Source organism: Pseudomonas weihenstephanensis (assembly GCF_016812185.1).
Classification (GTDB): Bacteria; Pseudomonadota; Gammaproteobacteria; order Pseudomonadales; family Pseudomonadaceae; genus Aquipseudomonas; species Aquipseudomonas weihenstephanensis.
In genome coordinates this window covers 115,344-171,900 of record NZ_JAAEBV010000001.1, presented here as the reverse complement: position 1 = coordinate 171,900, position 56,557 = coordinate 115,344, and the positions used below count along the sequence as shown (strand labels likewise).

At 57.1% G+C, this 56,557-nt stretch carries 52 protein-coding genes and 3 pseudogenes (2 of these 55 only partly in view); 34 read left to right on the top strand and 21 right to left on the bottom strand.

The window, feature by feature from the left end:
• The 3 genes from GYN01_RS00820 to GYN01_RS00810 form a co-directional block, all read right to left on the bottom strand.
• Positions 1-251, bottom strand: partial view of an HPP family protein gene (locus GYN01_RS00820; protein WP_048399481.1) — the 5' portion only. Its footprint begins 469 nt before the window's first position; 251 of the gene's 720 nt are visible here — the first part of the coding sequence; it begins with the start codon at positions 249-251; the stop codon falls past the left edge of the window.
• A gap of 203 nt (positions 252-454) precedes the next feature.
• Positions 455-751, bottom strand: coding sequence for a type VI secretion system contractile sheath small subunit (locus tag GYN01_RS00815; protein ID WP_053221307.1), 297 nt, complete (start codon positions 749-751; stop codon positions 455-457).
• 482 nt (positions 752-1,233) lie between these two features.
• Positions 1,234-2,154 carry a MurR/RpiR family transcriptional regulator gene (locus tag GYN01_RS00810; RefSeq protein ID WP_048365437.1) on the bottom strand — a complete coding sequence of 307 codons (921 nt, stop codon included), beginning with the start codon at positions 2,152-2,154 and terminating at the stop codon, positions 1,234-1,236.
• 291 nt (positions 2,155-2,445) lie between these two features.
• On the opposite strand from GYN01_RS00810, the gene GYN01_RS00805 reads away from it, so the two are divergent.
• The 10 genes from GYN01_RS00805 (at position 2,446) to GYN01_RS00760 (ending at position 15,647) form a co-directional block, all read left to right on the top strand.
• Entirely contained in the window at positions 2,446-4,383 is a 1,938-nt protein-coding gene (locus GYN01_RS00805; RefSeq protein WP_203306449.1) for a bifunctional 5-dehydro-2-deoxygluconokinase/5-dehydro-2-deoxyphosphogluconate aldolase, read from the top strand.
• Positions 4,384-4,462: 79 nt separating this feature from the next.
• Entirely contained in the window at positions 4,463-5,356 is an 894-nt protein-coding gene (gene iolE, locus GYN01_RS00800) for a myo-inosose-2 dehydratase (RefSeq protein ID WP_048365439.1), read from the top strand.
• The gene (gene iolB / locus GYN01_RS00795) at positions 5,353-6,162 is read left to right on the top strand and encodes a 5-deoxy-glucuronate isomerase (RefSeq protein ID WP_048399484.1); all 810 of its coding nucleotides are present in this window, start codon (positions 5,353-5,355) and stop codon (positions 6,160-6,162) included. Before iolE ends, iolB begins: the two co-directional genes overlap by 4 nt.
• 21 nt (positions 6,163-6,183) lie before the next feature.
• On the top strand, positions 6,184-7,686 hold the full coding sequence (locus tag GYN01_RS00790) for a CoA-acylating methylmalonate-semialdehyde dehydrogenase (RefSeq protein ID WP_203306448.1): 1,503 nt from the start codon (positions 6,184-6,186) through the stop codon (positions 7,684-7,686).
• 48 nt (positions 7,687-7,734) lie between these two features.
• Positions 7,735-9,672 carry a 3D-(3,5/4)-trihydroxycyclohexane-1,2-dione acylhydrolase (decyclizing) gene (gene iolD / locus GYN01_RS00785; RefSeq protein ID WP_203306447.1) on the top strand — a complete coding sequence of 646 codons (1,938 nt, stop codon included), beginning with the start codon at positions 7,735-7,737 and terminating at the stop codon, positions 9,670-9,672.
• A gap of 38 nt (positions 9,673-9,710) precedes the next feature.
• Positions 9,711-10,736: a bifunctional inositol 2-dehydrogenase/D-chiro-inositol 1-dehydrogenase gene (iolG, locus tag GYN01_RS00780; protein ID WP_048365443.1), complete on the top strand. Its 1,026-nt coding sequence runs from the start codon at positions 9,711-9,713 to the stop codon at positions 10,734-10,736.
• Positions 10,737-10,817: 81 nt separating this feature from the next.
• Positions 10,818-11,852: a Gfo/Idh/MocA family protein gene (locus GYN01_RS00775; RefSeq protein ID WP_048399487.1), complete on the top strand. Its 1,035-nt coding sequence runs from the start codon at positions 10,818-10,820 to the stop codon at positions 11,850-11,852.
• A gap of 125 nt (positions 11,853-11,977) precedes the next feature.
• Positions 11,978-12,904 (top strand): sugar ABC transporter substrate-binding protein, encoded by a 927-nt coding sequence (locus GYN01_RS00770; RefSeq protein ID WP_048365445.1) that lies wholly within the window; start codon positions 11,978-11,980, stop codon positions 12,902-12,904.
• Positions 12,905-12,996: 92 nt separating this feature from the next.
• Positions 12,997-14,562 carry a sugar ABC transporter ATP-binding protein gene (locus GYN01_RS00765; protein ID WP_203306446.1) on the top strand — a complete coding sequence of 522 codons (1,566 nt, stop codon included), beginning with the start codon at positions 12,997-12,999 and terminating at the stop codon, positions 14,560-14,562.
• Positions 14,563-14,624: 62 nt separating this feature from the next.
• Entirely contained in the window at positions 14,625-15,647 is a 1,023-nt protein-coding gene (locus GYN01_RS00760) for an ABC transporter permease (RefSeq protein ID WP_048399488.1), read from the top strand.
• Positions 15,648-15,701: 54 nt separating this feature from the next.
• Here the strand turns inward: GYN01_RS00760 and GYN01_RS00755 are convergent, their stop codons facing one another.
• Positions 15,702-19,556, bottom strand: coding sequence for a hypothetical protein (locus tag GYN01_RS00755; protein ID WP_203306445.1), 3,855 nt, complete (start codon positions 19,554-19,556; stop codon positions 15,702-15,704).
• Positions 19,557-19,957: 401 nt separating this feature from the next.
• On the opposite strand from GYN01_RS00755, the gene GYN01_RS00750 reads away from it, so the two are divergent.
• The 3 genes from GYN01_RS00750 (at position 19,958) to GYN01_RS00740 (ending at position 22,227) form a co-directional block, all read left to right on the top strand.
• Positions 19,958-20,362 (top strand): TraR/DksA family transcriptional regulator, encoded by a 405-nt coding sequence (locus GYN01_RS00750; protein WP_047274833.1) that lies wholly within the window; start codon positions 19,958-19,960, stop codon positions 20,360-20,362.
• 182 nt (positions 20,363-20,544) lie between these two features.
• Positions 20,545-21,891, top strand: coding sequence for a phospholipase effector Tle1 domain-containing protein (locus GYN01_RS00745; protein WP_048365449.1), 1,347 nt, complete (start codon positions 20,545-20,547; stop codon positions 21,889-21,891).
• Between the two features lie 126 nt (positions 21,892-22,017).
• Entirely contained in the window at positions 22,018-22,227 is a 210-nt protein-coding gene (locus tag GYN01_RS00740; RefSeq protein ID WP_048365450.1) for a hypothetical protein, read from the top strand.
• Here GYN01_RS00740 and GYN01_RS00735 read toward each other — a convergent pair.
• From GYN01_RS00735 to GYN01_RS00720, 4 genes are all read right to left on the bottom strand, one after another.
• Entirely contained in the window at positions 22,224-22,460 is a 237-nt protein-coding gene (locus GYN01_RS00735) for a DUF2789 domain-containing protein (RefSeq protein WP_048365451.1), read from the bottom strand. The genes GYN01_RS00740 and GYN01_RS00735 overlap by 4 nt on opposite strands.
• A gap of 95 nt (positions 22,461-22,555) precedes the next feature.
• Positions 22,556-22,945 carry a hypothetical protein gene (locus GYN01_RS00730; protein WP_053221308.1) on the bottom strand — a complete coding sequence of 130 codons (390 nt, stop codon included), beginning with the start codon at positions 22,943-22,945 and terminating at the stop codon, positions 22,556-22,558.
• A 79-nt stretch (positions 22,946-23,024) separates the two neighbouring features.
• Positions 23,025-23,255, bottom strand: a complete 231-nt coding sequence (locus tag GYN01_RS00725) for a hypothetical protein (protein WP_048365453.1) — start codon at positions 23,253-23,255, stop codon at positions 23,025-23,027.
• Between the two features lie 133 nt (positions 23,256-23,388).
• Complete coding sequence (locus GYN01_RS00720; protein WP_203306444.1) at positions 23,389-23,664, bottom strand: hypothetical protein; 276 nt, start codon at positions 23,662-23,664, stop codon at positions 23,389-23,391.
• Between the two features lie 396 nt (positions 23,665-24,060).
• On the opposite strand from GYN01_RS00720, the gene GYN01_RS00715 reads away from it, so the two are divergent.
• Together GYN01_RS00715 and GYN01_RS00710 are read left to right on the top strand one after the other, a co-directional pair.
• Positions 24,061-24,531, top strand: coding sequence for a hypothetical protein (locus tag GYN01_RS00715; RefSeq protein ID WP_048365548.1), 471 nt, complete (start codon positions 24,061-24,063; stop codon positions 24,529-24,531).
• Complete coding sequence (locus GYN01_RS00710) at positions 24,528-24,749, top strand: hypothetical protein (RefSeq protein WP_193387785.1); 222 nt, start codon at positions 24,528-24,530, stop codon at positions 24,747-24,749. Before GYN01_RS00715 ends, GYN01_RS00710 begins: the two co-directional genes overlap by 4 nt.
• A gap of 132 nt (positions 24,750-24,881) precedes the next feature.
• Here the strand turns inward: GYN01_RS00710 and GYN01_RS00705 are convergent, their stop codons facing one another.
• The 5 genes from GYN01_RS00705 to GYN01_RS00685 all read right to left on the bottom strand — a co-directional run bounded on the left by GYN01_RS00705 (position 24,882) and on the right by GYN01_RS00685 (position 30,586).
• Complete coding sequence (locus GYN01_RS00705; RefSeq protein ID WP_048365456.1) at positions 24,882-25,373, bottom strand: CS1 type fimbrial major subunit; 492 nt, start codon at positions 25,371-25,373, stop codon at positions 24,882-24,884.
• A complete protein-coding gene (locus tag GYN01_RS00700) occupies positions 25,373-26,113 on the bottom strand; it encodes a pilus assembly protein (RefSeq protein WP_048399496.1) in 741 nt (246 codons plus the stop codon). Before GYN01_RS00700 ends, GYN01_RS00705 begins: the two co-directional genes overlap by 1 nt.
• 35 nt (positions 26,114-26,148) lie before the next feature.
• Positions 26,149-27,462, bottom strand: a complete 1,314-nt coding sequence (locus tag GYN01_RS00695) for a hypothetical protein (RefSeq protein WP_238936063.1) — start codon at positions 27,460-27,462, stop codon at positions 26,149-26,151.
• A 5-nt stretch (positions 27,463-27,467) separates the two neighbouring features.
• A complete protein-coding gene (locus GYN01_RS00690; RefSeq protein WP_048365458.1) occupies positions 27,468-29,993 on the bottom strand; it encodes a TcfC E-set like domain-containing protein in 2,526 nt (841 codons plus the stop codon).
• A gap of 92 nt (positions 29,994-30,085) precedes the next feature.
• Complete coding sequence (locus GYN01_RS00685) at positions 30,086-30,586, bottom strand: CS1 type fimbrial major subunit (protein ID WP_048365459.1); 501 nt, start codon at positions 30,584-30,586, stop codon at positions 30,086-30,088.
• Positions 30,587-31,142: 556 nt separating this feature from the next.
• On the opposite strand from GYN01_RS00685, the gene GYN01_RS00680 reads away from it, so the two are divergent.
• The 6 genes and pseudogenes from GYN01_RS00680 to GYN01_RS00650 all read left to right on the top strand — a co-directional run bounded on the left by GYN01_RS00680 (position 31,143) and on the right by GYN01_RS00650 (position 35,705).
• The gene (locus GYN01_RS00680; protein ID WP_048365460.1) at positions 31,143-31,676 is read left to right on the top strand and encodes a PadR family transcriptional regulator; all 534 of its coding nucleotides are present in this window, start codon (positions 31,143-31,145) and stop codon (positions 31,674-31,676) included.
• 167 nt (positions 31,677-31,843) lie between these two features.
• Positions 31,844-31,999, top strand: a pseudogene (locus GYN01_RS00675) (enoyl-CoA hydratase family protein); the annotation flags it as partial.
• Positions 31,991-32,561: pseudogene (locus GYN01_RS00670) on the top strand (thiolase family protein); the annotation flags it as partial. The pseudogenes GYN01_RS00675 and GYN01_RS00670, both read left to right, overlap by 9 nt.
• Before the next feature lie 104 nt (positions 32,562-32,665).
• The gene (locus tag GYN01_RS00665) at positions 32,666-34,021 is read left to right on the top strand and encodes an MATE family efflux transporter (RefSeq protein ID WP_203306443.1); all 1,356 of its coding nucleotides are present in this window, start codon (positions 32,666-32,668) and stop codon (positions 34,019-34,021) included.
• Between the two features lie 407 nt (positions 34,022-34,428).
• Positions 34,429-34,617: pseudogene (locus GYN01_RS22545) on the top strand (3-ketosteroid-9-alpha-hydroxylase); the annotation flags it as partial.
• Between the two features lie 74 nt (positions 34,618-34,691).
• Positions 34,692-35,705 (top strand): AraC family transcriptional regulator, encoded by a 1,014-nt coding sequence (locus GYN01_RS00650; RefSeq protein WP_048365463.1) that lies wholly within the window; start codon positions 34,692-34,694, stop codon positions 35,703-35,705.
• 53 nt (positions 35,706-35,758) lie between these two features.
• On the opposite strand, the gene GYN01_RS00645 is transcribed toward GYN01_RS00650, so the two are convergent.
• The 4 genes from GYN01_RS00645 to GYN01_RS00630 all read right to left on the bottom strand — a co-directional run bounded on the left by GYN01_RS00645 (position 35,759) and on the right by GYN01_RS00630 (position 40,286).
• Positions 35,759-37,300, bottom strand: coding sequence for a SulP family inorganic anion transporter (locus tag GYN01_RS00645; RefSeq protein WP_203306442.1), 1,542 nt, complete (start codon positions 37,298-37,300; stop codon positions 35,759-35,761).
• Between the two features lie 83 nt (positions 37,301-37,383).
• Positions 37,384-38,112, bottom strand: coding sequence for a carbonic anhydrase (locus tag GYN01_RS00640; RefSeq protein ID WP_203306441.1), 729 nt, complete (start codon positions 38,110-38,112; stop codon positions 37,384-37,386).
• Between the two features lie 231 nt (positions 38,113-38,343).
• A complete protein-coding gene (locus GYN01_RS00635; protein ID WP_048365465.1) occupies positions 38,344-39,399 on the bottom strand; it encodes a permease in 1,056 nt (351 codons plus the stop codon).
• 110 nt (positions 39,400-39,509) lie between these two features.
• Complete coding sequence (locus GYN01_RS00630) at positions 39,510-40,286, bottom strand: IclR family transcriptional regulator (protein WP_048399508.1); 777 nt, start codon at positions 40,284-40,286, stop codon at positions 39,510-39,512.
• 173 nt (positions 40,287-40,459) lie between these two features.
• Between GYN01_RS00630 and GYN01_RS00625 the strand changes: the two genes are divergently transcribed.
• Genes GYN01_RS00625 through GYN01_RS00610 form a run of 4 tightly spaced genes read left to right on the top strand, consistent with a single transcriptional unit; the run spans position 40,460 to position 43,972 of the window.
• Positions 40,460-41,227 (top strand): ABC transporter substrate-binding protein, encoded by a 768-nt coding sequence (locus tag GYN01_RS00625; RefSeq protein WP_048365467.1) that lies wholly within the window; start codon positions 40,460-40,462, stop codon positions 41,225-41,227.
• A 59-nt stretch (positions 41,228-41,286) separates the two neighbouring features.
• A complete protein-coding gene (locus GYN01_RS00620) occupies positions 41,287-41,943 on the top strand; it encodes an amino acid ABC transporter permease (protein ID WP_048365468.1) in 657 nt (218 codons plus the stop codon).
• On the top strand, positions 41,940-42,686 hold the full coding sequence (locus tag GYN01_RS00615; RefSeq protein ID WP_048399512.1) for an amino acid ABC transporter ATP-binding protein: 747 nt from the start codon (positions 41,940-41,942) through the stop codon (positions 42,684-42,686). Before GYN01_RS00620 ends, GYN01_RS00615 begins: the two co-directional genes overlap by 4 nt.
• A complete protein-coding gene (locus GYN01_RS00610; protein WP_048399515.1) occupies positions 42,683-43,972 on the top strand; it encodes an NAD(P)/FAD-dependent oxidoreductase in 1,290 nt (429 codons plus the stop codon). The genes GYN01_RS00615 and GYN01_RS00610 overlap by 4 nt, the downstream gene beginning before the upstream one ends.
• Positions 43,973-44,026: 54 nt before the next feature.
• Here the strand turns inward: GYN01_RS00610 and GYN01_RS00605 are convergent, their stop codons facing one another.
• Together GYN01_RS00605 and GYN01_RS00600 are read right to left on the bottom strand one after the other, a co-directional pair.
• Positions 44,027-44,251 carry a YgdI/YgdR family lipoprotein gene (locus tag GYN01_RS00605; RefSeq protein ID WP_048365471.1) on the bottom strand — a complete coding sequence of 75 codons (225 nt, stop codon included), beginning with the start codon at positions 44,249-44,251 and terminating at the stop codon, positions 44,027-44,029.
• A gap of 31 nt (positions 44,252-44,282) precedes the next feature.
• Complete coding sequence (locus tag GYN01_RS00600; protein WP_203306440.1) at positions 44,283-45,185, bottom strand: LysR substrate-binding domain-containing protein; 903 nt, start codon at positions 45,183-45,185, stop codon at positions 44,283-44,285.
• 193 nt (positions 45,186-45,378) lie between these two features.
• On the opposite strand from GYN01_RS00600, the gene GYN01_RS00595 reads away from it, so the two are divergent.
• Positions 45,379-46,314: a DMT family transporter gene (locus GYN01_RS00595; RefSeq protein ID WP_048399520.1), complete on the top strand. Its 936-nt coding sequence runs from the start codon at positions 45,379-45,381 to the stop codon at positions 46,312-46,314.
• Here GYN01_RS00595 and GYN01_RS00590 read toward each other — a convergent pair whose 3' ends face one another.
• Positions 46,315-46,980, bottom strand: coding sequence for a histidine phosphatase family protein (locus tag GYN01_RS00590; RefSeq protein ID WP_203306439.1), 666 nt, complete (start codon positions 46,978-46,980; stop codon positions 46,315-46,317). It lies immediately after the preceding gene.
• Positions 46,981-47,207: 227 nt separating this feature from the next.
• Between GYN01_RS00590 and GYN01_RS00585 the strand changes: the two genes are divergently transcribed.
• Together GYN01_RS00585 and GYN01_RS00580 are read left to right on the top strand one after the other, a co-directional pair.
• The gene (locus tag GYN01_RS00585; RefSeq protein ID WP_048399523.1) at positions 47,208-47,912 is read left to right on the top strand and encodes a YoaK family protein; all 705 of its coding nucleotides are present in this window, start codon (positions 47,208-47,210) and stop codon (positions 47,910-47,912) included.
• Positions 47,913-48,214: 302 nt separating this feature from the next.
• On the top strand, positions 48,215-49,159 hold the full coding sequence (locus GYN01_RS00580; RefSeq protein WP_203306438.1) for a fimbrial protein: 945 nt from the start codon (positions 48,215-48,217) through the stop codon (positions 49,157-49,159).
• Positions 49,160-49,329: 170 nt separating this feature from the next.
• Here the strand turns inward: GYN01_RS00580 and GYN01_RS00575 are convergent, their stop codons facing one another.
• Positions 49,330-49,659 (bottom strand): hypothetical protein, encoded by a 330-nt coding sequence (locus GYN01_RS00575; protein WP_048365476.1) that lies wholly within the window; start codon positions 49,657-49,659, stop codon positions 49,330-49,332.
• Positions 49,660-50,254: 595 nt separating this feature from the next.
• On the opposite strand from GYN01_RS00575, the gene selD reads away from it, so the two are divergent.
• The 6 genes from selD to GYN01_RS00545 all read left to right on the top strand — a co-directional run.
• Positions 50,255-51,289, top strand: coding sequence for a selenide, water dikinase SelD (selD, locus tag GYN01_RS00570; protein ID WP_048365477.1), 1,035 nt, complete (start codon positions 50,255-50,257; stop codon positions 51,287-51,289).
• Positions 51,289-52,386, top strand: a complete 1,098-nt coding sequence (mnmH, locus tag GYN01_RS00565) for a tRNA 2-selenouridine(34) synthase MnmH (RefSeq protein WP_048365552.1) — start codon at positions 51,289-51,291, stop codon at positions 52,384-52,386. The genes selD and mnmH overlap by 1 nt, the downstream gene beginning before the upstream one ends.
• Before the next feature lie 225 nt (positions 52,387-52,611).
• Positions 52,612-54,276 (top strand): AMP-binding protein, encoded by a 1,665-nt coding sequence (locus GYN01_RS00560; RefSeq protein WP_203306437.1) that lies wholly within the window; start codon positions 52,612-52,614, stop codon positions 54,274-54,276.
• Positions 54,277-54,290: 14 nt separating this feature from the next.
• Positions 54,291-55,058: an SDR family NAD(P)-dependent oxidoreductase gene (locus tag GYN01_RS00555; RefSeq protein WP_048399527.1), complete on the top strand. Its 768-nt coding sequence runs from the start codon at positions 54,291-54,293 to the stop codon at positions 55,056-55,058.
• A gap of 10 nt (positions 55,059-55,068) precedes the next feature.
• Positions 55,069-56,262, top strand: coding sequence for an acetyl-CoA C-acyltransferase (locus tag GYN01_RS00550; RefSeq protein ID WP_203306436.1), 1,194 nt, complete (start codon positions 55,069-55,071; stop codon positions 56,260-56,262).
• 9 nt (positions 56,263-56,271) lie between these two features.
• Positions 56,272-56,557 carry the beginning of an acyl-CoA dehydrogenase gene (locus GYN01_RS00545; RefSeq protein WP_203306435.1) on the top strand. 842 nt of this gene lie beyond the right edge of the window, so 286 of the gene's 1,128 nt are visible here — the first part of the coding sequence; its start codon is at positions 56,272-56,274; its stop codon lies off the right edge, out of view.

Sequence of the window (56,557 nt, the reverse complement as noted above, 5' to 3'; positions counted from 1 at the left end):
GTGGCGCACAGATAACCGCCCAGGATTGACCACGGCTGCGCCAAAGCGCCGGAGGACACGGCGAACAATAAAATCGCCGAAGCGCCGAGTGGGCCGATCAAATGCATGGCAACGGGCAGGCCGAAAAACACGCTGCACAGCCATACGCTGAACAAAGTGCCAAGGGACACCCCAATCGCGGCACGGCTCCACTCAATCGGTCGGGTGTTTGTGGCCGCAGGCAATAGGCGGCGGATCCAGCGGGTTTGCATGGTGGCGAAGGTCCGGTTTTGGTCAGGCTGAGGCCAAAAAAAGGCTTGGCGGGGTAACCGGCAAGCCCTTGAAATGTTCCTTCATGGGGGAGGAACCGGTGCAGTCTGCCTACAGCGTATTAATTCCGCAAATTCATAATAATGATGGTTAACTTCATTATTAATGAGCTTTGTGCTGCGGGCCGCCGAGGTCGTGGCGATATTTAGCCACTGCTTACAGGGGGTAACGGTTTTGTGACCACCAATTTGCCCAGTATCCGTTCATGGGCATCATTGCTCAGTAATTGCTGCTCGAGGAGGTTGCGCCAATCAGAGCTGCTGCTCAGCGGGCTTTTGAGTACCAGCAGTGCATCGCGAAGTCTGACCAGCCTGCTCAACTCGGGGACGCAGTTCATGTCCCGGTTGTGTGGGGGTGATTGCCTGACGCTGGCAGTGGGTGCAAGCAGCAGCGGGCTTTGCTCTGGCGGGTCCTGGTCGTTAGCAATTACGGCATGACTCATCACGTTGTACTCCATCTATGAAGGTGGGTGGGCGGGGGGCGAGCGCATCCTCGAAAACCATTTAACGGTCGCACACCGCACGTGGGCGCCATCAAAACAACAGTTCTGGGGTGATGTGTTTTGCGAGTTGACTGACAGGTGAGTGGTAACAGGTTGTGTGTGGCAGAGGTCGGCAGCGCGTGCTCGATACAAGTGGTGACACAAGCGCTGTTTACTCGGGTCGGGATATTGGATTGGTGGGAGCGATTGTAAGGCCGGGGGCAGGGGACATGTTGTCAGGCAGTGAGTAGCTGACGGTAAGATTTACGGAGAAACTCGTAAGATTTTTCAAACGGCGGGGAGGAAGTTTTGCCCCAGAAACGCTTACGATTTTTTAGCTAAGGGTTTACGGGAGTCGATGTAAAAGTCTTACAGCGAAAGACACCGATATAACCCCACGCTGCCTTTAAACGCTTGAGGTGCAATTGATTGAGCGACCTGCCTTAGTCATCGAACCCCGCCTGTTCATGTATCTCGTCGACTTTGAGTTCCAGCCGGTAAGCCACTGCAATGAACAGCGCCTGACACAGGCACAACGTGGCACTGAGCGAGCGGAACGCGAAAGAACTGCCTTCATTGACCAGCAACACACTGTTGGCGCGTTTGGCCAGTGGCGACAGGTTGCTGTCCGTGATGATCAGGGTTTTGGCTTGATGCAACTGCGCAATGCGTAGGCAGTGCTGGGTTTCTTTGCCATAGGGCGTAAAGCTGATAGCGATCACCAGGTCATTGGCGCGCACGCTGCGCATTTGTTCACGGTAGCTGCCACCCAGGCCGGAGATCAGATGGATGCGCTTGTTGGTGTGCTGCAAGTTGTACACCAGGTAATCCGCCACGGCGAATGAGCGGCGCACGCCCACAACGTAGATGTTGTCTGCGTTGACCACCAGATCCACGGCCTTTTCGAACGACTGATCGTCGAGCTCCAGGCCCAGGCGTTCGATGCCAGACAGCGTGGCGTTGATACATTCACGGGCCAGATCACCGCCGCTGGCTTTCTGCGATTTGTTGGCAATCATGCTGCGAATGCGTTGCTGGTAGTTCTGAACCGGGGTGGCCTTGTGCGTATAGGCCTCGCGGAACAGCGCCTGCATTTCGCTGAACCCACTGAAACCGAAACGCTGCGAGAAGCGCACGATGGCTGAAGGGTGTACTTCGCATTCGCGAGCAATATCGCTGATACGGTCGACCATGATGCGGTCGCTCTGTTGGCTCATGTAGCTGGCAATGCGCTTGAGCTGACGGGGCAGGCTCTCGTATTGCTCAGTAATGAGGTGCAGCAGGCGCTCGGCATTCACCGGCGGGCTGGTCAATTCGCTCTCTGACACTTGCTCGACGGACGCCGGCTGATCGGTGGAGGGCATAGAGGAATCCTTATAGAGGGCGCTGGGTTGTATCGGGCAGCCTGTTGGTTGCGCAGTTTACAGGGTCGGTGCACATAAAATCCTGACCAGCGACTCAAACGGCGAAGCGCTGAATCGATGCACGCGTGAAAAAAAACAAGGCAGGATCAATCTGGAACAAAAATTCTACATTAAAATTATATGGAATAAATATTGTTTATTGCGCGGCGACGTTTTAGTCTTCGATTCACGAAGAGCGCTCGGGCCGTGTGAGGTGATGAGCGCAGGCTGATAAAAATAACAGGAGCCACCATGGGACAGACTCGTTTTGCCACAGGGCGTGATTTGGATCTGATCTGCCTTGGACGCCTGGGCGTCGACCTCTACGCGCAACAAGTCGGAGCGCGGCTCGAAGACGTCAGCAGTTTTGCCAAGTACCTGGGTGGCTCTTCAGCCAATATTGCTTTTGGCACGGCGCGCCTGGGGTTGCGTTCAGCGATGTTGAGCCGGGTGGGTGACGACCACATGGGGCGCTTCCTGCTCGAATCATTGACCCGCGAGGGCTGTGACGTCAGCGCCGTCAAAGTCGATGCGCAACGCCTCACGGCCCTGGTGCTGCTGGGCCTAAAAGACCGCGAAACCTTCCCCCTGGTGTTCTACCGTGAGAACTGTGCCGACATGGCCTTGCGCGCAGATGACATTGACCCCGCCTTTATAGGCGCCAGCAAAGCGTTGCTGATTACCGGCACCCATTTTTCTACTGAAGGCGTGTATCAGGCCAGTCTCAAGGCGCTCGAATACGCCGAGCAACACAACGTCCGGCGTGTCCTCGACATCGACTATCGCCCGGTGCTGTGGGGCTTGGCCGGCAAGGCGGATGGCGAAACCCGTTTTGTCGCGAATGAGACTGTCAGCGCCCATGTACAGTCGATTCTGCCGCGCTTTGACTTGATCGTCGGCACCGAAGAAGAGTTTCTGATTGCAGGTGGTGGTACAGACTTGCTGGCGGCCCTGCGTAAAGTACGTTCGCTGACGGCAGCGGCGCTGGTGGTCAAGTTGGGGCCGCAAGGTTGCACGGTGATTCACGGCCCGATCCCGGCCCGTCTGGAAGACGGCGCCATTTACCCAGGCGTACGTGTCGACGTGCTCAATGTGCTGGGGGCAGGCGATGCTTTCATGTCGGGCTTCCTGAGTGGCTGGCTGGAAGATGCCACCGACGAGCGCTGCTGCCAGCTTGCCAATGCCTGCGGTGCACTGGTGGTATCGCGCCACGCGTGCGCCCCCGCCATGCCGACCCGCGCCGAACTCGATTACCTGTTTAATAGCCCGGTGCCCATTACCCGGCCAGACCAAGACCAAGCCTTGCAGCGTTTGCATCAAGTCAGCGTGCCGCGCAAACAGTGGCAACAGCTGTTTGTGTTCGCGTTCGACCATCGCTGGCAGTTACTGGAAATGGCGCAGCAATATGGCCGGGATCACGCCAGCATTTGCGCGTTGAAGCAGTTGTTCATCAACGCCGTGGAGCAGGTTGAAACCGACGTGCGCCAACGAGGCATCGACGCCGATGTCGGCTTGCTGGCTGACCAGCGTTTCGGTCAGGACTCGCTCAATGCGGCCACCGGTCGAGGCTGGTGGATCGCGCGCCCGGTTGAAGTGCAAGGCTCCAGGCCGTTGGCGTTTGAGCACGGGCGCTCGATTGGCAGCAACCTGATTGCCTGGCCGCAAGAACACATCATCAAATGCCTGGTGCAATTCCATCCCGACGATGAGCCAATGCTGCGACTGGAGCAGGAGGCACAAATCAAAGGGCTGTATCAGGCGTCATTGGCCAGCGGTCACGAACTGCTGCTGGAAATCATCCCGCCCAAAGACCACCCCTCGACCTTCCCCGATGTGATGTACCGCGCCATCAAGCGCTTGTACAACCTGGGGATCTACCCGGCGTGGTGGAAAATCGAGGCGCAAACCCCTGCGGTCTGGCAACAACTCGATGCGCTGATTCAAGCGCGAGATCCGTATTGCCGTGGCGTGCTGCTGCTGGGGTTGAATGCTCCGGCGGCGGCGCTGGCTGAAGGGTTTCGCCAAGCTCGCAACAGCACCACCTGCCGGGGCTTTGCCGTGGGACGCACGATTTTTCAGGAACCCGGTCGCGCCTGGCTGGCCGGTGAAATCGACGATGCGACGCTGATTGAGCACGTGCAGCGCACCTTTGTGCAGTTGATTGACGCCTGGCAAGCCGCTCGCCGCTGAGCCTGTGCCGCAAGGCCCGCTCGCGCTGGCGGGCGGTCACTGCCAGGGACTTACTTACACAACAATAATAGGTGCAGCCATGCCCGCTATCCGTATTGGCATCAACCCGATTTCCTGGAGTAACGATGACTTGCCGTCGCTGGGCGGCGAGACCCCATTGAGCACCGCCCTCAGTGAGGGTAAGCAAATCGGTTACGAAGGCTTTGAACTCAACGGCAAGTTCCCCAAAGACGCCAAGGGCGTGGCCGACGTGCTGCGCCCCTATGATTTGGCGCTGGTGTCGGGCTGGTACTCCAGCCGTCTGGCACAACGTTCGGCCGCGCAAGAAATCGACGCCATTGCCAGCCATGTGCAACTGCTGGCGCAAAACGGTGCCACGGTGCTGGTGTATGGCGAAGTCGCCGACTCGATTCAGGGCCAGCGCATTCCCTTGATCGAGCGCCCGCGTTTTCACACCGAACAGGCCTGGCAGGCATACGCCGACAAGCTCAACGAATTGGCGCGCTTCACCCTGTCGCAGGGCATTCGTCTGGCGTATCACCATCACATGGGCGCTTACGTTGAATCCCCGTCCGATATCGACACCTTGATGCGTCTGACCGACCCTGAAGTCGGCCTGTTATTCGACGCGGGCCACTGCTACATGGGCGGCGGCGAACCGGTGGAGGTACTGCGCAAGCACATCGACCGTGTTTGCCATGTGCACTTCAAAGACGTGCGCAAACCGGTGGTGCAACTGGCGCGCAACCACCTGTGGAGCTTCCCTGACTGCATCATCAACGGCACTTTTACGGTGCCGGGCGATGGCGACATTGATTTTGCCGAGCTGCTGGACGTGTTGCTGGCGGCCGATTACCACGGCTGGCTGGTGGTTGAAGCCGAGCAGGACCCGGCCGTCGCACCGAGTTTTGCCTATGCGCAAAAAGGCTATCAAACCTTGCGCGCGTTGCTGGACGCGAGGGTGAGTTCATGAGTTTGCTGATCAAAAGCCAGGCTGCTGGTCAAACGGTGGTGCAACTGCCGCCGGGTGCATTGCAATACGTGGGGTTCAGCGCTTACCGGCTGAAGGCAGGTGAAACCTTGCCGGTGGCGGCCGGGGACCAGGAGCTGTGCCTGGTGCTGCTCAGCGGTCGGGCCAGTATCGGTGGCGAAGCACCGGAGCAGGGCGCTTTCAACTGGCCCGACATTGGCGATCGCCTGTCGGTGTTCGACGATAAGTCCCCGTTTGCCGCGTATTTACCGCCCGGCAGTCAAGCCAGCGTGCAGGCCCTGAGTGACGTGCAAATCGCGGTGTGCGCAGCCCCTGGCTCGGCCAGTGCAGGCCTCGGCCCGCGACTGATCAGCCCCCAGAGCATGAAGCGCAGCGTGCGTGGTAAAGGCGCCAATACCCGTTATGTGTGCGACATCCTGCCGGACACCGAGCCGGCGCACTCGCTGCTGGTGGTCGAGGTGCGCACCCCGTCGGGGCATTCATCCAGCTATCCGCCGCACAAGCACGACACTGACGACCTGCCACACCAAAGCTTTCTCGAAGAAACCTATTACCACCAGATCAACCCGGCGCAAGGCTTTGTGTTCCAGCGGGTGTACACCGACGATCGCAGCCTTGACCAGGCAATGGCGGTGGAAAACAGCGACCTGGTGGTCGTGCCCAAGGGCTATCACCCGGTGAGCGTGCCTTACGGTTACGAGTCCTATTACTTAAACGTGATGGCAGGTCCCAAGCGGGTCTGGCAATTTCACAACGACCCGCAGCACAGCTGGCTGATGGATCTTTGACCTTTTGGGAGCACAACAACAATGAGCACGACCCCGATTATTGGCCATTACCTTGACGGCCACGTTCAAGACGCAGGCAGCGAGCGTTTGCGCGAGGTGTTCAACCCGGCCACCGGCAGCGTGCAAGCGCACGTGGCGCTGGCCAGCCAGCAAACCGTGGATGCCGCCGTGGCCAGCGCACTCAAGGCATTTCCGGCCTGGGCCGAGCAGTCGTCGCTGCGGCGTGCGCGGGTCATGTTCAAATTCAAGCAGCTGCTGGACGAACATCACGACGCGTTGGCGCAGATCATTTGCCGCGAACACGGCAAGGTGTTTTCCGATGCCAAGGGCGAAGTGACCCGTGGTATTGAAATCGTTGAGTACGCGTGCGGTGCGCCGACGCTGCTCAAAACGGATTTCAGCGACAACATTGGCGGCGGTATCGACAATTGGAACCTGCGCCAGCCATTGGGTGTATGCGCAGGTGTCACGCCCTTCAACTTCCCGGTGATGGTGCCGCTGTGGATGATTCCGCTGGCACTGGTCACGGGCAATTGCTTCATTCTCAAACCGTCCGAGCGAGACCCGTCTGCCAGCCTGTTGATGGCGCGCCTGTTGACCGAGGCGGGTTTGCCCGATGGCGTGTTCAATGTGGTGCAAGGCGATAAAAGCACGGTCGACGCGCTGTTACAGCACCCGGACATCGAAGCCATTTCCTTTGTAGGTTCGACCCCGATTGCCGAGTACATCTACCAGCAAGGCACCGCACGCGGCAAACGGGTTCAGGCACTGGGCGGGGCCAAAAACCACATGATCGTGATGCCCGATGCCGACCTCGATCAGGCCGCCGACGCGCTGATGGGCGCCGCCTACGGTTCTGCCGGGGAACGCTGCATGGCGATATCAGTTGCCGTGGCCGTGGGCGAGGTGGCTGATCAACTGATCGAGAAGCTGCTGCCGCGCATTGACCGGCTCAAAGTGGGCAACGGCCTGCACCCCGAGAGTGAAATGGGGCCGTTGGTAACGGCCGAACACAAAGCCAAGGTCATTGGCTTTATCGATCAGGGCGTGGCCCAGGGCGCACACCTGGTCGTGGATGGGCGCGGGCTTGAAGTACCGGGCGCCGAGCGAGGTTTTTTTGTGGGAGCCACGCTGTTTGACCGGGTCACCCCGGCAATGAGCATCTACCAGCAGGAAATATTCGGCCCAGTGCTGGGGATCGTCCGGGTGCCTGACTTTGCCAGCGCGGTAGCACTGATCAATGCCCACGAATTTGGCAATGGCGTGTCCTGTTTCACCCGTGATGGCGGTGTGGCCCGGGCGTTTGCACGCACGATCAAGGTCGGGATGGTGGGGATTAACGTACCGATTCCGGTGCCGATGGCCTGGCACTCATTTGGTGGCTGGAAGCGCTCACTGTTTGGCGACCACCATGCCTACGGCGAAGAGGGCATCCGCTTTTACAGCCGTTACAAAAGCGTGATGCAGCGCTGGCCGGACAGCATCGCCAAAGGCGCCGAGTTCAGCATGCCCACCGCCAAATAATTCCAGCCACAGCGCGTGTAGCGGCTGTGCATGTTCAAGGGTGCAGAGATGAGTACGACACGACTGACCATGGCCCAGGCTCTGGTGAAATTTCTCGACAACCAATACGTGGAGGTCGATGGGGTCCAGAGCAAATTTGTGGCTGGGGTGTTTACGATTTTTGGTCACGGCAATGTGCTGGGGCTGGGCCAGGCGCTGGAACAGGACAGCGGTGATCTGCAGGTGCATCAGGGCCGTAACGAACAAGGCATGGCTCACGCCGCCATCGGGTTTGCCAAGCAACACCTGCGGCGCAAGATCTACGCCTGCACCGCCTCCGTCGGACCGGGGGCGGCCAACCTGATCACCGCGGCTGCCACGGCCACCGCTAACCGGATTCCGCTGCTATTGCTGCCGGGCGATGTGTACGCCAGCCGTCAGCCTGACCCGGTGTTGCAACAGATCGAGCAGTTCCACGACCTGAGCATCAGCACCAACGATGCGTTCAAGGCGGTGAGTAAGTACTGGGACCGGATCAACCGCCCCGAGCAATTGATGAGCGCCGCGATTCACGCCATGCGCGTATTGACCGACCCTGCCGAAACCGGCGCCGTGACCTTGGCTTTGCCCCAAGACGTGCAGGCTGAGGCTTACGATTACCCCGATTACTTCTTGCAAAAACGCGTGCACCGTATCGACCGGCGTTTGCCGACACCCGCGATGCTGGGAGATGCGCAGGCACTGATACAGCGCAAGCGCACGCCGTTGATCATCTGCGGCGGCGGGGTCAAATACGCGGGCGCCAACGCGGCCTTGCAGGCGTTTGCTGAACGTTTTGCTATCCCGTTCGCCGAAACCCAGGCCGGCAAGAGTGCCATCGTCTCGGCGCACCCGCTGAACATGGGCGGCGTGGGGGAGACCGGTTGTCTGGCGGCCAACCTGCTGGCGCCCCAGGCGGACCTGATCATTGGCATCGGCACCCGTTACACCGATTTCACCACGTCATCCAAGTCGCTGTTCCAACACCCCGATGTGGAGTTTCTCAACCTCAACGTCAGCCCCTGCGACGCGCTCAAGCTCGATGGCGTGCAACTGATTGCCGATGCGCTGGCGGGGCTTGAAGCATTGGGCCAGGCGCTGTCCGCGAGCGACTATCGGTCTGGCTGGGGCGACGCGCCGCAACAGGCCAAGGCGCAATTGCAGGCCGAAGTCGACCGGGTGTATCAGGTCGACTATCAGCAACCGGACTTCACCCCTGAAATCAGTGACCACATGGACCCGGCCGTGCTGCGCGAGTTTATCGAGCTGACCGGTTCCTGCCTGACCCAGAGCCAGGTGCTGGGGGTGCTCAACCGCACGCTGGCAGACGACGCAATTATTGTGGCGGCCGCTGGCAGCTTGCCCGGTGACTTGCAGCGGGCATGGCGCAGCAAAGGGGTGAATACCTATCACGTGGAATATGGCTACTCGTGCATGGGCTATGAAGTGAACGCGGCGCTGGGGGTCAAGCTGGCCGAGCCTAAGCGCGAGGTGTACGCCTTTGTCGGCGATGGCTCTTACATGATGCTGCACTCCGAGTTGGCAACGTCGATTCAGGAACGGCAAAAAATCAACGTGGTGCTGCTCGATAACATGGCCTTCGGCTGTATCAACAACCTGCAAATGGGTAACGGCATGGACAGCTTCGGCACCGAGTTCCGGTTCCGTAACCCCAAAACCGGCAAGCTCGATGGCGCCCTGGTGCCCGTGGACTTCGCCATGAGCGCGGCCGCGTATGGCTGCAAGACCTACAAGGTCAGCACCCTTGAACAACTGGATGCGGCGCTGGCCGATGCGCGCTTGCAGACGGTATCGACGCTGATCGACATCAAAGTGCTGCCCAAAACCATGATCCACGGCTATCTGTCGTGGTGGCGCGTGGGCGTGGCGCAAGTGTCCACCAGCGCCCGTACGGCCCAGGCCGCTGAGCACCTCAACCGTCAGCTCGCCAACGCGCGGCAGTATTGATTGCAACGCGCGCTCATCCATCCAACAGGAGTCTGCACATGTCGTTGAACACCCAAGCGTTGAAGTTAGGCGTCATTGGTACGGGCGCAATCGGTCGCGATCACATCCGCCGTTGCAGCCAGACCTTGCTCAATAGCCAGGTAGTTGCGGTCACGGATATCAACCTGCAACAGGCCGCCGACGTGGTGGCTGAACTGGGGCTGACCGCCGAGGTGTACCCGGATGGTCACGCCCTGATCAATGCCCCCGAAGTGGACGCGGTGTTAGTGACGTCCTGGGGGCCGAGCCACGAAGAGTTTGTGCTGGCGGCGATCAAGGCCGGCAAGCCGGTGTTTTGCGAAAAACCCTTGGCGGTCACCGCAGCAGGTTGCCGCAACATCGTCGACGCTGAAATCGCGCAGGGCAGACGTCTGGTGCAAGTGGGCTTCATGCGCCCGTACGACGCCGGTTATCTGGCACTCAAAGCCGTGATCGACAGCGGGCAGATTGGCGAACCGCTGATGCTGCACTGCGCGCACCGCAACCCGCGCGTGGGTGAACACTACAAAACCGACATGGCCATCACGGACACGCTGATCCATGAACTGGACGTGTTGCGCTGGCTGCTCGACGACGACTTTGTGTCGGTGCAAGTGGTCTTCCCGCGTAAAACCAGCAAAGCCCTGGCCCATTTGCGCGACCCGCAAATCGTGTTGCTTGAAACCGCCAAAGGCACGCGCATTGATGTGGAAGTGTTCGTCAATTGCCAGTACGGCTACGACATTCAATGCGAAGTGGTGGGCGAGACCGGGATCGCCAAATTGCCGGAGCCTTCGCAGGTGCAATTGCGCAGCGGCGCCAAGCTGTCGAATGCGATTTTGATGGACTGGAAAGACCGCTTTATCGCGGCCTACGACGTCGAGTTGCAAGCCTTTATTGATGGCGTGCGCGCAGGCCGGGTGGGTGGGCCGTCGGCCTGGGACGGCTTTGCTGCTGCCGTTGCAGCGGATGCGTGCATTGAAGCGCAGGGCAGCGGGGCGATTGTGAACGTTGAACTGGCGCCACGCCCGCATTTTTACGGCTAACAAACCCTCTCCCGCAGGCGCTGGTGCAGGTTGCGCCAGCGCCTGCGGGTGGCATGTACCGTTTTTTAAGGAGAGGTTGCCATGCGCATAGGGCTTATCGGTTTTGGCCACGGTGGCCGTTTTTTTCATGCCCCTTTGATCGCCAGCCTGGCGGGTGTGACGTTTGCTGGCGTGGTCACGCGTTCAGCCGAACGACGCCAACGGCTGGCCCGCGATTACCCAGGCGTCAAGGCGTTCGACACACTGGCGCAGTTGGTCGAGGCGGGGGTTGATCTGTTAGTCATTTCCACGCCGTTGCAAGGGCGTCCCGAGCTGGTCATGCAAGCCATCGAGCTGGGTATCGCGGTGGTCAGTGACAAGCCTTTTGCCGCCGACACGCGGCACGCTCAACCGATGGTAGATGCCGCCCAGCGTCAGGGTGTGCTGTTGAGCGTGTATCAAAACCGGCGCTGGGACTCGGACTTTCTCACGGTGCGCAAATTACTTGAGGCGGGTGCATTGGGCGTCGTCACACGCTTTGAGTCGTTCATCGAGCGCTTTTCGCCAGAGTCGGTGGGCAGTGCCAGTGGCGGGGGGTTGCTGCGCGATCTGGGCAGTCACCAAGTTGATCAGGCGCTGCAATTGTTTGGCCCGGTGACCTCGGTGTATGCCGAGCTGGCATACAGTCCTGAGCATCCAGAGGTCGATCACAGCTTTTTTATGGCGTTAACCCATGACAATGGCGTGATCTCCCACCTTGGCGCCAGTGTGCTGCAAAACAGTCCGCGCCCGCGTTTTCGCGTCAGTGGCTCTTTGGGTAGTTATAGCGTTGAAGGGCTGGATGGTCAGGAGGCTGCGGTGCTCGCCGGGCGCACCCCCAAAACCGAAGGCGAACGCTGGGGCGCCGAAGAGCATCGACGCTGGGGGTGGTTCGAGCACGGTGATGAACGCGAGCGCGTGCCCACCGAGCACGGTGGCTGGCAGCGCTTTTACCAACTCATGATCGACGCCGTGCAAGGCTCGGGCCGGGTGCCGGTTGCGCCGCAACAGGTGTTGCAGGCTTTGCGTGTGCTGGACGCGGCGCGAACCAGCGCACACACCTGCGAAGTGATCACGTTGGGCGCGGAAGAAAAATAGAAATGTTGCGCTTTAAAATTCTAAAACAGGTTGATATGGAAATTATTTTCCAATAGAGTCGATTTCAGTGAATCGACACCAAGTACCGCATCTATAAAACCAACAAGAATGTGGAGACTGCCGCAATGAAACACAGCCTACGTATCGCTTCCCTCGCCCTGTCCGTGATGTTCGCCAGCGGCGCTGCCCTGGCGGACATCAAGATCGGCGTGAGCATGTCGCAGTTTGATGACACCTACCTCACGTACTTGCGTGAGTCGATGAACGAAAAAGCCAAAACCTACCCCGAAAGCGTGCAGTTGCAGTTTGAAGACGCGCGCGCTGATGTGGTCAAGCAACTGAGCCAGGTTGAAAGCTTCATCGGTCAAAAGGTCGATGCCATTGTGGTTAACCCGGTCGACACCGCTGCCACCAAACGCATCACCGAGGCGGCCGTTAAAGCCGGTATCCCGCTGGTATACGTCAACCGTCGCCCGGACGATCAGAACTTGCCCCAGGGCGTTGCCACTGTCGCCTCCGATGATTTTGAAGCCGGAAGAATGCAGATGCAGTACCTGGCCGACAAGCTGGGCGGTAAGGGCAATATCGTGATTCTGCTCGGGGATCTGGCCAATAACTCCACCACCAACCGCACCAAAGGTGTGAAAGAAGTACTGGCCAAGTACCCGGATATCAAAGTCGATCAGGAGCAAACCGGTATCTGGTTGCGCGACAAGGCCATGACCCTGACCAATGACTGGATCACCCAGGGCCGTCAGTTTGACGCGGTGGTTTCCAACAACGACGAAATGGCCATCGGTGCCGCCATGGCACTCAAACAGGCGGGCGTCGCGAAAGGCAGTGTGCTGATCGCGGGCGTCGATGGCACACCGGACGGCGTACGCGCCGTGGAGAAGGGCGAGCTGGTGCTGTCGGTGTTTCAGGACGCTAAAGGGCAAGCCTACGGCTCAGTCGACACGGCGATGAAAATGATCAACAAAGAACCGGTAGAACAAGCCGTCTGGGTGCCGTTCCAGCTCATCACCCGAGACAACGCCAAAGACTTCAAGTAGTCAGCCACTCACCCATAACAACAATAAGTGGCGAGGCATGCGCCTTGCCCACTGTCTCGGCCACTGACCGGGGCATCTGAGGAGTACTGGCTATGCTCGCGTCAGCGACTGTATCAAGCACCCTGGCTGTAACACCTGCTCCCACCGCCTTCACGGCCGCTGCGCCGTATCTGTTGGAAGTGGTCAATGTCAGCAAGGGGTTTCCCGGTGTCATTGCACTGGATGACGTGCAACTGCGCGTGCGTCCAGGCTCCGTGCTGGCGCTGATGGGTGAAAACGGCGCGGGTAAATCCACGCTGATGAAAATCATCGCAGGCATTTATCAGCCTGATGCGGGCGAGTTAAGGTTGCGCGGTAAGCCTGTGACGTTCAGCGGTCCGCTGGCCGCGTTGCAAGCCGGCATTGCAATGATCCATCAGGAACTCAACCTGATGCCGCACATGAACATTGCCGAGAACATCTGGATCGGTCGCGAGCAGCTCAATGGCCTGCGCATGATTGACCACAAGCAAATGTTCCACTGCACCGCGCAATTGCTCGAACGCTTGCGCATCAACCTCGACCCGCAAGAGCTGGTCGGCAACCTGAGCATCGCCGAACGTCAGATGGTCGAGATTGCCAAGGCGGTGTCGTACAACTCAGACATCCTGATCATGGACGAGCCGACGTCTGCGATTACCGACAAAGAAGTCACGCACCTGTTTTCGATCATTGCCGACCTCAAGGCGCAGGGCAAAGGCATCATTTACATCACCCACAAAATGAACGAGGTGTTTGCCATCGCTGATGAGGTCGCGGTGTTTCGGGACGGCGCCTACATCGGCCTGCAACGCGCCGACAGCATGGACAGCGACAGCTTGATCTCGATGATGGTCGGCCGTGAGCTGACCCAGTTGTTTCCGGTGCGTGAAAACCCGGTGGGCGAGTTGCTGCTGTCGGTGCGTGATTTGCGTCTGGACGGTGTGTTCAAAGGCGTGTCATTCGACTTGCATGCGGGTGAGATCCTGGGCATCGCCGGGCTTATGGGGTCGGGGCGCACCAATGTGGCTGAAACGCTTTTTGGCATCACCCCCAGTGATGGCGGTGACATTCAACTCGACGGTCAGCCAGTGCGGGTCTCCAGCCCACAAATGGCGATTGAAAAGGGCTTTGCGCTGCTGACTGAAGACCGCAAGTTGACCGGACTGTTCCCGTGCCTGTCGGTGCTGGAGAACATGGAAATGGCGATCCTGCCGCACTACGTCGGCAAGGGCTTCATCCAGCAGAAAGCCCTGCGTGCCCTGTGCGAAGACATGTGCAAAAAGCTACGGGTCAAAACCCCTTCACTCGAACAATGCATCGACACGCTCTCGGGCGGCAACCAGCAAAAAGCCCTGCTTGCGCGGTGGCTGATGACCCACCCGCGTTTGCTGATTCTCGATGAGCCGACCCGGGGTATCGACGTCGGCGCCAAGGCCGAGATTTACCGGCTGATCTCCTTTCTCGCCAGCGAAGGCATGGCCGTGATCATGATTTCCTCGGAGCTGCCTGAGGTGCTGGGCATGAGTGACCGGGTCATGGTCATGCATGAAGGTGAGCAGATGGGCACGTTGGACCGCAGCGAGGCGACTCAGGAGCGGGTGATGCAACTGGCGTCGGGCATTGGCGCAATTCATTAACCATTTCGGCGCGCTGGCTGTAACCGGGCCGGTAGCACAGCAGAGTGAGAGGGTACCTGTCCATGAACGCAATAACCGAAAACAAACCCGCCATAGCCCCGACCAAGCCCCGTCGCCGGTTTCCGACTGAGCTGAGCATTTTTCTGGTGCTGATCGGTATTGGTCTGGTGTTTGAAGTGTTTGGCTGGATCGTGCGCGATCAGAGCTTTTTGATGAACTCTCAGCGTCTGGTGCTGATGATTTTGCAAGTGTCGGTGATCGGGCTACTGGCGATTGGTGTGACCCAGGTCATTATTACCACCGGCATTGACCTGTCATCCGGCTCGGTGCTGGCACTTTCGGCGATGGTGGCCGCGAGCCTGGCGCAGACTTCGGACTTCAGCCGTGCGGTGTTCCCGTCATTGACCGACTTGCCGGTGTGGATACCCGTCGTCGCGGGGCTGGGTGTGGGGCTACTGGCGGGCGCGATCAACGGCAGCATCATTGCTATCACTGGCATTCCGCCGTTTATCGCCACCCTCGGCATGATGGTGTCGGCCCGTGGTCTGGCGCGTTACTACACCGAAGGCCAGCCGGTGAGCATGCTTTCAGACGCCTACACGGCCATCGGGCACGGCGCGATGCCGGTGATTATTTTCCTGGTGGTGGCGCTGATCTTCCACATCGCCCTGCGTTACACCAAATACGGCAAATACACCTACGCCATCGGCGGCAACATGCAGGCGGCGCGCACCTCGGGGATCAATGTCAAACGGCACTTGATCATCGTCTACAGCATTGCGGGTTTGTTGGCAGGGCTGGCGGGCGTTGTGGCCTCCGCACGGGCTGCCACCGGGCAGGCGGGCATGGGCATGTCGTATGAACTGGACGCAATCGCCGCAGCGGTAATCGGCGGCACCAGTCTGGCGGGCGGGGTCGGCCGGATCACCGGCACGGTGATCGGCGCATTGATCCTGGGCGTTATGGCCAGCGGCTTCACCTTTGTGGGTGTCGACGCCTACATTCAGGACATCATCAAAGGCCTGATTATTGTGGTGGCGGTGGTGATCGATCAGTACCGCAACAAGCGCAAACTCAAGCGCTGAAGGGGTGCATAATTTGGGGGCTTCATCAAACGATGGCGACCCCAGTGGTGGGTGTTAGTGATAACGATTGAAATAGCGGGGCCTGTAATTGATCGCCCTGTCTTCATATCTGGCAGGTTCCCCGAGAGCCGACACTTTGAAGCTGATGATTCGCCCGTGGTCTTTCTTGACCTCGGGATCAAGGAGGCTGGCAAATTGCTGCTGCAATGATTTTTCAGCCGCTGATTCTGCTGTTTGCAGGCTGTTGCCTGGATGGGCGTTTAAGTGTGATTTGATCAAGTTATTTTTATATTCGGTGACTCTTGTTGACCCCCAATCCAGTGCGACGGGACCTTTGAATGCTTTGACCGGTTTTCTGATGGCTTTCTGGAAGCGATCTGCAAACGAGAAACCTTTATAACCTTCTCCTGCGTGACATATCAGCAGTCGGACATTGTCGAAGGTCGCAGGGTCAACCCCTTTACTTTTCAGCAGTTGTATAAAACTGTTTACGCCGTAAGGTTTGCCATCGACCCACACTTTAGTGCCTTCGCCCAAAAATCTGTCGAGCGTAGACGCGCCGTTGCCATGGGCTACGATGTTAAGCCGCTGCGTCCCTTTGTAGGTATCCGTAAAGGTATGCACTTCATCAGCAATGAGCTGTAACTCTTTCATGCCGCCCCCCATACGGATGACGTTATCTTGGGCCAATCCCGTATCAAGCAGGGAGGGTTTTGACGATGGCAATGGGCTGATCGAGGAGGTTTGCGGTTGAAAATTTTCGAGTGGGGGCCCGTAGGCTTTTTGACCTGGCACGTCATAGGCGTACCATTTTCCCGTGTTGATATCGTGTTTCGCGGTAATAGGTATTACGTGGTCGCCACCGTTCGCTATTTTTAAACTGCCGTGAGCGATATCACTGTGCTTGGCCAGTTTGAAAAAGTCCACGCTGTTCTCTACCCCCCGCAGGGTTTCGATTGCACGGGCCGTTATGCGCGAAGCTGTATTTGCGGTGGTGGTCACTGAACGTCCCAAGCCGGTCAAGATGTCTGTCGGTGAGGCCGTCACTATCAGCGCTTTGGCCACTTTGCTGGCGAGAGTGATATAGCGTGAAGTCGTGGAAGCACCTTTGGCCAAGCCGCCTGCCGCTTTGCCGGCTTTGACGCCCGGCACAATAAAACCAAAAATATCCAGGGTCAGATCAGTCACTCCCCCCGCGATATCACCTTTGGCGAAACTCTTGATACTGCTGACTAACGGGATGCTATTGACGGCTAAATTCAGGATCTGCCTTGTGACCGGGTGCTCGGTGTCGAACGTCGTGGTGCCACCTTGCACATCCCTGCTGGCCTCTTTAATGCCAGCGTTCGTTGTTACGGCATGGGCGATAAGTTGGGTTCGGTCGCTGTCAAAACTATTGAGCGGCGCTTCACTATTACCTTCCTGAAGGGGCATCAGGCCGGGTGTATCAGGCGCCGGTATAACCTGTTCAATATCGGTCGCTTTTAGCGCAATGATGGCGAAACCGCCCGGTGGTACGAGCGTCACAGGCTTTAGTTTTTCCTGGCCTGGCCGCCGTGTGATGCAGCCTTTCATAAAGTCTATTTCGTAAGTGGTATAGGCGCCCTTGTGATGAATGTTGAGCAGTAGCGGTTTATCCGGGGCGGGCTCGCGAGCAATTATTTTGGAGTTGTTCGTCGTGACGTCCATATGACGAAACAGGCTGATTTCTCCATGTTCTATTATTTTCCGATCGGCTAATGGCAGGTTCGAAATGAGCAGTTTGAGGTGAGTTGCAATACTGAGATTAATGGCAGAGGTGTGCGCAGAGAGTTTGTTTTCATACACGGTTGCGTTAGTGGCTTGGGTCGAGGAGACCATAGGGGCGACGCCAATGGCGGGATCCGTTGACTGCCAGGTTTTAAAGGACGAGGCGTACTCGCCGGATACCCACAAATCGAGCAATGAATAAGGTCCGGCATCGGCGAAGTCTTTCGCCAGCCCACCCCCGCCTAGGGAAGGGTTGATATGCCGCTGGTAAATGACTTTTCTTTCGAAGTCGGTGCTGCGCCCGTATATGTTTTCCAGCTGTTCAAGTGCTATTTTTTTTCTGTCCGGGGGCACTTGAGTACGGGTGTGAGCTGCTTCAATCAACACGTTCAAGCGCGTGTTATAGGCCTGTTTGGCAGTCAGGGCTTCTTCAGGCGTGTACAGGTCTTTTTTACTGAGGTATCCGTTGCAAACCCCCCACGTGATAACCGCTTCTTCTTTAGCAATGTGCTCAATGCGCTCACCGGCTTCAGTGATGGGCGCTTTATCAGCATGCAACATGACTTGCGCAAAATTCATCGTCGAGGTTTTACCCGGCGCTTGGGCTTCGATCCGGTCGACGGCTGTTTTGAAGTCAACCCAGGTGTGCGAGCCGTAGGTCAAAGAGTCAGGGATATCCTTAACCAATACCTCGGGCGCTTTGCGCGATAAAAGCATAAAAGCTGCGACAGGGGCCAGGTTTGGCTTATGCAGTGACTGAGTGTCAATCAAGTGTTGGGTCAGGCCTTCTTGTATTGAAGACAGGGGTTTACCCCAATGCTGCGACTGGCTTAAATCGTACCCGGCGACCGTATGCCTGCCCGGTGAAGGGTCATTGGCTTTTTCCTCAAGCGCCAGGGCCATTGAGGTTAAGAGCCAATCATCAGCACTGGTGGCGCTCTCGGCCCCTTCGAGTTTGTCTCGCAGGGCGGCGCCATGGGCCTGGGCTGCTGGCATTTTGATCAACTGTTCTAGCACGCTGCGAGGATCACTCACATCGGCTTGTAGCCAGCGATCGTCATCCGTCACGTAATCAAAGACGTTAAGGTTCACAAGCTCCCTTTCAAAACCCGGCAACGGGTTTTTTAAGATCTCTTTTGCCGCGACCCTGACCGCATTTTGTTGTTGCGTGTTTAGCGCAATAGGCCAAGTCAGGCCACCGCCGAAGTTGCCATGGGGAGGGCTTTGTAACGGCGGTTCTTTAAGTACCGAGGTCAGGTTGGCTAACTCTTCATGGGTGGTAGGCAGTTTCCAGCCATGAGCGGTAATGAACTGAGCAACGCTCACCGTTTCGCCCTCTATGTGTTCACCTGTGAGGCTGAAACGGGAGTTGGGCGCAATGGACAGGGTTGTGTTCAGATCGAGTGACTTGGCATTAACCCTGCTGGTTAATTCAGCCAGCAGGGTGCGATGGTTGAGCAACTCTCCAAACGGAACATTTTGCGCGCTCAAGATGTCTACGGCTTTGTATTCAATACCGTTGATGTTCACCGTTTTACCCAGCGGTTCCTGAAAGCTTTTATGCTTGGCGATCGTTTCTGCGCGTTGCTTGTTAACCTCTGAATTGTCACTAATGGTTTCGCCATAGAATTGGGCGATTTCATCCATTGAGGCCGAATCTGGCGTGTAGGTATACGGGCTGACACCACCTTGAGTGGCAGGGTGGGTTTTCAAGGCGTTCACGATAGGCAACGCCTGAACAATATTGTTGAGCAGTGACTGATTGATTCCTGCCGCTCCCACTCGATCCCGGATGATGACTTTGCCGTCGGATCTCATACTGATTTTTGGATCTCGGGTAAGCCTTTTTTCCTGTAACCACTCCCTGAACACCGCATTTCTCAAAGCCGTGGAAAGCTGATGGCGTAAATGCCCAAACTTTGAGTCTGGCGGCACATTCAGTGTGATGGGTTTACCGTCCACAGTCCGGCCCGAACCATTGGATCGCAGTGTCTGGCTGTAGGCTAACGCCAACATTAAATCGGGGTCGGTGTCATGTGGGGAGGTACCGCTTTGCGCAGCAATCGGCTTTTGTTGAAGCGGCGTTGTATTACCTGAAGGTTCAGTAGTGTTGGACGGGGTGGGCTGAATCGAATTTGCCTGGCTTTGTACAAAGGTCATTCACGGTTACTCACGGGGGGATTCGTCCATCTCAAGTAAAAAATCTGTACTTGAGTTCTGAATCCTTTAGTCGTCCGTGCTGTAGGTGCTGTTCCAAGGGAGTGGTTGTGGACTTGTGTCGTACCGTGTTTCGTGCTTTTTCCGTGCTTGTGTGGAATTTCTTGCTACAAACGCACTCCATTAGCCCCTGCGTGACAAGTTTTTCGTCTTTTTCCAGGTTTTACTGGACAAATAGCTGTCATTTCAGTTGCTGAGTCGATAAGTCGGCCGTAGACTGCCGCCCCTCGTAAATTGAGTGCCGGGTGGCGCTTGAAATAGATGGCACCTAACTGGTTGGGATGAAGATCGGTCAGGACGCTCCCTAATTCGCCTTAATGCACGTATTTTTTATAGAGAAATCAATGACAAAGGATAAGTTGCTGGCCATGCCGGCGGATGACTACATGAATGCCGAGCAACATGCTTTTTTCACTGAGCTGTTGCAAAACATGAAGGTCGAAACCCACGAGCGTATTGAGCAGAATCGCATCGCAATCGAGAGCCTGGACACCCCGGCCGACCCTGCGGATGCGGCGTCGGTTGAAGAAGAGCGTACCTGGCTGGTTAACGCGATTGATCGCGACCAACGCATGCTGCCGCAATTGGAGCAAGCGCTGGAACGTATCAAGGACGACAGCTTTGGCTGGTGTGATGACAGTGGCGATGCGATTGGCCTCAAGCGTTTGCTGATCAGCCCTACCACCAAGTACTGCATCGAAGCTCAAGAGCGTCACGAGCAAATCGACAAGCATCAGCGTCAGGCCTAACCTGACCTTGCCGGGCCGCGCAAAGCGGTCCCGGTAGCTTTTCACACGCAGGTTTACTCCTTATTCCTGACGTGCTTACCCCTGAATAATCCTGACCGACGTTGCGCTGGTTTCAGCGTTTGCACGCCCTTATATTGGTGCGTGGATTTGGCATGAGGCCGATTTTTTTGAGGGCAGGATGAATGAACAATTTCAGCAACACGGGACGTGTGTTGCGTGTCGGTGTGTTTTTTGATGGAACAGCCAATAACCAGTTCAACAGCCTGACAGGTCAGGCACGACAGGCTCAGGGCTTGCCGGTTGACTCCGCCAGCAGTTATGCCGGCGTCCCGACCAACATCGCCAGGCTTTACCAGCTTTACCCGGTGCAACCGGTTTTTAATGCGCTGGGCCACGCGGTCACTGCGCTCTATATCGGCGGGATAGGTACCACGACAGGGCAGGCGGATACGCGTTTTCCGGCTCAAACTTATGGCCGTGGTCGAACCGGAGTGATAGGCAAAGCGCAAGAAGCGCATGCGCGGTTGCGCCAGTGCCTGCACAGTGTGCTGCTGAATGTGCCACCCCGTTCCCTGAGGGGTTTGCAGTTGGATATTTTCGGCTTTAGCCGTGGCGCAGCAGCGGCGCGACACTTTGCCAATCTCGTCAACGCCACACGCTTCGATACGTTGTTGGAGCTGGCGGCGGACTTTACCTGCGAAATCCGTTTTATCGGGTTGTTTGACACGGTAGCGGCCATGGGCGGGATGAAGGACTTGGGTGACATCAGTGATGACATCAATCCTGGACTTAACCTTTATCTGGGGCCGGACAGCGCCAAACAGGTCGTGCAACTCAGCGCTCGGGATGAGCAACGACGCAATTTTGCCCTGAGCCGCATTGCCCCGCAGTGGCCCTTGGACATTGCTGTACCCGGGGTGCATGCCGATGTGGGGGGAGGTTACCCGATTGAGATGCAAGAGCAGGTTTACCTGACGCGCTGGGAGACTAACCGGGTTAGCCCCAGCACGCCGCTGACGCTCACCCATGCATGGAAGAGCACCGCCGCTCAACTGCCGGGCTGGCAGGCGCGCGACCTGTTGGACCACTCAGACCCCCAGGCGTTACTGGAGGTCCATACGGTCTCCGGTCAGGCAGGCAGTCGCGATGACCCGATCACACGCGTACAGGCGGCGGTTTATATGCAGCGTCGGGTGTATGGGCATCTGTCGCGGGTGTATTTGCACCTTATGCATCAATTGGCATGCGAGCAGGGCGTACCTTTCAACCCGCTTTTAAGTATCGCCGACACGCAACTGCCTGATGAGCTTTTGCCCATCGCCACAAAGATCCGTGCTCAGGCAATGGCCGGACACATCGAGTTGAGGAGCGATGAAGAGCGTTTGCTGCGCCAACGCTACATCCATCAGTCCGCTAACTGGAATGCGGCGATTGGCGAGGGGTTGGGGGTGGTAGACAAGGTTTTTTTCAACCTGCCACAAGAAGGCGGGCGACCGGTTTACGATCAGCAGGCACCTGTTTTGGTGTGACCACGCGTTGATATTGTTACCGCTCATGCAATTGAGCTATGCAGGGTATAGCTTTTTCCTGCGGCATTTAGTCACTATGATGGCCGGCATCGTTAGCAGGCTAACTAAATGCCAGGAGTGATCCTCATGAGTTATCAAGTCGATGTTGCAGTGATGATCGGTAGCGGTGTGCCACAGGGTATGCGCGAAGCCGGGCAGAAGGCGTGCTGGGTGGTATTGGTTAACGGGGAACAGCGCGGTACGGCGTTTTCCACTCGTCTGCAAGCACAAGAGTGTCAGACGGCCTGGTTGGCGCAATTAAGCGCCAACCCTTTGGCAATGCGACGTCGGGCTTAGCGCAACGTGTGCAAGCGCACATTCAGTTCGTCGACAACCAGCGCCCAGGGACCGTCTTCAAGAAGTTTCTCTTTCAAGAGGCTGGCTTGGGAGGGTGACCAGAAAGGCGCTTCGACCAATTTCACACCTTCGGCCAGCGGATGGTCTGCGATGAAGGTCTCAATTGATTGTTCGTCACTCTTCAGGCCAAGCTGACTGAACAGATTTTCCAGCGTCTTGGGTGTCTCGTCCATGCTCATCTCCAAAGGTAAATGCGGGTTACAGGCTATCTGAGGCTACAGAACCTCAAGAGTTCGCTCCGATAAGCGTTATCACTGTAGACCACAGATCAAATTGAGAGGTTGATACTGCCAATCAGTGCCTTTTCGGCTTGAAAGAGCGAGCTCAGTGCGATGGAAACTGCGCTGTTCAGGGCGACCACCTGACCTTTTGCACTCATGATGGCCGACATTCTGGCCTCTTCACTGCGGTAGCGCACGGATTTGACCGCCGCCATGCGTGCATTGGCTTCACGCAGCTGCTGCTGGAGTTGATCGAGGCGTTTTTTAAGTTGCTTGATGCGTTTTTTGAGGGCTTCAACCGGATCGTCGCTTGAGCGTGGGGTGGGCTCGGTTTCGTTTTGCGACATCAGTTGCGCCAGGCTTGAGTCGCTGGCGGGTTTACCGGTCGTCAGCGTGGGGCTGACCGCAAGGCGAGTGTCAATATTCAAGGTAATCATCAGTGATGCTCTTAAACAGTTACTCACCTTGGTATCGGCCCGGCGCTCTGATCCTTGAGGCGCGAAAGCCGACAAGGATTCAAGCGTTAAGGGCACCGGCGTCTACGGCCGCTTTGAGGGCGAGTGCGGCCTCTTTACCTGCGATGGCTGCAACATCAGCAGTCTTGAACCAGCGATCCTTTTCGACCTGATGGTAGGTGACGGTTTTGAGAGGCGGTTTGGCTCGCATCACAATCACTGCCTGAAATTCGCCATCGATTTCTCTGGCCTCACCGCGGATGAAAAACTCGCCAATATCAAATTCCGTCACGTGTCACTTTCCCTTGGAGGTAATGGAGCCGAGACAACCCGGCGACATGGGCCGGGTCGGTTTTTGCGCGAGTATGGCAGTTGTTGGGAGGTAGTGGCGCAGTAAAGTCATCGACCTGACGAAAGCCCTCAATTCAAGGTTGTGCGGTGCGAGCACAGTCGAGCTGTTTGTTTTCGAGATGGATGGCCAGTTTGCACGCATCGTTATGGCTGCATCTGAAGCCTTTTATCTGACCCGTACCGGCTTCGCGTACATGAAAAAAGCCATGACTGATCGCAATCACTTGATAGAGCGGATGATGTGTATACCCAAGATCGGGCTTGAGCCGGTAGAATGGCCCCCCAGTCGAGACCTCAGGCAGGCTATCGGTGTGGCAGGTAGCGATTGGACGTTCATCTGTTGTGTCCATGCAGAGTCTTCCTCATACGATTCTGTTGCGCAGATGGTTGTTTGAGTCAGGTCAAGGCGGTGAGTGCTGTCGCATTCAATGCGTTTTCGTTTATGTATTTGTAAGGTTTATTTTAAAAACGCTGCGTAAGGCTTTTCGCCTTTACGTACAGGATTTTCCTTTAAATGTCTTGGGCCGTTGCGTTTCATGTAATAAATGGCCGGTGTTCTTCACACATTGAGCCTGCAACGTTGTGCCTGAGGTACAAGCATCCTAATCTGCATCCAGCCACTGTTCCTGGCCCAAGCGCTCCGGGCTTTGCTGAACGCAGATTTTATAATCTTGGTGGTCAGTGCCTCTTTTGTGCTGCCGGTCTGTTGTGTGGCAGTTTTACTTCATGTTTTCGAGGGTTTTTCGTTGGCAGTCAGCAATTTGGAGATGCATGCGTTGTTCGTGTTGGGTGACCTGCGGGCGCGTTTGGTCAAACTGTTTCAATCGCATTTTGTGTACGTCACCGAGCAAACGTCTGAAGGTATCTACATTGCCGAGATTGATACCGCCGCCGCGTTAGTGGTGGATGACAAACCTGGGCTTCAGTTGAAGGTCGGGGATCACTTTCGCGCAGCGGTACTTCCCAGCCGTGAAGGTGGCAAGTTAGAGATCAAGTTTCGAGAAATCAAAATGACGGTGTACGGCATTGGCGACTATGCCTATGTCAGCTCGCCGCAAGGTGAAGGCATTGTGTTTAAGGAAGGTCAGACAGTGGTGTTGGTCTTTGCCGCTAATGAGCAATTGGCCACTGGCTTGAGCAAAACCCTGAAAACCGTCACTGCCAAAGCAGCCAAATGGCCCAAAGGTGAACTGACCTTCAAGGCCAGTAAAGAGTGACAGTGTCGCGCAGCACGTTTCATCAGCAATACGCTGTGCAAGCCAGAGCCAAGGCGCTTGAGTTGTTTGCCCAAAAGCCCACGATGAAGGGTGCCTGGCTCAGTTGGGTGGCAGGGCAGTTGTATGGTTCAGGTCCCGCTGAATACGCAAGCATGGTGCGCCGTGAACTGGAACAGCTTCAGGCGCACGCGCAAAGAGGCGATCGTACGCCTGAATAAGTCTCTCCATACCCCGTGTCATCGTGCGCTTCAACGCGATTCGCGAGGCATGCAACCCCCCGCTCAGATGCTGTTGCATCCAGTGCGCGACGGGCTGACCTTGTGCCGGACTAGTCCGCTTGGCCCAGAGGGTCAGGGCGCTGCGGCATCGAAGGTGATTTGCACGCTGCCGTAATATTCGCCAGCGCGAAAACCTTCTTCTGGCTTCAGCGCCTCGATACGCAAGGCCACCCGTTTACCCGGCCATGCCTCATCAGCCCGTACGATCACGGTGTCTTGCTGGGTCAGCGGTTGCTGATTGAACGTCACGTTCAATGCGATCGTATCGCGGCCGTTGAATAGCACCGGTTCGTACCCAAGCCGCGCGGTTACGCTACCGGTGGCGCTGACCACATCAAATTCGGCGCGTAACGGTTGCAGGGTGTCGTTGACCAGGTTCCAGTGCATGCGCTGCTCTTGCTCCAGAAAGCTGGGGTCGACGGGTATCACAAACAGCGAGTAAGTCGGAATGCTGACCGAAACCTCAAACGTGTGCTCATCACGTGCGCCGGGGGCGTGCGAAGCCCACACCAGCAATGCCAGCGTTGCGGCCAGTTGCGAAGGGGTTTTGCGCCAACCCCGCATCAGCCTTTAACCTCAATAGTCTTTTGCGCATGACCTTCTACCAGCGTCAGGCGATACAGTCGCCCCGCGAGCTTGTCAAAACCGTACGCCTTACCCGGTAACACATGGGTCTTGGTGGTGGGTTTACAGTCCAGTGGCGCATCGCTCGCGCAGTCTTTGAATTCGTCGACCACCACCACCGTGTTGCCCTCATTGCGCAACGTGTAACGATGACTCGTGTTCTCAATCCGGGTATCGAAGCGCGCCTCTCTGGGCCGTACAAAAAAGACCGTGCCGTAACCCGCCAGCACATTGATACCGGCCGTGAGGGTTTTTTTGTAGGCGTCGTTGTCTTCATCGCTCTGACCGAATTCATCTTCTTTTTCGGGCACCACCGGGACAAACCTGACCCGAAAGTAGCGCTCTGCGTCGCGTTCGCCCATAAACAACAGGCGCGTTCCCTGGGTGCCGTTTACCGGTACGATCAGGCGCGCCGGGCTGGCCATCAAGCCGTCACGGGTTGAATGGTTGGCTTGGGTTTTAAGTGTCGTCTCCTCAAAGGTGCCATCGTTTTTTAAGCGCATTTCCATGACTTGAACCCGGACAAAAGCGGTGCTGGTTCCCCCATTGAATACCCGCTTCAAATACGTGTTTTTATCGCTGTCTAAATAGTCGTAGACCAGGCCCACATTAATGTTGGGACCTGCCAGTGCGCCCAGCGACACACCCCACAATGCAACTGCTGCATAGACCGCTTTCATATTTAAACCTCACTGACGAGAGACCGCTGGCGCGGCTAGACTTCTGAATCCCAAATAACCACGACATTCCCGGCATACGTGCCTTCCTGAAAGAGCATGTCCTTGACGTGTTGTTTCTGTATTTCGAAGTGCAGGGTTGCCTGGCGCTTGTCCACGTAATAGTTGGGCTGGAACAACTGCGTGCCTGCACCGCTCAATAACAGGGGTTGACGATTGACGGCAGAACCGTCTTCACGGCCCAGGCCGTTGGGTAGCGTGACCAATAGGTCCAGGGGCACCCGGTGGCTCTTTTTGTTATCCAGCGCGCAGGTATCGCCTATGACGTATTGGCATTGCAGGTTCATCTTGAAGCGCGAGCTGGCGGAGATAAGAAAGGTTTGGTCGCGGTATAACTTCTCAGGGGCGCGACCTTGAAACATCCATTGATGCCAGCCACCTTTTGGCACCAGCTCAACGTGATTGCCGCCGGGCGGAACATCAACTTTCAGGGTGTGTGACACGCCCAGTGAGAAATTGAGCGTCAGTAGCGTGTCCCTGGGAACCATGACGTCTCCCATATCAAAGTCTTGATAAGGGCCGAGCGTGTACGTTATGCGCCCCGTGTATTCGCCCGATGACATTTGCAGCGGGTTCGGCGTTTGCAGTTCATATGCAAAATCAAGTGACCTAAATATCAGGTAGGGGATGTCGTAGAGCGCTTGTTTGCCGCAGGCCGTGGTGACCGACGGTGTTTCCCAAAAAAAGATAAATTGCTTGCCGTCAAAAAGCGATGTGGACTTTCCAATGCAGGGGGGTGGGGCCACAGACCATCGTTGGCCATTCCATAACTTGTTGTAAGCATCGAGCCAACTACTGGCATTGGGCACAAGATCATGGATTGTGTGCGGCGAGGTATCCATGGTCGTACCAAAGCCAATAATGCGGACTCTGACTTCTTCTGTTTCTTGAGTTTGCGCATGGGTTACGGTCAGTGTCCGCCATTCGCCAGGCACGGTGATCATGGCACCCTGGCGCGGGTCGGCATGGTGAGCGAAGATGGTCGCCACATTGTTGAAATACACCGGTGCACTGATGCTGTAGATGCCTCTGCGTTCGCAGTCAGCCGGGTAGTAACGACAATAACCGCTGTTATTGGGGGTTTTGTTAACGAACGTGTTGTGATTCGGCCGTGCGGAGTCCGGTTGAAACTCTGCCCGTATGTTCATCTCGGCGGCGAAGGTGCCGGGTGAAAGGCTGATTGCCAATGCACCGCTCAATGCAACCCGGCCGCCTGTCAGCTGTAGATCGCGCGCGGCGCAACGTAGCCACTTGAGGCAACGTAAGCCCTTATTTACGACGTGAGCATTCATCCGTTTCATCCTGCCACCTCTGCATCATGACCCGACTCCGCCAGCGTGTCGGGGTGGCAACGCAAGTCACCGAGTTCCAACACATGGTTTTGCAACCTGGCTTTGTCCATATCTATTCGGAACTGACACAGCAGCGCCTCTCCCTTGCGCACTTGCAAGGTGGGTGCATTGGCGTTCATTTCCATCGAGAAAAAGCCGTCGACTTCGCTGATCCCGCGGCTGGCGTGATTAATGATGTGATGGCCCTTGAGCGGGTTGCCCTGGGGGTCGATCAAGCGAGCGAGGACGGTGACGGTCTGCACCACATTGATCTTGCGATAGTCCACGCCGCCCTTGTTGAGGTGGTAACGGGTTCGGGCAGGCTGGATTGCAGCGGCCGGTACGTGGTTGCCTTCAAAGTCAAAACTCACTGCGCTGTTTTTGTAGGCCGTCACGGGAATAAAGTTGCGGCCCGCATGCAGCCTCGTGCTGCTGCCACTCAGGTCGTCAGCGCGTAATACGATGTCGCTCACATCAGACTCAACGTCAATGATCATGCCGGCGCCGCGACCCTGGTGCTGGCTGGTTAGCACGATGTTGTTGCCGCCCACGGCCAGGCTGCTGTCCAGATTCAGGCCGCCGCTCAGGTTGCCGTTAAAGGAGGAACGCTGAGCAAAGCTGTCGCCGTTTATGTGCTGGGTGGCAAAGGTGGTCCGGCCAGACAAACCCACACCATAGGTGTCGGTGGTGGCGCTGGCCGAGACGTTTTGCAGTACATGACCTTCCAGGTCGCGGCTGTACGTCAGTGAGGCGTTGTTGTCGCGCCCGCCATCGCGGTCGGTGCGTGAGCCGAGGCTGGCAGACCAGCTTTCGCCGGGGCCGCCGAGTGCCAGGCTGAGGGTCACATCCACCCCGCGATTGCGTGTGTAGGCCGAACTCAGGCTGCCCGGGCGATCAAACAGCGATAAACGCCAGTTGCCATCGCTGCCGAACAGGTAAGTGCGCCGGGTCCAGCCCAGATCAATGCCATAACCTTGGGTATAACCATCGCTGTGCGACAGGCGCGCACTGAGGCTACTCACAGGACTGAGGCGGTGAGTGATCGACAGGGACGAGTTGCGGGTTTGTCCGATAAACACCGAACGTTGTCGCACGCGTGTCCCGTCCGGCAACGTCTCGTAGGTATTGCGCGTATCCAGCCAACTGCGCGTGTGGTTAAACACCAGGCTGCCATGACCGTAGTTGTACAGGCCGTTCAGGTCGATCCCGGTGCCATAGTTTTCGGTTTCATACACGTTGGCGTAAACGCTGGCGTTGTGGGCTAACGTCCAGTCGATCGACGTGCCGTATTGCATGTCGCCTTTGACCTGTCTGCCCGACACGCCCACCACGACCCGCGGGTGCAGCAGGTAATTAATCGACGCACCGGCGGTCATGTCGCCACTGGCCTGTTCCGCCCAGTTGCTCCACAACTTGCTTTCTCGCCCGGCAAATACGTTGTAACGCCAGCGTTGATCGTGGTTGCGCCAGTTGTTGGGCTTGTAGATCAGTTCCGGGGAGGTGCTGGTGATTTGGCCGTCTTCGATCAGCCTCACCTCCACGTCATAAATCCCGCCGGGTAGTGGTCGGGTGTCGAGGCTCTGCAAGCCGGCGTTGACCATTTGGGTATTGATCAGCAAGCCGTTGCGATAGATCTCGACCGTGGCCTGACGGTTGGCGGTGACATAAACAGGGTAAACGCTGGGCTTGGACTGGTTGATTGCCAAGCTGTCGGAGCTGGCGTACATCGCCCCCAGCACGGTGTCGGGGTTTGCACCAAAGGTGCGTACTTGCCGGCTCAAACCTTCGGCGCTGGGGGTGAAATACCCCAGGCGCCAAAAACTGCCGGCCCACTCACGCTGGGTATAGGCGTCATAAATGGCGTGATACAGCGTCGTGTCATCCGGCCCTCCCACACGGGACAGTTGCAGGTTAAAGCTCTGGCTCCAGTTACCCAGGCTGCTGCTGGCCTCAAGGCCAAAGCGTGCGGCCAATGCCTCATCCTGCCCGCCGCTGAGATTGAGCTGATTGCGCATCATCAGACCGTGACTGCCTTGCTCCGGCAACGTGTAGTACTGAGGGGCCTGATGCTCACGCTCGGCATGTTCCGTCAGCAAAGAAACCAGTGAGTTTTGCAGGTTGTAATGCACGGCCAGCAACTGTTCCGGGCATTGGCTGTGACAACTGCCCAGTGGCACGCCTTGTTTCAGATAATCGGCCCATGCTTCGCGTTCGTTGATGGACAGCGCGCGGGTGTCATGGTCGGTGAATTCAAGCAGGGTCAAGCGATCATCGCGTGATAGCACAATCATCGCTTCACCGATCAGTTGTTGATTGAGTTCTACTTGCACGGCCAAAGGCACATCAAAAAAGTGCTCTTCGAAGTCCGAAGGCAGCCCCTTGGCTTGTGCGAGCAAGCTACGCGGCGTCGTGCCAATTGCCGTGGCGGCGCCAAGGGCGCTTGCACTGAATATCAAGGCGAGCGCTGCCGCGATGGGCGTCATCGGTAACATTCACGAAATACTCTGATAGCGGGTATTAAAGTGCGCAGGTAGCGCCCGGACGTGGTTACCCAGACCGGGCGCCTGGCATCACGTGTGAGGCGTTACCGGGTGACGCGCGGCACGTTGTCGAACACTACGGTGTAGGAGGCGGTGTAGGACCCCGCGGCACTATCGGCAGGTTTGGCGGCCGTAATCACCATGTCGGCCTGAGTACCCGGCGTTGAGCTGGCATCGTTCACCACCTCCAGGGGGGAGGCGGTCAAGGTGGTGCCGTTGAACGTGGTGGTCAGGGCGATATTTTGGTCCAGGTTGCCGTTGAACAGGCTGGTGGGGCCGCCCTCGATATAAGCATGGATAGAACCGTCGGTATTCTTCACGTTAAACACCTGGTGCAAGCTGCTTAGGGTGCCGTTGACCGGGTCATAGTTCATGGTTTCGTCTTTACCGAACTCCGGATCTTGCGGCATGACATGGAACACTTTGGTGGGAATGGACGCCTTGATATTGATCAGGCTGCTGGCTTCTCCGGCAGCCAAAGCGTGGCTAGACACGAGTGTCAGCATCAGCAGTGAACCCGTAATAACAACTGTTTTTTTAAACATGATAGAGACCCTGAAAATAAGGAATGTGAAGTGCATGAAAGCCCTCACGTCATAAACGCATGCGGCCAGTCTGACAGCGGCCGTATAAACAAATGAGCACGGACTAATTAAGTTTGTGCAGGAGGTGGTGAACTTTCGATGCCGGGAAAGTATTAACTAAGTTGTTTGAAGTGCCTATAAATCTTTGCGTAGCTCTGATCCTTTCGTTGTGTAGTACATGTCCTTCAATTGTCGAAGGAATATTCCGAAGCCTGCTTTTTTGACTATAAGCTATAAAATAAAACCTATTTATATCAATTACATGGCTTTTTAATATCGCTTGGTATCTTTCTCGAGGCTGAAGGCGTGCATTTGTAGGGGGTTGAGCGGTTAGTTGGGCGTTTTTTTTACGTTATGTCGCAGTGTTGCGCGCAAGTAATAAAGCGGTCTGTGCGTGAGTTATATCACTCTGTGTGCAGTAAGTTATGTCGTGGAGTTGGGGAGTAATAGTGACTTGAGTTGTGTTTTAAGTTGTGCTTTAAGTTGTGTTTTGTTAGGGCATGAGGAGTACGCGTGAATGGTCATTCAACACACCTTTGAACGGGGGCAAGAACGCCATGACGGGTTTGAAAAGCGGGCAGCACGTATACGCAGTCCACGGGTTTTCGCGCCCGGCGATTTAAAACTGTTGTTATTAGCCTTGATTGCGGAACAACCGTGCCATGGCTATGACCTGATTTTGCAAATTGAAGGGTTATTCGACGGGGCTTACAGCCCCAGCCCTGGGGTGATTTACCCCACGCTGGCGTTTCTTGAAGCGGGGCTGCTGGTTGAAGTGAGCGTGCAGGGTGACAAAAAACGCTATGCGATCACGGAGGCGGGACGCTTGTCCCTGAGTCAACAGGCGGTTGCGCTCAATGGCGTGCGCATGCGCATTGAAGTCAGTCGTTCTTCGTTACGCGGGCAGGATCGGCCTGCCGAAATTCATGAGGCCGTGCACAACTTGCGCCACGCCCTGCAATTGCATCATGGTCATTGGAGCCCGCAAGAAATCCAGCGCGTGCATAACCTGCTCAATAACACGGCCAAAGCTATTGTCGACGGGCAATAACCTCCATCGCGGGGGCAGGTTTAAGGGGCGCGGTTTGGCTTGGAACACAGGCTGGCCCCGCGATGAAAAGCCCCGATCGTGCACCGTATCGGGCCTGCATCTGCTCCAGGGTTTTAGTCTCAACGGACGATGATCTGGCCCTTGCGCCTTCCCATACTGCTCCCATGGAGCTGGATACCCATCCCGAGCTGATCGAGCAGGTCAACGCAGGTCACTACGCGACCTTCAAAGCGGTACATCGCAACCCGGTGCCCGTGATTGTCGCCGTGCATGGCGTCGTGTTGGGGGGCGGGATTGGTATTACCGGTGCCGCTGAAATCGTGCCGCTGGCAGCGCGCAAACTGCTGTTTGACAAAGAAGGCAAGGCAGGCGGCCATCAAGACGTGATTGCCGAGCGTGACGAGTGCAATCGTGCGTCCACCACGCGGACGATTTGGCTGCCCTCAAGCCGGTCTGCAAAGAGGGCAAGTGGGTGCAGCAGGGCGAATTCATCACCGCGGGCAACGCCTCGCAGTTCTCTGACGGCGCGGCGGCGGTGTTGTTAATGAGTCGCGCCCAGGCCAACCAGCGCGCAATTGAACCGCTCGGTGTGTATCGCGGGCTGGCCGTGAGTGGCTGCGCCCCTGAAGAAATGGGCATAGGCCCGGTGGGAAATCAACGAGGCGTTTGCCTGCCAAGTGGTCTACTGCCGCGACTTTTTGCACATTCCCAACGAGCGCTTGAACGTCAATGGCGGAGCCATCGCCATCGGGCACCCGTTTGGCATGTCGGGCACACGCAGGGTGGGCCATGCCTTGTTGGAAGGCCATCGGCGTGGTGCGTTTTGGGGGGGGAGCGATGTGCATTGGCGGCGGCATGGGGGCGGCCGGGCTGTTTGAACTCAACTCACCGCCAATCCCTGGCAGGCGCGTTGGATTGGGTCACTGGCAGCCCTTTTGGATCCAGATACGGTATAACCCTTCACTGCTCTGTTTTGAGGTGTTCAGGTTATGCAAAACCCGTCGCAACGGCCGCTGTGGCAGATCTATCTGATCTTTCTGGCGCCGATGGTGCTGTCCAACTTTTTGCAAAGCTTCTCCGGCACGCTGAATGGCATTTACATCGGGCAGATGCTGGGTACGCAGGCGCTGGCGGCGGTGTCGGGCATGTTTCCCATTGTGTTTTTCTTTATCGCGCTGGTGATCGGCCTGGGCGCGGGTGCCTCGGTGCTGATCGGGCAAACGTGGGGCGCCCGTGAAACCACAATGGTCAAGCAAATTACCGGCGCCACCCTGACCTTGGGCCTGTTGATCGGGTTGATTGCCGCCGTGGTGGGCAGCGTGTTCGCCCGTCCGGCGTTGCAAGGGTTGGGCACGCCCGCCGATGTGCTGGACGATGCGGTGGCCTACGCGCGGATCATGATGCTGATCATGCCGCTGCTGCTGGTGTTCATCTTGTTCACGCAGTTGCTGCGTGGCGTCAGTGACACGGTCACGCCGTTGTTGGCACTGATGGTGTCCACCGTTGTGGGCTTGTTACTGACGCCGGCGCTGATTCTGGGTTGGGTCGGTTTACCGCCGCTGGGGATTGAAAGCGCCGCGTATGCCGGACTGGTGGGCAACGTACTGGCCTTGCTGTTTCTGGGCCTGCGTTTGCGCCATAAAAAAAACGTCATGGCGCCGGACCGTGAGCTGTGGGCGGCGCTGCGCCTGGACCGTGCCATTTTGGCAAAAGTGCTGCGCATCGGCTTACCGACCGGGGTGCAGATGGTGGTGCTGTCGTTGTCGGAGCTGGTGATTCTGGCATTGGTCAACAGCCACGGCTCGCAAGCCACGGCGGCCTATGGTGCAGTGACGCAAATCGTCAATTACGTGCAGTTCCCGGCGCTGTCGATTGCCATCACCGCATCGATTCTCGGCGCCCAGGCCATCGGCGCCGGGCACATCGAGCGTATCGGCCCGATTCTGCGCACCGGCCTGATGATCAACCTGTGGCTGACCGGCGCTCTGGTGCTGTTGGGCTATGTGCTGTCGCATTGGTTGCTGGGCTTGTTTATCACCGACATCGAAGCACGGGTACGGGCTGAGCACCTGTTGCACATCATGCTCTGGAGCATTCTGTTCTTTGGTTTTCAGGCGGTGGTGGGCGGGATCATGCGCGCCAGTGGCGTGGTGCTGGTGCCGATGGGTATCACCCTCTTCTGCGTATTGGCGGTTGAATTGCCGGTGGCCTATGCGTTGGATGCGCATTTCGGCCTGCAAGGGGTGTGGATGGCCTTTCCGGTGACCTACCTGACCATGCTGGCTTTGCAAACCGCCTACTACCGTCTGGTGTGGCGTCATAAACCGATCCAGCGCCTGATCTGAAACGGGCAATCGCTGGCCGTTACCTGCGCGGTAACGGCCACGCGAGAGCCTTGATCTACCCCCTCACGCCCAGCTAGGCCATTTGGACGATGTGCCTGTGACTGCCCGGTCTGATTATCGAGGCCAGGTTGCTGCGACCTCGCCGCTGAGTTCGTCAGCGCCTCCACGACTATAAAAAAAAGAGGACTGGCCGTATGCAATTCGCCCTTCTACTGCCGCGTGCCGAAAGGTATCGATCATGCGTTCGCTAATTGGTTATCTGGTGTGCCTGATCGTTGCCGTCACCATCGCATTCACCTTTCCCCCCCCGGACAACACTGGACGTCGCCGCCCAATCGCTGCGCGCCGACCACTTGCAAATCAACGGCATGGTCTACCTCAACCAGCGCGTGGTGGCGGTGGGCGAGCGCGACTCGTTTTATCAGGACGTGGACATCGGGACCCACAATATTCGGGTCAACAACCCGGTACTGGCCGAAGGTGATGGCCCGGTGTATCAAGTGCGCGAGTGGTATCAGCCGTTCTTCACTGACGAGGCCAGCGTAGCCGCAAGCATGGCCCCAAACCGTGCCTTCACCCCGGTGGACAATCGCTGATCAACACTGGCTTTTTGATCCACGCTGCTTAAGATGGCCCACACATAAAAATCAGCGGGCGTGGATCAAGGCCAATGTTGAGCAAAGACACGATCTCTATCCACTTGGTGCGTGAGGCGCTGTTGCAAAGCTGTGCCACACCTGCGGCGATGCGCGAGGTGCTGCACAAAGCTGGCATCGACCCCGCCCTTGCGGATCAGGCCGAAGGGCGCGTGCCTGCGCACCTGTATGCTCGCCTGTGGCGTTTATTGGCGCGGCGCCTGGACGATGAGTTCTTCGGCATGGACCCGCGTAAATTGCGCGCCGGCAGCCTGGCCTTCATGTGCCGCTCGGCGATGGCACAGCCAACCCTGGCGCAGGGGCTGGAACTGGTGCTGGGCTTTTTGTCCCTGATGCTTGAGCGCCTGCCGGCCACGTTGGTGCGCCAACAAAGCCTGGCCGAAATTGCTTTGCACGAGCCGCAAGAGACCCCGAGCCGCGCCTTCACCTACTTTACCTATTGGATGATGGTGCACGGTGTGGCGTGTTGGCTTGCCGGGCGGCGCATTCCCATCCTGACCATCGAGTTACGCTGTGCAGCGCCCGATTACTGCGAAGACTATGCGGTGATGTTTTCTGACAACCTGCGCTTTGAGCGGCCCCGTACGCGCATGATTTTCGCGGCCGATGGCCTGGACGCGCCGATCAAGCGCACAGAGCAAGAGTTACAGCGTTTTCTGGCGCAGGCACCGGCCAATATTCTGGTTAAATACCGCGACCCACAAAGCCTGGCCAGCCAGATCAAGCAGAACTTGCGGTTTGTAGAGGCTGCGCAATGGCCCGATACCGAGGGGCTGGCGCAGACCTTGTGCATGTCCGCCTCTACCTTGCGTCGTCGTTTGGCTGAAGAAGGGCAGACCTATCAAGGCCTCAAGGACGGCGTGCGCAAAGAGCTGGCCATCGGCTGGCTGGCAGAGCCGCAGTTGAGTTTTGCTGACATTGCGCTGAACCTGGGGTTCGCCGACACCAGTTCGTTCTATAAAGCCTTTCGCAAATGGACGGGGAGTAACCCTGGCCACTATCGCAGTTTGATTCTGGGCGTTAATTGACTGAGCCTGTCGCTGCAGTGCAGCGCGCAACGACAGGCGTGCAGGCAAAACGGCTACGCAGGCGCCGAACCCAAACCTGCGGTGGTGCGGGTACTTCCCTCCAGACGACGTTTCAAACCGCGTGGCTCGATCATCAGTGTTGAGCCGCTGGCCGCATTGGCTCGCTGCCACTCCTCAAACAACTCCAGGCAGGAATGGTCGATGTAACTCAGGTTACCCAGCGGTACATGCACGGTGCTGCCCGCAGGCACACGCGCTAACGTGCGGGTAAGGGCCGGAACTTTGAGAAACGTCGCTGCACCGGTGAGGCGCAGTTCCAGTTCGTTGGGTTGATGCAGCTCGATCAGGCTTATTTTCAGGCGCGCGGCCTTCCAGGCCAGGTTGGCCAGGGTCAGGGCAAAACCGATCAGCACCCCGCTCAGCAAGTCCGTGAAAATGATCGCCAGCGCGGTGGCCGCGTAGGTGAACATCGGCATGCGGCCATAGCGCGCCAAACCGCGAAAGGCTTTGAGGTCCACTAATTTGAAGCCGGTATACACCAACACCCCCGCCAGGCTGGCCACCGGAATGCTTTGCAACACACTGGACAGCAGCATTACAAATGCCAGCAACCACACGCCGTGCAGCATGGCAGAAAGCCGCGTGGTGGCACCTGCCTGCACGTTGGCGGAGCTGCGCACAATCACGCCGGTCATGGGCAGTGCACCGAGCAGACCGCAAAGCATGTTGCCGACGCCTTGGGCGGACAGCTCTTTGTCAAAGTCCGAGCGCTGACCATTGTGCATGCGGTCTACGGCGGCGGCGGATAACAGCGTTTCGGCACTGGCGATGAACGCAACTGTGAACGCAGCCAGCAGCAGTGTCGGGTCGGCGAGGTTCAACAGGTCGGCCGGACGCAGCCAGTCGATGGCATCGGCAAGGTTTTCCGGGACCTCAACACGTTTGACGGGCAAGCTCAGCAGCAAGCTGAACCCGGTAGTCAGCCCTACGCCTAGCAAGGCGCCGGGCACAAAGCGCAGGCGCTGCGGGCGAAACTTGTCCCACAGCCACATCACCAGAATGGTGCTCAACCCCAGTAAACCGGCTTGCCAGCCCAGCCCGCCGCCCAAGGTCGGGATCGCGGCCATGAGCGCTTGCGCAAAGCCGCTGAGGTTGTCCAGCCCGGAAGGCTTGGGTACGCCGTCCAACATGACATGCACTTGCGATAACACGATGAGTACGCCGATCCCGGCGAGCATGCCGTACACCACCGCCGGTGCCGTCACCCGGAACCAGCAACCCAGACGCAAACGCCCGGCCAGCAGTTGCACAAGACCCGCCAACAGCAGGATAGGGCCGAGCATGGCAATGCCATGTTGACGGACGATTTCGAACACCAGCACCGCCAGCCCCGCTGCCGGCCCGCTGACTTGCAACGGTGAGCCGGCCATCCAGCCGACCACCAGCCCGCCGATGATGCCTGTGATCAACCCTTTGGCGGGCGGCATGCCCGATGCGATGGCGATGCCCATGCACAAGGGCAACGCCACCAGAAAAACCACCACCGAAGCCAATAACTCCCGCGGCAAGACTGCTTTTAATTGTTCAGCACGCATGGCAACTTTCCCCTGCATATTTTTAGACGCAGCAAGGCCTGACTGGGTATGCGCCCGTCACTGCTTTGCAAGGTCGGGAATGGTTAGAAGCGCGCTTTGGGCGTCGCCGATGGAATGGCCTGCACGTCGTTCAAGGGCAGAAAAGCCTCTTGCTGCGCGTCGTAGGCTTTGATCCGGCCTGTTTCGATGTCGTAGATCCAGCCGTGGATGAACAATTGACCGTTGGCCATGCGCGACGCAACGCTGGGGTGAGTGCGCAGGTGCTGCAGTTGTGCGATCACGTTTTCTTCCGTGAGGCGGTGCATGCTTTCGGCTTCATCGGCGCAGCCGCAGTTTTCATGAACCATGGTCTTGGCCACTTCTGCATGGCGCAACCAGGCTTTGACGGTGGGCATGGCGTGCAGGGTGTCGGGGTTGAGCACGCCGCGCATGGCCCCACAATCGGAATGTCCGCACACGATGATGTGCTGCACGCCCAGGACCAGGCTGGCGTATTCGATGGCGGTTGAAACACCACCGTTCATTTGCCCGTAAGGAGGCACGACGTTACCGACATTTCGGGTGACAAATAAATCGCCGGGTGCGCTTTGAGTGATTAGTTCGGGCACGATTCTGGAATCGGCGCAGGCAATGAACATGGCGCGGGGACGTTGGGCGGTGGCGAGTTTTTTGAACAGGTCTTTCTGTTGCGGAAAGACCTCGTGCTGAAAGTGCAGTAACCCTTCGACTATGAGCTGTAGCGCTGCATCGGCGTGTTCGGCCGGGTGGGGGGCAGTAGCTACAGCTAACGGCTGATTATCCTTGGTACTCATCATTCATCCTCTTTGGCAAAGCGGAGAGATTTCCGCTTGTGTCCAGAAAAAAGTCATCAGCGACTCGAATGAAAAAAGTACCGTTTGAAGCTTAACTCAAACTGAATTAACCGCTCTGGCACAAGGCTTTCATGATGGCATTGAGCAATCTCGATGGGCCGTGAACAGCGGTGTGCAGGGGCAATTCAGGTTCGCTCCTGCACACCGGTTGAGCTGGACGTTATGCCGATTTCAAAGCAACCACATGCCTACCAGTCCACTGACCACACCCACCAGCATGGTCATCAATGCGACGCTGACCAGCACGCGGGCATCAAAGTCTTTGCGCAGCATCAACAGCGACGGCAAGCTCACGCTCGGCAAGGTCATCAGCAGGGCCACGGCAGGTGCGGTGCCCATGCCCAGCGCCATCATGGTTTGCACGATCGGAATTTCAGCCGCGGTCGGGATCACAAACAAGGTGCCGACAATTGCCAATGGCACCAGCCACATCAGGCTGTCGCTCATGGCGCCATCAACGTGAGGGAACAGCCACACACGGGCCGCGCCCAGCAGCAATACCGCCAGCAGGTACACCGGGATAGTGTTCCAGAACAGCTGCCACAATGTTTGGCCCCAACGCACAAAGAAATGTTGCTGATCAATCTGGCTGGCTTGGGACACCGCCTCCAGCGCGGCGTCGGGGATGTTTTCGGGGCGTGAGATGCGTTGCGCAATCATCGACACTCCGAGTACCAATACAATACCGGCTACCAAACGCAGCGCGCTAAACCCCCAACCCAGGACAAAGCCCATAAACACTAGCGTGGCCGGATTAAGCACCGGGTTGGCGATCCAGAACGCGAGCGCCGCGCCGACCGATACTTTTTGTCGGCGCATGCCTGCCGCCACAGGGGCTGCACAGCACGTACACATCATGCCTGGCAACGCGAACAGCCCGCCGCGCAAGGTTGAGCCGAACCCGGCTTTACCGAACAGGCGCAGTAGCCAGTCGCGAGGGATCAACACCTGGATCAGTGAGCCGAGAATGACCGCCAGCACGGCGGCTTTCCAGATCGCCAGAAAATACACCTTGGCGTAGGCCAGGGCCGCTGCAACGGGTTCGCCCTGATTGTCGTTGAGGATTGAAGCGCCGATGCTGTGATTATCAGCAGCGACAAAGGCTTTGAAGTAGTACGGCGACCACTTGACGTAGTACAGGCCAATGCCTGCGATCAGCAGGAATAACAGCGGTTTCCACCAGAATGACCAGCCTCTGGAAGGTTGGGCTGAGGAGATACTGGGCATAAACAGTTACCGGACATGAGGAAATAGCGGCGCATCATACGCCAAACCTGCGTGCGGTTTACGCCAGCGAGCAGGCCGATCCCCCTGCGGTGCGGGGTCGGCCTGCGCGCTTACAAGGTTCGGATCGAAGTGCTGATGGCCCGCGCGCACTGAATGATCGCCGAGCTCATTTTGTCCTCGGCCTCTTCCATGCTCCAGCGACTGCAGGGGGCGACCACGTGCACCGCGGCCACAGGCGTGCCATTGCTGCCATAAATCGGCGCTGCCAGGGTCATGTCGCCCAGGAACATTTCTTCCTTGTTGGTGGCATAGCCTTTGATGCGGGCGGTGAGAATGCGCTCAAAAATGGCCGCCGGGTCCGTGAGGGTGTAGTGAGTGAAGGCAGTGATCTCACTGGCGTTGAGAATGGCATGAACGTCTTCATCGGCCAGCCCACTCAAATAGGCACGGCCACCGCCGCTTAGGTACATCGGTATCCGGCTGCCAATCGGCATGTGAATGGGGATGAACTTGGGGGCCGCAAAGCGCGCCACAAACACCATGGACACTCCGTCGGGTTCAGTCAGGTTGACCGTCTCGCCAGTGAGCTGATTGAGTTCAGCCAGGTAGGGATTTGCAACATCGACCAGTATGTCGGCGGCTAAATAGTTGTAGCCGATCTCCATAACTTTGGGCGTTAACTGGAAACGCCTGCTCTGCGGGTGTTTGCGCACATAGCCAAGTTCTTCCAGGGTGTGCACCATGCGTTGTGCCGAGCTTTTACTGATACCGGCGACCAGTGCAATGTCGGCTAGGCTCATGGTGCGTCGAGCTGCGCCAAAGCCTCTCAAAACCGCGAGGCCCTTCTCCAAAGATTGATTGAAAAGGGGGTTGTTGTGATCGCTCATGGCGCTTCCTTGGCGTTTATCAAAGCTATAGATATCGATATGCGATACCTACAATTCTCTTTACGATTTATGTAAATTGTTTATAGTCGATGGCGGCTTTTTACACCAGAGGGTGAATCAGCTGTTTTGAATGCGTTATCAGGATAGTAAAAGCGACCACAGGGAGATTCGCTATGCATAAAAAATTTCAAGTGCTCACGCTCGTGTGCGCAATCACCGCGGGCCTGATGGGATCAGCCAGTGTTGTTGCAGAGCCGGTGTATAAAGTGGGAGCCACGGCAACTGGCATTCCCTTCACCTTTCTCAACGTCAAGACGGGTGTCACTGAGGGCATGATGATCGATGCCATCCAGGCCATCGGTAAAGCGGGCGGGTTCGAGACCGATATACAACAAAGCGTATTTGCCGCGCTGATCCCTTCGCTAACGTCCAACAAGATCGACCTGATTTCCGCTGCCATGCTCAAAACACCTGTGCGTGAGAAAGTGGTGCAGTTCTCTGACCCAATCTACAGCTACGGTGAAGGTCTGATCCTGCGTGAAGACGACAACACCGTCTACAAAAGCATGGATGACCTGGCGGGTGAAGTGGTCGGCGCGCAGGTGGGTTCGGTGTTTATTGAAGCGCTGAACAAGCATGGCGGCTTCAAGGAAGTACGCAGTTATGACTCGGTTGCCGACATGATGAGTGACCTGAGACTGGGTCGTATCAAGGCCGCTTTCGGTGATCACCCTATCGTTGCCTACCAAATGGCAACCAATCCTCGCGCTACCAAGGGCCTGAAGCTGTCGAGCACCTATGTGCCGGTCGTCGTGGGTGATGTCTGTATCGTGTTGCGTAAAGACGATCCCGAGACCCTCGCTCAGGTGAACAAAGGTATTGCCGCAATCAAGGCCGATGGCTCGCTTGAACGCATCATCAAGCAGTGGAAGCTCAACTGATGGTTCCTCGGCCCGCCACTGATTGCGGGCCGTTTCATGTGTTGTTTTGCGGGTAGCTTATGTTTCTCCAGGACGCGTTGGACTTCCTCCCCATTTTGTTGAAAGGGGCGGTGGTCACTGTGCAAGTCACTGCGGGATCGTTCGTGCTGAGTTCACTGATCGGTCTTGTATTCGCGCTGATGATGGTTTCCAAAATACGGGCCGTTGCGTTGTTCGCCATTGGCGTGGTCAACGTGATCCGTGGTCTGCCCATCATCGTGCAGTTGTTTTACATCTACTTCGTTTTACCTGACTTCGGCATCCAGCTCAGTGCCATGCAGGCCGGTGTCATTGGTTTGGGTATCGCCTACTCGGCGTACCAGGCAGAAAACTTCCGGGCCGGTATTCAAGCCATTGATCACGGCCAGATCGAAGCGGCCGAGTCGATTGGTATGCGTGGGCTGATGATCATGCGCCGCGTGGTGTTGCCCCAGGCCTTTCGCATTGCCTTGCCGCCTTATGGCAACACCTTGGTGATGATGCTCAAAGACTCCTCATTGGTGTCGACCATCACCGTGGCGGAAATGACCCGCCAGGGCCAACTGATCGCCTCTTCGACCTTTGAAAACATGACCGTGTACACCTTGGTGGCGCTGCTTTACCTGTCGATGAGCCTGCCGTTGTCTTATGGCTTACGCCGTATAGAAGCGCGCTTTGCAACGCGGAGAGCCTCATGATCGAACTCAAGGGTGTGCACAAGAGTTTTAGCGGTGTGCCGGTGCTCGAAGGCGTTGACCTGTGCGTTGATCAAGGTGAAGTGGTGTGTTTGATCGGTCCTTCGGGATCGGGTAAGTCGACCTTGCTGCGCTGTATCAATGGCCTTGAGAGTTACAGTCAGGGCGACATTCTGGTCAGCGGTCAACGGGTCGACCGTCACGATAAAAGCATTCATTTGTTGCGCACGCGCGTGGCGATGGTCTTCCAGCGCTTCAATCTGTTTCCGCACCGTACGGCGCTGGAAAACGTGATGGAGGGGCCGATTTACGTCTTGAAAAAAACACCGCAAGAGGCGCGTGAGCAGGCGCAAGCCCTGATGGAGAAAGTTGGTCTTGCGCATCGGATGAATGCTTACCCGGATGCACTGTCCGGCGGGCAGCAACAGCGTGTGGCGATTGCCCGGGCGTTGGCAATGAACCCGCAAGCGATTTTATTCGATGAGCCGACCTCGGCCCTCGATCCAGAATTGGTGGGTGAGGTGCTGGCTGTCATGCGGCGCCTGGCCGATGAAGGCATGACCATGATTGTCGTGACTCATGAAATGGGCTTTGCCCGTGACGTCGCCGATAAAGTGTGCTTTTTGCACAGCGGACAGATCGTGGAGTCAGGCCCTGCGCAAACCGTTCTCAGTGCCCCGCAACATCCGCGCACTCAGGATTTCCTGCGGCGCTTGCTCAATCAGACGGGTGAGGTGCAACCATGAAGTCCTCTGCTAGCGGGCAATTGCCGCCCTCACTTTGGTCCGCCACAGCCCGCCCTGGCGCATCAACGCCACCCTTGTGTGAAAACAAACACGTCGATGTCGCGATTGTCGGTGCCGGTTATACCGGTCTGGTTACGGCACTGCGGTTGGCCGAGGCGGGCGTGAGCGTCTGTGTGCTTGATGCCGGTGAGCCGGGTTGGGGAGCATCGGGGCGCAACGGCGGCCAAGTGATTCCCGGGCTCAAATACGACCCTGAGGAGCTGATTCAACGCTTCGGTGAAGAGCGCGGTGAACGAATTATCGAGACCTGCGGGGGGGCTGCTGATGAAGTGTTTTCATTGATCCGCGAATACAGCATTGCCTGTGAAGCCAGTCGCAAAGGCTGGATTCAACCCGCTGTGTCTGCGGTGTCGATGAAAGCCCTGGAACACCGGGCCAAACAGTGGCAGCAGCGTGGCGTTGCCGCCCAAATACTGGATCACGCCGAGGTCAGTCAGCGGCTGGGCACGCAAAATTATTTGGGCGGCTGGGTCGACCCGCGCGCGGGCAGCTTGCACCCGTTGAACTATGTGCGGGGGTTGGCCAAGTCTGCATTGGGTCGCGGCGTCACGATTCACAGCCAGAGCCGGGTGACTGATTTGCGTCGAATCGGTGCGCAGTGGCAGTTGACCACCGCTCAAGGCAGTACCGTGAACGCCGAGCGTGTGGTGCTGGCCACCAACGGTTATACCGATGGTTTATGGCCGGGGTTGCGTCAGACCGTGCTGGCGGCCAACAGTTTTATCATCGCCACCCGTCCGCTGCCGCTTGAGCTGCGCAAAACCATCTTGCCCGGTGGAGAGGTGTGCTCGGATGCGCGGCGTTTGTTGTTGTATTTCAAGATGGACGCGCAAGGCCGTTTATTGCTCGGCGGTCGTGGACCGTTCGCCGAGCCGACTCGCGCCGGTGACTGGGGGCATTTGGAGCGCTCGTTGGTCATGCTGTTCCCGCAATTGGCCGGGGTGCCTATCGAGTACCGCTGGAGCGGGCGTATTGCTCTGAACCAGAGCGTGTTGCCACAGTTGCATGAGCCACAACCGGGGTTGTCAATTTTGCTGGGTTACAACGGGCGCGGGATCGCCATGTCGACCATGCTCGGCAAGCACCTCGCCGCGCGTGTAGCGGGGGCTGAAAGCGACTTCCCGTTCCCGGTCACGCCGATCCGCACCATTCCGTTTCACAGCTTGCAGCGTTTGTACGTGGCAGCAGGAATCACCTACTACCGGATGCTCGACGCCTTGAATTGATGATCTCGCCTCTGCAAGCCCGCGTGTACACCGGGGCTTGCAGGTGCGGGCTGATCAATCGTCGGTCTTGATGGTGGCCACGTCATCGGCTTTGACTTTGATGTGCTTGCCGGCGATGTCGACGAATTCGTAAAAGCCATCCTTGGTTTTGGTTTTCGGCATGTCTTTAGTCAGGTATTGCGTACCGTTTTGCAGCGTGACCACGCTCGGTGAGGCACAACCGGCCAGAGTTAGCATTGCCACTATGACCATGGGTAAGCCGATAACGTTGATCTTCATGCAAGCTCCTTGAACATCCGAAAGTAAAGGGTTAAGCGCGCCGGGCATCGTGCAACAGCCAGCGCTGGAAAATTACTGCTGCCTCTGACAACGTTTTATGCCGAGAGTGCACCAAATAGTCAGCATTGCCGCTGATATATTCGTACGCCGCGACCCGCCGCAGTTCGCCGGTATCGATTTTGTCCCGCACCATGAAATCCCACCCCAGGCCAACCCCCATTCCTTGCACGATGGCTTGGTACGCCAAGGTGATTTGGTTGAAGGTTGGCCGCTGGGGCGCAGGTGTGTGTTCAATTGCGAAGTGGCGAAACCAGTCGCGCCAATCTATGCAATTCCAGCCTGATGAGTCCAACTCAATCAGGGGCAGGGCCTGCAAGTCTGACGGTTGCTTGATCTCGGGCAAGTGGACGGCGGGGCTGACCACCGGGTACACGCATTCGGCAAACAATGGTTGGGCATTCAATGATGACCAATTGCCATTGCCGTACAGAATCGAGAAATCGTAATCCGCTGTGCTGGATTCGTCCATACCATTGTTGGCGTGGATGTTGACGGTGATACCAGGGTGCGCCGTGTTAAATGCCAACAGCCGTGGAAACAACCAAAACTGTGCCACCGCGTGGGTGCACAACACGGTCACCGCATTGGGTGCATGTTGCACTTTAATGCGATTAACGCTGTGTTGCAGGCGTTCGAGCAGGGTGCTGACCTCGCCGAACAGGCTGGCCCCGGCGCGGGTCAAACTGACCCCTCGGGGCTGGCGTTCGAACAGCGCCAACTTCAGATGATCCTCAAGGGCACGCATTTGTTTGCTCACCGCGCTTTGGGTCAGGCACAGCTCGCTGGCGGCTCGGGTAAAGCTGCCATTGCGCCCGACGGCTTCAAAGGTGATGAGCGTGTCCAGCGGCGGTAAGTGTTTGAGGTATCGGCTCAAGCAAGCTCCTGAGTGACGTAGCCGCTGCCACCGGCAGCGTTCGATGCCGAAGCGATGGTAAGGGGTTCTACAGTCGTGGATGGCGTCGTTGTAACGCATTCCGCTAGGGAATGCCAGCATGCCGAATGATCCTTTGTGCATGACGGCGTGCCTGCTTAATCTCCCAACATATTGAACGGTATGAGAGAGCGACATGAAACGCGGGATAGTCTATGCGGGCATGGCAGGTGCTGTGTGGGGGCTGGTGTTTCTGGTGCCAAAAATACTGCCTGAGTTCAGTCCGCTTTTGCTCAGTTGCGGGCGCTTTATCGTGTATGGCGCAGTCTCGCTCCTGCTCATCCTGCCTGATGTCCGCCGTTTGATCACGCAACTGAGCGGGCGGGATGTGCTGACGCTGCTCAAGCTAGCCCTGTTAGGGAATCTGATTTATTACATGCTGCTGTCGGCTTCGATTCAGGGCGTGGGTATCGCAGTGGCCTCATTGATTGTCGGGGTGTTGCCCTTGAGCATTACCTGGATGGGGCGCACCGATACCGGGGCAGTGCCGCTTGCGCGGTTGATCTGGCCTTTGCTGTTGGTTGTGGGCGGCATGTTGTGCATCAACCTTGAGGCATTGTTTGGTGCCGGTGTGCAGCAGCCTTTGGCGGACAACGTGTTGGGGATTGCGTGCGGTATCGGCGCGTTGGTCTGCTGGACCTGGTTCGCCACCGAGAATGCACGTTTTCTGAAGTGCAGTGCGTTCAGTAGTGGTGAATGGTCGAGCTTGTGGGGCGTTGTGACCGGCGTGCTGGGCGCCGTGATCTGGGGCATGGCGAACGCGCTGTCGCTGGACGCCGCACGCATCGAGGTCAGCGATCAGCGCTGGCAGATGTTCTGGCTGATCAACCTGGGCAGTGCGGTGCTGGGCTCCTGGTTTGGCAACAGGATGTGGAACGCCTCTACCCGACGTCTTCCATTGACCTTAAGCGGGCAACTGATTGTGTTTGAAACGGTGTTTGCGCTGTTGTATGGCTTTGTCTACCTGCAACGCTGGCCTACGTTATTTGAGGTGCTGGCGGTGACGCTGCTGCTGGGAGGCGTCACTTGGGCCGTGCGCTGCCATGCGCCGACTCGCGCTGCTCGGGCGTAATCAGGTCGGGCAGGATTTGGCGCCGTTGTTCAAGCCCTGGTGGTCAACACGGCTCACCAGCGTGGCGTTGCCGTTATGCCAGGTCAGGGTCAGCACATATAAAGAGTCAAAGTCGTTGTTTGCCCAGTCTTCAGTCAGCGACATTTTTTTACCCGTTGCCTTGGCTGCAACCGTGTTGATCAATTCGGGCAGGTAGCCATGGGACCAGGCCGTGTAGATGGTTGCGTTGTGGTACTTGTCATCGGTCAGTTCATCGGCCAGTTGACGGGTGTCATTGGCTGAAAAGGCCAGGTTGATCGGCAAGCCCAATTTAATCGCGCTGGGGTTGATGGTCATCATCGGGCGCACGTAGCTGTAGGCATCATCGTCGATGCCTTCTTCAACCTGGCGTGAAGGGTTGGCTGCAAACACATAATCCGCTTTGCCATATTTTTGCGGCAGTACCGTGGCCAGATCGATGGCGCGGTTCAGGCCCTGACAGGTGAGTTGACCAAGCCCGTCGGCCGGTTTTTCGGCGTGGCGCATGAATACCAGGGTTTGCACGCCATCGGCAGGTTGCGCAAAAGCGTCTTCAACATGGGAGGACAGGCTGACGGCGCCTGCGATCAGTAACAGCGGGATCGCGGCCAGTGCGAGGCGAGGTTTCTTCCAGGTGAGCGGGATCATGGGGGTCTTCTGTATGAATCCGGGCGAGTGCGCTCCTTGCCGTACAAACACCGAAGTGCCCGTCATCCCTGAACAAAGTGTTTATTAGACGCCTGTTTTGAGATTGGTTCGTTTGCCCTTTAGTCGCACACGTAACTGAATGCGTCTATTGGTTTGATCTGTGCACTGGTCAGACTGTACTCAATTGGCCATCATTCAAGTGTATTCACCTTCATGAGGTTCTCCCGATGCTGCCTGTTGCGCGTAGACGTCCGATCAATCCGCTGCATGTGCGCGTGCGTGCCTGGCGCGGGCGGGTAGGGTTGGGGCTGGTCGGGAGCCTGTCGGTGCTGGCAGGCATGACTGATGCCATCGGATTCTTGGCCACTGGCGATTTTGTCTCGTTCATGAGTGGTAACACCACGCGGCTGGCGGTGGCCATCAGTCAGGGCGATCTCAGTTTGATCGTGCGACTGGCCTTTGCGGTACTGGCCTTTATCGTGGGCAATACGTTGGGTATTTTACTGGGACGCTGGGGCAGACGCCGTGCCTTGCCTTTGATGCTGGGCATCGCCGGATTGCTCTGTGGTGCCGCGTTATTGCCCTTTGAGTCGCAAGTACCTGCCTTATTGGCTGCGATATTGGCGATGGGCATGCTTAATGCGGCGGTGGAGCAAGTCAACGGGCTGCCGGTCGGGCTGACCTACGTGACGGGCGCGTTGTCGCGTTTCGGCCGTGGCCTGGGGCGTTGGCTGCTGGGTGAGCGGCGCAGCGGTTGGCGCGTGCAGTTGGTGCCCTGGAGCGGCATGTTGCTGGGGGCGGTGATCGGCGCAGTGCTCGAAGCGCATTTCGGGGTCAAAGCCTTGCTGTTCAGTGCAGGTTTTGCCGCGTTGCTCGGCGTTGTCTCGCTGAAAATCCCACGGCGCTGGCAGCGCGATTACATGCCGCGGTAAGGGGTTATCTGTCTTCACCGCTGATGGCGACGCGCATTTCTTGACGCAGAACTTGAGTGGTAATCGTCTGCGCTTAGATCTGTAGCGTGCGCACGCAAGTAAATGCTTAAGCCTTGTCCGGTCGACGATTAACAAGAGTAAATATCCCGCGGAAATAATCTGAGGAATAAACAAGTTGATCAGTCAATTCCTACAAAGGATTTGAGCGCAGTTTGTTAAAGTTCAAAACCCTTAAAGGGGGGCAGTAAATTCATGCGTGAGGTGTGTCTATCGGTCAGTGGATAGATCAGAGTGAGATCAATATGAATTATGTGTTGGGCTTGTTGGTGGTGTTGTTCTCTCATGCAGTTATTGCGGGGCAGTGTCGAGTTAATGGCGGGCCGTGGTTACATGTTGATAAAAGTAGTATTTCTATAAATGTTCCCATCAAGGCAACACCTGGAGCGGATTCGATCCGGCTGGATGGTTACCACCTTGAATGCCGATATACCCCAGACGGTAATTCGTCCGGGAATGCCACGGACTATTGGCACACCGTCGATAATGCCCTTGTGCCGGGTCATAAGTTTGTGGCGTACAAACCGGGCCTAAGCATTAATGGCAACCGCTACTCTGTGCCCGTCAAACGCGGTATTCACATCGTTTCTCTGAAAAACAATGGCGTGGGTATCGACCTTAAAACGTTTATGTATTTGTCTACTCAAGGGGGGCCAGGCAATCCCATTAGCATCCATAAAGGTGACCTTTTGGGAACCGTGTATTTAAAACAGACCAATAATACCGGTGCACCGTTGCCACCTACATTTAGGGTTTATCTGTATGCCGCGAACAGTTTGATCATCGAACCTTCCACCTGCACAATTAATGCGAACAAAGCGATTGATGTAAATTTCGATAATGTTGATCCGGCGCTCTTGGGGGAAAGCGCAAGCAGTAGCCCTGTGATTAAAGGGCTGAGATTGAATTACTCGTGCCCGGATTCGGGCGTGAGCATGCCTGTTACCATCACGTTAAAAGGAGCAGGGGCAGTATTCAATTCTGGGCTGCTTGCCATGAGTCATATGCAACTGGGCACGGGGTTATTGCGGGGAGGGGTTTTAATAGGGCCGGGCAGTTCTTTTTTGACTCGCATTACCAATAGTGCAGGCAGCGATGATGTGACATTTGTTTTGGTACGACAGCCGCGCAGCTTCCCGGCGCCGGGGCCATTTACGGGCAGTGGTACTTTGGTGATGGGCGTGCCTTGACGGGCAGAAGATACGTTGGCTCGCCTACGCTTTCATGGATAGGCAGGTTTTAATCAACAACACCAACGCTGGATGTTGGCGAGTTGCTTCTGGATCACCGCCCAAGACTTGCAAGGCAAGGGCGGTGAACATATCAAAGAAACGGTTTGCAGCAGAACGCACAAGCAATATTAGCTGTAGCGGTCCACTTTCACGATGTCAGCGTTTGTCTGTGCCTTTTCCCAGTTAAGGGTCAGGGTTTGCAAAACTTCTGTTATGAACGTTTTATCAGCGGCTGCTTTTTTACCCACATAACCTTGACCGCGACGGTACATTTTCAGGTGGGTTCGCAGCGCCGGACGATGCTCTTCAAATGGGGTGTTTTCATGGCAGGCGGTAACAGGTTCAATACGCACTTCACCGGTATCGCTCACCCACAAGATGTGGTCGCTCAGGGTGTCTTTTTGGGCAGCGAACAGTCGAGCCAGCTCATTAATAGTCGGTTGATTATTCAGGTTCATAGCTAACTCCTTGACCACTCGTTGATCTGTCTAATTGATTCGCGCAACTGCGTTTGCAGCGCTACGCAGTGTCCATCTAAAGCAGATCCAGCCTTGAGTACGTCCCATGTAGTAGTTGACGCTGTCTACTACATAAGCGTTTTTAACGATGAAGCTTAGCGTGAACCCCTATGCCTGGGATGCTTACTGCATCAGCCACAAGCCTATTGAGGACGTTTCGCTAGCCTCTGTCGCCTAAAACGCGGACGATCAAGCCAGGTCAGCTTCATCAATTCTGCCTTGTGGGCAGTACCTGTCCCGGAACAGCCCGACGGTTCGTCGAGCGTGCTTACAACGACTTTTTCCAACGCTTCCGGTGGGGAAGACGTCTGCATCATGCAAGGGCGAAAAGCCGTCGTCAATACATATGTAGTGATTATTTTTAAGCACTACATACGTGACTTATGAGTCTCTTTTGAGCATGCCGGTCATCCCTCGGGAACCGTTCTTGCTGCGGGTGTGATCGTGCTTTGTATGGCCCGCGGCAAGGTCTAATGCCTGCGGGCTGGCCCGCTCTGCTAGTATCCGGCGCTTTGATATCTATTAAAGGTGCCCTATGAGCGAGCCGATTCGCCTGACGCAGTACAGCCACGGAGCGGGATGTGGCTGTAAAATTTCGCCTCAGGTGCTTGAAGTCATCCTCGCCGGCAGCGGCGCGCAACACCTTGATCCGAATTTGTGGGTCGGTAATGCGTCGCGTGACGATGCGGCGGTGTATGCCCTGGATGACGAACGCGGTGTGGTCTCGACCACCGATTTCTTTATGCCTATCGTCGATGATCCCTATGATTTCGGCCGAATTGCGGCCACCAACGCTATCAGCGACATCTACGCGATGGGGGGCGATCCGCTGATGGCCATTGCCATTTTGGGTTGGCCGGTGAATGTGCTGGCGCCCGAAGTGGCCCGCGAAGTGATACGCGGCGGTCGTGCCGTGTGTGATGAGGCGGGCATCCCGCTGGCCGGTGGACACTCGATTGACACCCCCGAACCGATTTTTGGTCTGGCAGTGACGGGTGTCGTCAATAAGCGCCAAATGAAGCGCAATGACACGGCAACCGCCGGATGCTTGTTGTACCTGACCAAACCCTTGGGCATCGGCATCCTCACCACCGCCGAAAAGAAAGGCAAATTACGCCCCGAGGATGTTGGCGTAGCGCGTGACTGGATGTGCACGCTGAACAAAGTCGGCAGTCAGTTTGCCAAACTGGAGGGCGTCACCGCGATGACGGATGTCACCGGTTTTGGCCTGCTTGGGCACTTGGTGGAGATGGCCGATGGCAGTGGCCTGAGCGCGAAAATTGAATACGCCAAGGTGCCGCGCCTGGACTCGGTGGAGTACTACCTGGAGCAAGGTTGTGTGCCGGGTGGCACGTTGCGCAATTTTGATAGCTACGCGAGCAAGATTTCGCCGGTGCAAGAGCTGCACAAGCGCGTGCTGTGCGACCCGCAAACCAGTGGCGGCCTGTTGGTAGCTGTCAGCGCGGACGGCAACGAAGCCTTCCTGCAAATGGCACGTGACAATGGTTTGAACCTTCAGCCTATCGGCCAGTTGGTTGAGCGACAGACGTACGCGGTTGAGGTTTCATGATGGCTCATGACATAACCGACTTGCGCGATCTGTTCATCAACGATCGGCCGATGATGGACACCCGCGCGCCGATTGAATTTCACAAGGGTGCATTCCCCGGCGTGGTCAATTTGCCGCTCATGACTGACCATGAACGCGAACGCGTGGGTACGTGTTACAAGCAACAAGGCCAGCAAGCGGCGGTGGTACTGGGGCATCAACTGGTTTCGGGTGCGACCAAGGCCGAGCGATTGCAGGCGTGGGCAGATTTTGCGCGGGCCAACCCTGAAGGGTGCCTGTATTGTTTTCGCGGTGGCATGCGTTCGCAAATCGTCCAACAGTGGCTCAAGGACGAGGCCGGGATCAATTACCCGCGCATCACCGGCGGCTATAAAGCGCTGCGTACCTTCTTGATTCAAACCCTCGACGATGCCGTTGCACAGTGCGATCTGCTGGTGTTGGGCGGCATGACTGGCACGGGTAAAACCGATGTGCTGGTGCAACTCGACAATGCGTTGGACCTTGAAGGGCATGCCAACCATCGTGGCTCCAGTTTTGGCAAGCGGGCAACCGGACAACCGTCCAACATTGATTTCGAAAACCGCTTGGCCATTGATGTGCTGAAAAAGCGCGACAAAGGGCTCGAACGCTTCGTGCTCGAAGACGAAAGCCGAACGGTGGGCAGTTGCGCCTTGCCGCTGGCGCTGTACCAAACCATGCAGACCGCGCCCATGGTGTGGCTGGAAGACAGCGTTCACAGTCGGGTTGAGCGCATCCTGCGCGATTACGTGATTGAGTTGTGTGCCGAATTTACCGCCAAAAATGGCGATCACGGCTTCACATTGTTTTCTCAGCGGTTGCTGGAAAGCCTGGCAAACATTCAAAAACGCCTGGGTGGCGAGCGTTATCAGCGCTTGCACGATGTGATGAACAGCGCGCTGCAAGAGCAGGCGCGTTGCGGATCGGTAGATTTACATCGGGTGTGGATCGAAGGCTTGCTGCGTGAATATTACGATCCGATGTACGCCTTTCAGCGTGAGAAAAAGGCCGGACGCATCGTATTTGCCGGGGATCAAACCGCCGTGCTTGAGTACTTGCGTCAACAAAAAACCAGTTAATACCCCCACGTCTCAGACATATTGCAGTGGTCGGTTTCACGGCCACTTCACCCCTGGGCGCAGCCTCGTGCCCGGGTGACACCCATCAGGATCGCGTCAGCCTATTGGCCAAACCAGTCAATCAGCTTGAGCGGTTTGACCATTGTTGCAGAGCCTTGGCAGGGCGATTATCAGCAGGATTTTCGACGGTTCCCATTCCTATAAAAAGACCGAGGGATTGTGCTGATGCGCGACTATCTGACCGCGATGAGTGACTTTGACTATCAACATACGGTGAGCCACGCCCTGGATGGCGATTTGACGGCACTCAATGCCTGTGTCGAATGCTGTGACCGGCACGCGCTACCAGGACGTATTGCGCTGTTCTGGGAGGGACGTGACGCCAGCAGCACGGCTTACACCTTCACCCAGCTTCAGGATCACGCGGCCCGCTTTGCCAATTTCCTGCTGGCCCAAGGGGTTAAGCGAGGCGACAAAGTCGCCGGTTTACTGCCGCGTAACGTTGAGTTGCTGGTGGTCGTGCTTGCGGCGTGGCGTATTGGCGCGATCTATCAACCACTGTTCACCGCATTTGGACCCAAGGCCATCGAGCATCGGCTTAACAGCTCTGGCGCGGCACTGGTGGTCACCGATGCAGCCAATCGCGCCAAGCTCAATGACGTCAACCAATGCCCGACGATTGTGACGGTGTCTGGCGCCAAGGGGCAGGGGCTGGTGCGCGGCGATTTCAGTTTTTGGGCCGAGCTGGAGAACCATTCTGCACAGTGTGAGCCGGTGATGTTGAGCGGCGAAGACCCCTTTCTGCTGATGTTCACCTCCGGAACAACCGGCCCGGCCAAACCCTTGTTGGTACCGCTCAAAGCCATTGTGGCGTTTCAGAGTTACACCCGCGACGCCGTAGACCTTCGTCCTGAAGATGCGTTCTGGAACCTGGCCGATCCGGGTTGGGCGTATGGCATTTACTTTGGCATCACCGGGCCATTGTCGCTGGGGCATCCGATCACGCTGTATGACGGGCCGTTCACGGTCGAAAGCACCTGTCGCGTGATCAAGAAATACGGCATCACCAACCTCACGGGTTCACCCACCGCCTATCGCATGCTGATTGCTGCGGGCAAAACGTTCGCCGAGCCGATCAAGGGCCAACTGCGGGCGGTGAGCAGTGCAGGCGAGCCGCTGAACCCGGAGGTCATCCGCTGGTTTGCCGAGCACCTGGACGTCACCATTCATGACCATTACGGCCAAACCGAAGTCGGCATGGTGTTGTGTAATCACCATGGCCTGGATCACCCGGTGCACATGGGCGCGGCGGGCTTTGCCTCACCGGGGCACCGAATTGTGGTGCTGGACGACAACCATCAGGAACTGCCCGTGGGTCAGCCGGGAATTTTGGCGGTCGATCGCAGCCAGTCACCCATGTGCTGGTTTGGCGGCTATCACGGGTTCACCACCAAAGCCTTTGTCGGCGACTATTACTTGAGCGGTGACACGGTCGAGCTGAACCCCGATGGCAGTATCAGTTTCGTCGGGCGCAGTGATGATGTGATTACCACCTCGGGTTATCGCGTGGGGCCATTCGACGTGGAAAGTGCCCTGATCGAACACCCGGCCGTGGTTGAAGCCGCCGTAGTCGGCAAGCCCGATCCCGAGCGCACTGAACTGGTCAAAGCCTTTGTGGTGCTCAGTCCGCACTTTCTGGGCGATGCGCAGTTGGCTGAGACCCTGCGCCTGCATGTGCGACAACGCCTTGCTGCGCATGCCTACCCCCGTGAAATCGAATTTGTCAGCGAGTTGCCAAAAACCCCCAGCGGCAAGTTGCAGCGCTTTATTTTGCGCAATCAGGAAATCGCCAAAGCCGACCTGGCCGCCAACGCCAACGTCAGCGCTTAACCTCAGGAATCATCATGCAGATCGCAGACAACGTTTTTATCGTCACAGGCGCAGCGTCGGGACTCGGCGCAGCCACGGCCCACATGTTGGTCAAGGCGGGTGCCAAAGTGATGTTGGTGGACTTGAACGCCGATGCAGTGGCAGCACAAGCACTCAAGCTGGGCGATCAGGCCCGCAGCGCGGTGGCTGATATCAGCCAGGCTGATGCAGCGCAGGCGGCGGTCGAGGCCGCCGTCGCAACGTTTGGTGGCCTCAATGGCTTGGTCAATTGCGCGGGCATTGTGCGCGGCGAAAAAATCCTCGGCAAAAATGGCCCGCACGCGCTGGAAAGCTTCAGCCAAGTCATTAATGTCAATTTGATTGGCAGTTTCAACATGCTGCGTCTGGCGGCTGCGGCCATCGCTCAAACCACTGCAGATGCTGAAGGTGAGCGCGGTGTGATCATCAATACGGCGTCGGTGGCCGCCTTTGAGGGTCAGATCGGTCAGGCCGCGTATGCCGCATCCAAGGGGGCGATTGCCAGCCTCACATTACCGGCGGCCCGTGAGTTGGCGCGGTTCGGCATTCGTGTGATGACCATCGCCCCCGGTATTTTTGAAACACCGATGATGGCGGGCATGACGCCGCAAGTGCGCGAGTCCCTGGCCGCTGGCGTGCCTTTTCCTGCGCGTTTGGGCAAGCCTGACGAGTATGCATCGCTGGTTCGGCACATCATTGAAAACAGCATGCTCAACGGCGAAGTGATCCGTCTTGATGGTGCTCTGCGCATGGCTGTGAAATAAGGAGAACGAAATGACGTTAGTGAATGATCCGGTGGTAATTGTCAGCGTTGCCCGCACGCCCATGGGTGGCTTTCAAGGCGACTTCAAGGGTCTCACGGCCCCGCAACTGGGTGCAGCCGCGATTCGTGCAGCCGTGGAGCGGGCGGGTATTGCCAGCGATAGCGTCGAAGAGGTGTTATTTGGTTGTGTGCTGTCGGCAGGCCTGGGGCAGGCGCCTGCCCGTCAGGCCGCGCTGGGTGCCGGGCTGGACAAAGGCACGCGTTGTACCACGCTGAACAAGATGTGTGGCTCGGGCATGGAAGCAACCATTCTGGCGCACGATCGTTTGCTAGCTGGCGGCGTCGATGTGGTGGTGGCAGGCGGTATGGAAAGCATGTCGAATGCCCCTTATTTGCTGGACCGTGCGCGCAGTGGTTATCGCATGGGGCATGGGCGGGTACTGGATCACATGTTCCTCGATGGCCTGGAAGACGCCTACGAACGAGGTCGTTTGATGGGCACGTTCGCTGAAGACTGCGCGCACGCCCATGGCTTCAGTCGTGAAGCGCAAGATGCGTTTGCCGTAGCGTCATTGACCCGCGCTCAGCAGGCGATCAGTGATGGTAGCTTCAGCGCTGAAATCGTGCCGGTGCAGGTCACAGTGGGTAAAGAACAGCGCCTGATCAGCCATGACGAACAACCGCCAAAAGCCAATTTGGCGAAAATTGCGACGTTGAAGCCTGCCTTTCGCGACGGTGGCACTGTCACGGCGGCCAATTCCAGCTCCATTTCTGACGGGGCGGCTGCATTGGTGCTGATGCGCCGTTCACACGCGCAACAACGTGGCCTCACGCCACTGGCCATGATCCACGGGCATGCGGCGTTTGCCGATGAGCCAAGTTTGTTCCCGACCGCACCGGTGGGCGCGATCAAGCGTCTGATGAGCAAGACCGGCTGGAGCCTGAATGAAGTCGACCTGTTCGAAATCAACGAGGCCTTTGCGGTGGTGAGTCTGGTGACCATGAGCGAACTGGATCTGCCACACAGCAAAGTCAATATTCATGGTGGCGCCTGTGCGCTGGGTCACCCGATCGGGGCCTCGGGTGCGCGGATTCTGGTCACGCTACTCTCGGCGTTGCGCCAACAAAAACTCAAACACGGCGTGGCCGCAATTTGCATCGGCGGCGGCGAAGCCACGGCGATTGCTGTGGAATGCCTGTACTAAGGAATTTTTATGCTCCCCACATCCGAACAGTTACACATTCGTGAAGCGGCCCGTCAGTTCGCCCAAGAGCGTTTGAAGCCCTTTGCAGCTGAGTGGGACAAGCAGCATTGTTTTCCTCGCGAAGCCATCACGCAAATGGCCGAGCTGGGGTTCTTCGGCATGTTGGTCCCTGAACAATGGGGTGGTTGTGATACCGGTTATCAGGCTTACGCGATGGCCCTGGAGGAAATCGCCGCCGGGGACGGTGCATGCTCCACCATCATGAGCGTGCACAACTCGGTGGGTTGTGTGCCAA

Excerpts from the sequence above, each read along its gene's own strand:
- mnmH (WP_048365552.1), top strand. The coding sequence starts at position 51,289 with ATGGCTCATGACATAACCGACTTGCGCGATCTGTTCATCAACGATCGG.
- GYN01_RS00740 (WP_048365450.1), top strand. The coding sequence starts at position 22,018 with ATGAGTTATCAAGTCGATGTTGCAGTGATGATCGGTAGCGGTGTGCCA.
- GYN01_RS00760 (WP_048399488.1), top strand. The coding sequence starts at position 14,625 with ATGAACGCAATAACCGAAAACAAACCCGCCATAGCCCCGACCAAGCCC.
- GYN01_RS00620 (WP_048365468.1), top strand. The coding sequence starts at position 41,287 with ATGTTTCTCCAGGACGCGTTGGACTTCCTCCCCATTTTGTTGAAAGGG.
- GYN01_RS00810 (WP_048365437.1), bottom strand. The coding sequence starts at position 2,154 with ATGCCCTCCACCGATCAGCCGGCGTCCGTCGAGCAAGTGTCAGAGAGC.
- GYN01_RS00575 (WP_048365476.1), bottom strand. The coding sequence starts at position 49,659 with ATGAACCTGAATAATCAACCGACTATTAATGAGCTGGCTCGACTGTTC.
- GYN01_RS00755 (WP_203306445.1), bottom strand. The coding sequence starts at position 19,556 with ATGACCTTTGTACAAAGCCAGGCAAATTCGATTCAGCCCACCCCGTCC.
- GYN01_RS00625 (WP_048365467.1), top strand. The coding sequence starts at position 40,460 with ATGCATAAAAAATTTCAAGTGCTCACGCTCGTGTGCGCAATCACCGCG.
- iolD (WP_203306447.1), top strand. The coding sequence starts at position 7,735 with ATGAGTACGACACGACTGACCATGGCCCAGGCTCTGGTGAAATTTCTC.
- GYN01_RS00555 (WP_048399527.1), top strand. The coding sequence starts at position 54,291 with ATGCAGATCGCAGACAACGTTTTTATCGTCACAGGCGCAGCGTCGGGA.
- GYN01_RS00775 (WP_048399487.1), top strand. The coding sequence starts at position 10,818 with ATGCGCATAGGGCTTATCGGTTTTGGCCACGGTGGCCGTTTTTTTCAT.
- GYN01_RS00765 (WP_203306446.1), top strand. The coding sequence starts at position 12,997 with ATGCTCGCGTCAGCGACTGTATCAAGCACCCTGGCTGTAACACCTGCT.
- GYN01_RS00610 (WP_048399515.1), top strand. The coding sequence starts at position 42,683 with ATGAAGTCCTCTGCTAGCGGGCAATTGCCGCCCTCACTTTGGTCCGCC.
- GYN01_RS00665 (WP_203306443.1), top strand. The coding sequence starts at position 32,666 with ATGCAAAACCCGTCGCAACGGCCGCTGTGGCAGATCTATCTGATCTTT.
- GYN01_RS00580 (WP_203306438.1), top strand. The coding sequence starts at position 48,215 with ATGAATTATGTGTTGGGCTTGTTGGTGGTGTTGTTCTCTCATGCAGTT.
- GYN01_RS00605 (WP_048365471.1), bottom strand. The coding sequence starts at position 44,251 with ATGAAGATCAACGTTATCGGCTTACCCATGGTCATAGTGGCAATGCTA.
- iolE (WP_048365439.1), top strand. The coding sequence starts at position 4,463 with ATGCCCGCTATCCGTATTGGCATCAACCCGATTTCCTGGAGTAACGAT.
- GYN01_RS00690 (WP_048365458.1), bottom strand. The coding sequence starts at position 29,993 with ATGTTACCGATGACGCCCATCGCGGCAGCGCTCGCCTTGATATTCAGT.
- GYN01_RS00680 (WP_048365460.1), top strand. The coding sequence starts at position 31,143 with ATGGTCATTCAACACACCTTTGAACGGGGGCAAGAACGCCATGACGGG.
- GYN01_RS00805 (WP_203306449.1), top strand. The coding sequence starts at position 2,446 with ATGGGACAGACTCGTTTTGCCACAGGGCGTGATTTGGATCTGATCTGC.
- GYN01_RS00615 (WP_048399512.1), top strand. The coding sequence starts at position 41,940 with ATGATCGAACTCAAGGGTGTGCACAAGAGTTTTAGCGGTGTGCCGGTG.
- GYN01_RS00630 (WP_048399508.1), bottom strand. The coding sequence starts at position 40,286 with ATGAGCGATCACAACAACCCCCTTTTCAATCAATCTTTGGAGAAGGGC.
- GYN01_RS00650 (WP_048365463.1), top strand. The coding sequence starts at position 34,692 with ATGTTGAGCAAAGACACGATCTCTATCCACTTGGTGCGTGAGGCGCTG.
- GYN01_RS00590 (WP_203306439.1), bottom strand. The coding sequence starts at position 46,980 with ATGATCCCGCTCACCTGGAAGAAACCTCGCCTCGCACTGGCCGCGATC.
- GYN01_RS00815 (WP_053221307.1), bottom strand. The coding sequence starts at position 751 with ATGAGTCATGCCGTAATTGCTAACGACCAGGACCCGCCAGAGCAAAGC.
- GYN01_RS00730 (WP_053221308.1), bottom strand. The coding sequence starts at position 22,945 with ATGATTACCTTGAATATTGACACTCGCCTTGCGGTCAGCCCCACGCTG.
- GYN01_RS00560 (WP_203306437.1), top strand. The coding sequence starts at position 52,612 with ATGCGCGACTATCTGACCGCGATGAGTGACTTTGACTATCAACATACG.
- GYN01_RS00635 (WP_048365465.1), bottom strand. The coding sequence starts at position 39,399 with ATGCCCAGTATCTCCTCAGCCCAACCTTCCAGAGGCTGGTCATTCTGG.
- GYN01_RS00750 (WP_047274833.1), top strand. The coding sequence starts at position 19,958 with ATGACAAAGGATAAGTTGCTGGCCATGCCGGCGGATGACTACATGAAT.
- GYN01_RS00645 (WP_203306442.1), bottom strand. The coding sequence starts at position 37,300 with ATGCGTGCTGAACAATTAAAAGCAGTCTTGCCGCGGGAGTTATTGGCT.
- iolB (WP_048399484.1), top strand. The coding sequence starts at position 5,353 with ATGAGTTTGCTGATCAAAAGCCAGGCTGCTGGTCAAACGGTGGTGCAA.
- GYN01_RS00585 (WP_048399523.1), top strand. The coding sequence starts at position 47,208 with ATGCTGCCTGTTGCGCGTAGACGTCCGATCAATCCGCTGCATGTGCGC.
- selD (WP_048365477.1), top strand. The coding sequence starts at position 50,255 with ATGAGCGAGCCGATTCGCCTGACGCAGTACAGCCACGGAGCGGGATGT.
- GYN01_RS00790 (WP_203306448.1), top strand. The coding sequence starts at position 6,184 with ATGAGCACGACCCCGATTATTGGCCATTACCTTGACGGCCACGTTCAA.
- GYN01_RS00550 (WP_203306436.1), top strand. The coding sequence starts at position 55,069 with ATGACGTTAGTGAATGATCCGGTGGTAATTGTCAGCGTTGCCCGCACG.
- iolG (WP_048365443.1), top strand. The coding sequence starts at position 9,711 with ATGTCGTTGAACACCCAAGCGTTGAAGTTAGGCGTCATTGGTACGGGC.
- GYN01_RS00735 (WP_048365451.1), bottom strand. The coding sequence starts at position 22,460 with ATGGACGAGACACCCAAGACGCTGGAAAATCTGTTCAGTCAGCTTGGC.
- GYN01_RS00720 (WP_203306444.1), bottom strand. The coding sequence starts at position 23,664 with ATGGACACAACAGATGAACGTCCAATCGCTACCTGCCACACCGATAGC.
- GYN01_RS00595 (WP_048399520.1), top strand. The coding sequence starts at position 45,379 with ATGAAACGCGGGATAGTCTATGCGGGCATGGCAGGTGCTGTGTGGGGG.
- GYN01_RS00640 (WP_203306441.1), bottom strand. The coding sequence starts at position 38,112 with ATGAGTACCAAGGATAATCAGCCGTTAGCTGTAGCTACTGCCCCCCAC.
- GYN01_RS00685 (WP_048365459.1), bottom strand. The coding sequence starts at position 30,586 with ATGTTTAAAAAAACAGTTGTTATTACGGGTTCACTGCTGATGCTGACA.
- GYN01_RS00770 (WP_048365445.1), top strand. The coding sequence starts at position 11,978 with ATGAAACACAGCCTACGTATCGCTTCCCTCGCCCTGTCCGTGATGTTC.
- GYN01_RS00745 (WP_048365449.1), top strand. The coding sequence starts at position 20,545 with ATGAACAATTTCAGCAACACGGGACGTGTGTTGCGTGTCGGTGTGTTT.
- GYN01_RS00700 (WP_048399496.1), bottom strand. The coding sequence starts at position 26,113 with ATGAAAGCGGTCTATGCAGCAGTTGCATTGTGGGGTGTGTCGCTGGGC.
- GYN01_RS00705 (WP_048365456.1), bottom strand. The coding sequence starts at position 25,373 with ATGCGGGGTTGGCGCAAAACCCCTTCGCAACTGGCCGCAACGCTGGCA.
- GYN01_RS00695 (WP_238936063.1), bottom strand. The coding sequence starts at position 27,462 with ATGAATGCTCACGTCGTAAATAAGGGCTTACGTTGCCTCAAGTGGCTA.